Below are 43443 nucleotides of genomic sequence, written 5' to 3'. Positions count from 1 at the left end.
AATCCAGCCAATCAGCTGCATAGTATAAACTCTAACTTTTGGGGGTAACCACCTTATCGTTCGTTTTTTGGTCGAAATCATTCGTTTAGCACCTGAAATAAGCGAGATTCCGGCGGGAACAGCACGTGTCCGAAGATCCACTTGGTAACGTGTTTTTCTTTACCAAGTTAGCTGAGGTGTGCCCGCGGAAAGTGCGTATAGTTTCACGGTGCGGCGATATTACTCCTATTGATAACATGATTATTCGTATGTTGAGTAAAGAAGTTGTGTTTTGTCCCAGTCTCAGTCTTTGTGATGAAAGATGGAGAATGATTCCTGTTGGAAAAATGGGCGATCCGATTCTCATAAGCTGTTAGTACTTTCTGTATGAACGTAAAACTATGTGTTTTTTTGCATAGAAAAGCTCCTCTTAAGACAGATTATATTTTTTATACTGTCTAAAGGGGAGCGTATCATTTCTCCAAAGCTTCTTTTTTGATTTTCAGCACAGTTCATGTAAACGTAGCATTGTGTAATGCTAACGATCTTGTTGATGAACATAGGCTTCTTTTCCAAATGGCATGATATGATAAAGCGTAATGAGAATAGTACCTATTAATGCTAGACAGCCCATTCCGAAATATAATGTTCCACCGCCTGAAGAATCGATGATGGCACCCCCAAGTAGTGAACCGATAATTCCTGATAACCCAAAGAAAGTTGCAAAAAAGACAAGGTGACCTGTAGATTGTAATAATTTTGGTATGAGCCTAGAGATATAATTAAAGGATGCTAAGTAAAAGGTACCGAACGTTAATCCATGCAAAAATTGTAGGCTGATAATCTGGATCGGACTGTCAGCAGCACCGTAAATAAACCAACGAATGCTATATAAGATTCCTGCAATGATAACAAATACAAGTGGATGATACTTTCGGAACCAGAAGCCAGCAGTTGCGAAGACAATGGCTTCTGTCACTACTCCAACAAACCATGCTACACCAACTAATCCTTCACTACCGCCTAGCTGTTCTATATATAACCCAATGAAGCTATCATTGGCACGGTGTGTAATGCTCAAAAACATAATAAATAGAAGGAAGATAACAAAAGGCTTACTTTTGACTATTTCGCTAACATCCTTTAGTTGGATTGGATCAGATTCAACCTTTACATCAGTTAGTTTAAACGTAACGATTAATGCAACCATTCCAAAAAATAAATAAGGAATAATCATGTATTGAATTCCAACTCTAGTGAGAATTTCTCCAATAATAAGAGAAGAAGTAGCAAAACCAACTGAGCCCCACCAGCGGATCGTACCAAAGGACACTCCGAGTTCATCTGCTCTGCGCTGGGCTAAGCTATCGCCGAGCGCACCAATTGGTGTAACGAAAAAATAAAAGATTGCACCCATTAATAGAATGGCTAGTAACGTATCCATTTGAAAGAATAGAATACTGGTAACGAGCAGGCCAATAATGCAAATCTGGATAATTCGTTTAACGGTTTTGTGTTTATCACTCATATATCCCCAAAATGGCTGAGCAAAGATAGATGCTAGTGGTCCAACAGCTAATACATAACCAATTTCAGTACCGTTTAATCCCTTGTATTTTAGATATAAAGGTAAGTAACTCAAAATAATTGTATTTGTCGCATGAAAGGCAAACAATAACATTTTTAATGGTGTTAACGAATGTGAATTAGACAACGATCTCTCTCCTGACTTGAATAAAGCATAATGAATCATTTACAACGTGGACGAATTTGTTGGGGAATAAAACAATTACTTTCTCCAAACATGCTCTATAAATTCATCTCTTCCTGATTTTAAACGGTCTTCCTTATATGCAGTCTCATTTTTCCGGTAATAATCTTGATGGTAATCTTCCGCTGCGTAAAAGCTAGATGCAGGAAGTAATTTGGTTACAATCGGTTTATTAAATTTCCCACTTTTAGATAGCTTTTGTTTCGACGCCTCCGCAGCCTTCTTTTGTTCTTCATTATGATAAAAGATAGCTGTACGATAGGAATCTCCACGATCATGAAATTGTCCTCCATCATCAGTGGGGTCAATTTGCTGCCAGTATACATCTAAAATGGTTTGATAGCTAATAATAGATGGGTCAAACGTTATTTGTACTGCTTCATAATGACCGGAATCTCCTGCCTTTACATCTTCGTATGTAGGATTAGGAAGATGACCACCTGTATAACCGGAAATTACTTGGTCAACACCTTTCCATTGATCGAATGGCTTTACCATACACCAGAAGCATCCTCCTGCAAAAGTCGCCTGTTGTTTGTTTGACATCTATATCCCTCTTTCATCATTTCTATTCCCAAGTGGACGTATTTTAAGTAGAATAAAGTTACTATACCATATTTAACAAGTGGGTGATAGAATGGAAGAACCATATATTCATAAACTTTTTACTGGAAAAGTAAGGGAGCTTGGTACCGCTGATGCTAGTAATTGGGCGGAACGATCTTGGCAGAGCGGTATGTTGAAGGAACCCATCGATCAGAAGATTTGGTTAGGAAAGACGGGATTAGCAGGAGATGAAGTCGCTGATAAGAAAAATCATGGAGGACCTGAAAAAGCTGTTTTTGCTTATCCAATTAAACATTACCAATTTTGGCAAGAGGATTTACAAATAAATACAATCGAAGCAGGTGCGATGGGAGAGAATTTTTCGGTATTGGAAATGGATGAATTTTCCGTATTTATTGGCGATACATATAAAGTAGGAGATGTTATTCTGCAAGTATCACAGCCACGTCAACCTTGCTGGAAGCCGGCGCGTCGCTTTCAAGTTAAAGATTTTGCCTTGCGAATTCAACATAGTGGGCGAACAGGCTGGTACTTTCGAGTATTGCAAGAGGGCTTTATCCAGGCTGGTAGTGATATGGAATTAATAGAACGACCATATCCACAATGGTCTATTGCAGCTTGTAATGAAATTATGCATGTATATAAAGAAGATCTACGAGCTGCGGATGATCTTGCTCAATGTGATTTACTTGCGGAAAATTGGAAGAAAACATTATATAAGCGATTAAGGGGAATACCTTCTTCCGTTGATAAACGAGTATTTGGTCCGAATCAGTAATTTATGTTGAAATGCCACACTTTTATCGGTGACTTTAATGATAAAAGTGTGGCATTTTCATGCTAAATTAGTAGAGGTAATCTTTCATTATGTGATCTAATTATCTTCCAGCACATGGACATTTACTCTGTTTTTCCTACTTGTCTCGGAAATAAGCCGATGTAGTTGGATGAATACGAGACCGTTTTTATACGTTGCTTTTATTTTATCTGAACGAACTGGAAAAGGAAGAGAGATTCTTCTTTCGAAAACGCCCTGCAGTATTTCCTCTTTTATTTTAATACCAAAGGAATTATCAATATCAATTGTTCCTCGAAGCTCCAATGTGGAATAATCAACATAAACATCAAGCTTATCTAAGTCAACTAGCCCTGGGATGTTAGCAACACAAAATAATTCATGATCCGTTTGATAAAGGTTAATTTGTGGAATAGTAGGTTTTATAATACCTTCAAATTCATTCCAAAAGTTTTCGCCAAAAAAGTGATCCATGTTCTTTTTCCAATCCGTCATTTGTTGAAAAGGATCCATTACTTCACCTCGCTTCATGTTTAAAAAGTATGTGTAATGAAATGTCTAGCTACGTCCCAAATTACTATTCAGACGCAGCGCCCATGTTCTTACATTAGCCTATGCGGAATAATATAAATGAGTGAAACAAACATGAATGATATAGAATGTCATATGATAAGAAAATAAGGTATGCTTAGGATATAGGTTTAGGAGGGTTTTATTTGATTAGCAATGCACTCGTAATGGTTGGAATTATATTAGTTATCAATATTGTGTATGTATCGCTTTCCACAATACGAATGATTCTAACGTTAAAAGGCAGAAGGTATATTGCTGCATTTGTAAGCATGTTTGAAGTGGTTATTTATGTATTTGGCTTGGGTCTTGTTTTAGATAATTTAAACGAAATTCAAAATCTGTTAGCCTATGCCATTGGTTTTGGGATTGGTGTAGTCTGCGGGTCAAGAATTGAAGAAAAACTAGCACTTGGATATATTACAGTCAATGTGATATCCTCCGATCCAGATATTCAATTTACGAAGCAATTAAGAGATAAAGGCTATGGGGTAACAAGCTGGTATGCTTATGGTATGGATGGAGACAGATTATCAATGCAAATCTTAACACCAAGAAAATATGAATTAAGATTGTATGAAACCATTAAACAAATAGATCCGAAAGCTTTTATCATTGCATATGAACCAAAGCAAATCTATGGTGGATTCTGGGTGAAACAGGTGCGTAAAGGTAGACTTATGAATCCGAAGAAAAAAGCAGAGAGTAGCAATGGTACTACGAAGCAAGCTACGGAAACATCCAAACCAACAGAATCAATGAGGAAAGAGTAGATCTTAAGAATAACGTATGATGTATCGTGGCGCACACATAGCATTTTTCCTTTTGGGTTGGATCGTCTATTAATAAGTCGCATAGAATAGTTGATGACAGAAGTAAAACCTCAATAACTAAGCTCACATGTCCATGTTTGAGTATAAATGAATCGTATTGTTTTAGGGAATATACTAAAAACCGAACATTAATTTAAATTATTTAATAATCGTTCGTTATTTTGTTGACATTTCCGTTTTTCCTTGTTATTCTTAAACCGACAAATCAATATCGGTTCCTCATATATACCTGAGAATAAGGCTCAGAAGTTTCTACCCAGCACCGTAAATGACTGGACTATGAGGGAAGTTGAATCGTTGTGTAAGCAATGATCTGTTTGAATGGTTGAAATTACAGGTCTATTCTTCTTCTCTCATTGGCTTGAGATGAAGATGAATAGACTTTTTTCGTAGTCAAGGAAGTTATAAAAGTTGAGCCTGTGGGTAAATCTTGGTGTGTTGAGTCGCGTCCAGCTCCAACTTCCAGAAACGAGGCGACTTTACGAATCGTCCTACGGATAAGCTGTCATCGGCTCGCGAGCTCACCTGTTCCTTTATCACCGTTGACTCGCTTCAGTCGCTTTGTTTCTAATTGGGCGCTTGCGCTTTTGTTCTAAGTTAAGAAAGTATAAAATCAGTGTAATGACTGCGTTAAGCCAAGTAGTTATTTTGAAATGTTTGATGTATATTGGCAATGCTCCGACTAATTGCTTCGCTTTCCGCGGGCACGGCCTCAACTAACTTTGCAAAGAAGAACACGTTGCAAAGTTAGCTGAAGGACAAATCCCACGGAAAGGGAAGTGGGCAGCCGGAGTGGTGGTCAAGCAAGCAGTAGCTATTATTCCATAATAGCTACTAGAGGAAGCGTAAATCTGAGCATGTAGTGATAAGGACTGAGCGAATTTTGCTCAATTTTTCTTATTAATTAGCAAAGGGTAAACTTAAACTAGGAGATAATTTGATAAACGAGGGGGATTTCACAGTAATGGTTGGCGTAATCATGGGCAGTATATCGGATTGGGAAACAATGAAGCATGCTTGTGCTATTCTAGATGAACTACAAATTCCGTATAGCAAAGATATTATTTCTGCACATCGTACACCTGATGAAATGTTTGCATATGCAAAATCAGCCAGAGAACGTGGACTAAAAGTTATTATTGCCGGCGCAGGAGGAGCAGCCCATTTACCTGGAATGGTGGCAGCTCAGACGACACTTCCTGTAATTGGTGTTCCTGTTCAAAGTAAAGCGTTGAACGGATTGGATTCACTTCTTTCGATCGTACAAATGCCAGGCGGAGTGCCTACTGCAACTGTAGCGATTGGGAAGGCAGGAGCAAAAAATGCCGGGATTCTGGCAGCACAAATCTTAGGTACATTCGATGCATACGTTGCAGCGAAGTTAGAAACGTACCGTGACCAAATGAAGGATAACGTTGGAGAAATGAGGGAAGACCTTGCGAAAAAATAACAGCATTGTGTTACCCGGACAAACAATTGGGATTATTGGTGGAGGTCAGCTAGGACGTATGATGGCAATTGCAGCAAAGTATATGGGTTATCGTGTGAATGTATTAGATCCTACCGTAGACTGTCCGGCTGCACAGGTCGCAGACCATCAAATTATTGCACCATATGAGGATATGAATGCTATCCAACAATTGACAGCTCTTAGCGATGTGGTCACATATGAATTTGAAAATGTTGATTTACAAGCTGCAGCTTACATAGAGAAAGAAGGAAAGCTGCCACAGGGTGCGTTTGCTCTCGAAATTACTCAAAATCGGGAGAAAGAGAAAAAGCTAATAAAGGCAGCTGATTTACCTGTTCCCGAATTTGCTATTGTAAACAGTGGAGCTGAATGTGAAGAAATACTAAGAGATTTTCCATTACCCGCTGTAATCAAGACGTGTCGTGGTGGTTATGACGGAAAAGGCCAACTTAAAATAGATGCTCGTTCAGACATAGCTACAGCCGTTCAATTTGCCCAGGATCATTCCCATTGCATCGTAGAAGAATGGATTACCTTTGATAAAGAAGTATCGGTTATCTTTACACGTGCACAATCTGGCGAAATTACATTTTTCCCAGTTGCTGAGAATGAACATAAAGACCATGTATTATTCAAAACAATGGTTCCAGCGAGCATTAATGAACTACTGGAAAAAGAAGCTTTTCGGGCAGTAGAGAAGCTTGCTGAACATATGAAGATAGTAGGTACCTTTGCGGTGGAACTGTTTGTGAAAGGAGATCGTATCTATCTAAATGAAATGGCTCCTCGTCCTCATAATTCTGGGCATTATACGATTGAGGCTTGTAATGTTTCACAATTTACACAGCATATTCGTGCCATATGTGGCCTTCCTTTAATGGAAGTAAATTTACTAGAGCCAGCGGTCATGATCAATGTATTAGGTGAAGACTTGGAATCTGTTTTACAAGCGATGGCAAAAAATACCTCTGGTTTTGTTCATTTATATGGAAAAGCGGAAGCTAAAACGAAACGAAAAATGGGACATATTACATTTATTGGGGCTACAATGGATAAAGTAAACAAACATATTCAGACATTTGAGGAGGCCAAACAATGATTGAGCGTTATACAAGGGAAGAAATGGGATCGATTTGGACAGAGGAAAATAAATTTAAAGCATGGCTTGAAGTTGAAATCCTAGCATGTGAGGCATGGAGTGAGCTAGGTGTTATTCCTAAAGAAGATGTGAAAAAGCTACGGGACAATGCATCCTTTGATATCCATCGAATTTATGAAATTGAAAAGGATACAAGACACGATGTTGTCGCTTTTACACGTGCTGTATCGGAAACGCTGGGTGAGGAAAGAAAATGGGTGCATTATGGACTGACATCAACGGATGTTGTTGATACAGCACTTTCGTATATCGTAAAACAGGCCAATGAAATTATTCGGAAGGACTTGCATCGGTTTATTGAGATCTTGAAAAATAAGGCTATGGAACATAAGCATACGGTGATGATGGGAAGAACCCATGGCGTACATGCAGAACCAACAACATTTGGTTTGAAGCTTGCGCTTTGGTACGAAGAAATGAAACGTAATTTAGAACGTTTCGAAGCAGCCGCTCACAATATTGAATTTGGAAAGCTATCAGGAGCAGTAGGAACATATGCAAATATTGATCCATTTGTGGAGCGATATGTTTGTGAGAAGTTAGGAATTACGCCAGCACCCGTTTCTACTCAAACATTGCAACGTGACCGTCATGCAGCTTATTTATCTGCACTTGCGCTTATCGCGACATCGGTAGAGAAATTCGCAACCGAAATTCGTGGATTGCAAAAAACAGAAACACGAGAAGTAGAAGAATTCTTCGCGAAAGGGCAAAAGGGATCATCGGCTATGCCGCATAAACGTAATCCAATCGGGTCAGAGAATATGACAGGAATGGCAAGAGTCGTACGTGGCTACATGATGACAGCCTATGAAAATGTATCATTATGGCATGAGCGAGATATTTCTCATTCTTCAGCAGAACGTGTCATTCTACCAGATGCAACAATTGCGTTAAACTATATGCTTAATCGTTTTGCAAACATCGTTAAGAATCTAACGGTGTTCCCTGAAAATATGAAACGAAACATCGATAAAACCTATGGCGTTATTTTCTCTCAACGGGTTCTCCTAGCTCTAATTGACAAAGGAATGGCGCGCGAAACTGCTTATGATATAGTACAGCCGAAGGCGATGCAAGCTTGGGAAACAGCGACTCACTTTAAACAGTTAGTAGAGGCAGATGAACAAATTACGGACGCATTATCACAAGCAGAAATTGATGATTGCTTTGACTATACGTACCATTTAAAAAATGTCGATGTTATCTTTGACCGAATCGGCTTAGCGTGAGGTGGAATTTATATGAAGGAAGCATTGTTATATGAAGGTAAGGCGAAGAAGGTTTATCAAGCAAAAGATAGAACTGGCAAGTTAGTTTTAGCCTACAAGAATGATGCTACAGCGTTTAATGGTGAAAAAAAATCGAGTTTTTCTGGTAAGGGAAGACTAAATAATGAAATTTCCTCACGAATATTTTCTTTACTTCATGATAAGGGTGTGGAGACGCATTTTATTGAACGATTAACGGAGACAGAACAGTTGGTTCATCAAACAGAAATTATCCCATTAGAAGTAGTTGTTCGTAATGTTGCTGCAGGCAGCATTACGAAACGACTAGGGATAGAGGAAAAAACGACATTTGCTCGACCTCTTGTTGAATTGTTTTATAAGAACGACGAATTAAATGATCCATTAATCAATGATGAGCATGCCTTTATTTTATCAGATGTAACACGGACAGAGCTGCAAGAAATAAAAGAGAAGGTATTGAAAATTAATGAGGAACTAAGAAAGATATTTCGTGATATTCATATTACATTAGTGGATTTTAAAGTTGAGTTTGGAAGATTAGCGAGTGGCTGTATCGTCCTAGCTGATGAGATTTCTCCAGATACATGTCGCCTATGGGATATTACAACGCAGGAAAAGCTTGATAAGGATGTTTTTCGCCAAGGAACAGGCGATTTAATGGAGGTCTATGAAGAGATTTTACGACGACTGGAGGATAAACAATGAAAAACGTAAAGGTCCATATTACATTAAAGTCAGGGGTATTAGATCCTCAAGGAAAGGCTATACAGGAATCATTACATGCACTAGGATATCAAGAAATAGAAGAAGCTCGTGTTGGTAAAGTAATTGAATTACAGGTTCAAGATGAAGCAGATATCGAGGCACGCGTTACAGAAATGTGCGAAAAGTTGCTAGCTAATCCAGTTATTGAAGACTACCGATTTGAAGTGGAGGGGGCTGTTCAGTCGTGAATTTCGCTGTAATTATGTTTCCGGGTTCTAACTGTGATCATGATATGTATCATGCCGTTAAAGATGTACTTCAAGAAGAGGCAGATCTCGTTTGGTATGAAAATAGTGATCTAACAAACTATGATGCTATTCTACTTCCTGGTGGTTTTTCGTATGGCGATTATTTACGCTCAGGAGCTGTAGCTTCTACTTCCAATGTAATGAAGCAAATCAAAGAGCATGCTGCAAAAGGAAAACCTGTATTAGGAGTCTGTAATGGATTTCAAATATTAACAGAAGCTGGGTTATTACCAGGAGCATTACTTCGTAACAAAAAACTTTCCTTTATGTGCCATCAGGAGGAGCTACAGGTTGTTAACAATCGGACGCTATTCACTACAGAATATACGTCAGGGGAAGTAGTGCGCTTTCCGATTGCGCATGGAGAAGGAAATTACTTTTGTGATGACGCTACATTACAAGCAATGAAGGCGAATGGTCAAATTGTATTTACCTATCAAGATAATCCAAATGGTTCCGTCGCCGATATTGCTGGGATTAGTAACCAAGAAGGTAATGTATTAGGAATGATGCCACATCCGGAACGAGCTGTAGAAGCATTATTGGGTAGTGATGACGGCTTACGTTTATTCAAATCAATGGTGCTGAATTGGAGGGAATCCTATGTTGCAAACGCATGAAATTAGTCCAGAAGTGATTGAAAGCGACAAACTGTATAAAGAAATGGGATTAAGTGATGAAGAGTTCCAATTGGTTAAAACCATTTTAGGTCGACGCCCAAATTTTACAGAAACGGGCATATTTTCAGTAATGTGGTCAGAGCACTGTAGCTATAAAACATCGAAGCCATTACTAAAAAAGTTCCCGACAAAATCACCGCATGTATTACAAGGACCGGGTGAGGGGGCTGGAATCATCGATATTGGTGATAATCAGGCAGTCGTGTTTAAGATCGAAAGCCATAATCACCCTTCTGCAGTTGAACCATATCAAGGAGCTGCGACAGGTGTCGGTGGAATTATTCGTGATGTTTTTTCCATGGGAGCACGTCCAATTGCTTTATTAAATTCATTACGTTTTGGGAATCTGACTTCGGAACGCGTAAAGTATTTATTCTCCGAAGTAGTGAATGGCATCGCTGGGTATGGGAATTGTGTCGGTGTTCCAACGGTTGGTGGAGAAGTTCAATTTGATACAAGCTATGAGGACAATCCGCTCGTTAATGCAATGTGTGTAGGATTAATTAATCATGATGATATCCAAAAGGGAATAGCAAAAGGGATTGGTAATACAGTATTGTACGCCGGCGCTCCAACAGGTCGAGATGGTATTCACGGTGCCACTTTTGCTTCAGACGATTTAGGAGAAGATGCAGCAAAGGATCGTCCTGCGGTACAAGTTGGGGATCCATTTATGGAAAAATTATTAATAGAAGCTTGCTTAGAAGTCATTCATTCAGAAGCACTTATTGGAATGCAGGACATGGGCGCAGCTGGTTTAACTTCTTCTGCGAGTGAAATGGCAAGTAAGGCTGGAACAGGATTAGAAATGAACTTGGATTTAGTTCCGCAGCGAGAACAGCATATGTCAGCATATGAGTTAATGCTATCTGAATCACAGGAGCGTATGCTACTAGTGGTTAAACAGGGACGTGAACAGGAAATTATCGAAGTATTCCAAAAATACGGATTGCAGGCAGTGGCTGTTGGAAAGGTAATAGAGGAAAAAATATTTCGTATTAAGCAGCACGGAGAAGTGATGGCAGACATTCCAGTGGATGCGCTTGCAGAGGAAGCCCCGGTCTACCATTTACCAGCAAAAGAAGCTAGCTACTATCAAGCATTTCAACAAATGGAAAATGCGATACCATCGATAGAAAACCATGCAGAAGTGCTGAGAAAACTATTACAGCAGCCAACAATTGCATCAAAAGAATGGGTATATGACCAGTATGATTCCATGGTTCAAACAAATACGGTTGTCACTCCAGGATCAGATGCTGCTGTTATTCGGATCAAAGGAACAAAAAAAGCATTGGCGATGACGACAGACTGTAATTCCCGTTATATTTATTTAGACCCAGAAGTGGGTGGGAAGATTGCAGTAGCAGAAGCTGCTCGAAATATTGTTTGTTCTGGTGCCAAACCCTTAGGTCTTACAGATGGGTTGAATTTTGGCAACCCAACAAACCCGGAAGTATTCTGGCAAATGGAGAAGAGTGTGGAAGGTATGAGCGAGGCTTGTCGTATCTTGAATACCCCAGTAATTAGTGGAAATGTATCGCTATATAATCAGTCCAAAGGAAAGGCTGTTTTTCCAACGCCGGTTGTCGGTATGGTCGGCTTACACGAATCTTTAGAGGATATTACGCCAAGTCATTTCCAGTCACCTGGGAACACGATTTATATGATTGGCGAAACGGATATTGCCTTCGGAGGTAGTGAACTTCAACAGCTTGTTAAAGGAACATATGAAGGAAAAGCTCCAGCCATTGACTTACAGGTGGAGGCAAGAAGACAGGAGCAATTATTAACAGCAATTCAAGAAGGGGTCATTGTATCCGCACACGATTTGACAGAAGGTGGTTTAGCTGTCGGTTTAGCTGAAAGTCTATTTAATAATACCTTTTTAGGTGCTGATATTGAGTTGACAGGGGATGCCACCGTTGCATTATTTAGTGAAACACAGTCACGCTTTATCGTGACGGTCAAGGAAGAAAATAAAGCAAGATTTCTAGACTTGGTTGAGGATGCACGAGCCATCGGTACGGTAACAGATAAGCAAACATTATCTATTTCTGTGAATGAAAAGAACGTTATAGAAGAGGAAATTCATCAATTACGAGATTTATGGAAGGGAGCTATTCCATGCTTGCTGAAATCAAAGGCATAAATGAGGAATGTGGTGTATTCGGAATTTGGGGTCATGAAAAAGCAGCAGAGCTTACCTATTATGGTTTGCATTCGATGCAGCATCGTGGTCAGGAAGGTGCTGGCGTAGTAGTAAGTGATGGCAAGAACCTTAAGGCTCATAAAGAGATGGGGCTCGTAAACGATGTATTTAAACATGCTGATTTTTCCGCTTTATCTGGAAGCGTAGCAGTAGGACATGTTCGTTATTCCACGCAAGGTGGAAAAGTCCTTGAAAATGTGCAGCCCCTATTATTTCGTTCACAAACAGAAAGTATGGCGTTAGCACATAATGGGAATATCATGAATGCCTATAAGTTACGAGGAGAGCTGGAGGCAGAGGGAAGTATTTTGCAAACCTCTTCGGATTCCGAGGTTCTTGCTCATTTAATTAAACGAAGCGGCAATAAAATAACCGAGGAAACAATCTCGAAAGCACTTAATCAAGTAGTTGGTGCATATGCCTATATTATTTTAAAGGAAGACAAAATGTTTGTAGCTTTAGATCCGACAGGTATTCGCCCGTTATCTATCGGAAGATTAGGTGATGCCTATGTTGTTGCTTCTGAAACCTGTGCATTTGGGCAAATAGGGGCTACATTTGAGCGGGAAGTGTTACCTGGCGAATTAATAACAATTAGCAATGATGGGTTATCATCTATAAGATTTGCTATGCGTCAGCAACGTAAGATGTGTGCAATGGAGTATGTTTATCTTTCCAGACCAGATAGTGATGTTAATCATGTCAATGTCCATGCTTCTCGTAAAAACATGGGAATGGAACTGGCTAAAGAGTCGCCGGTAGAAGCAGATATTGTCGTAGGTGTGCCGGACTCTAGTATTTCTGCCGCAATTGGTTATGCAGAGGAGAGCGGGCTGCCCTATGAAATGGGGATTATTAAGAATCGCTATGTTGGTAGAACATTTATTCAACCATCACAGGAACTGAGAGAGCAAGGGGTAAAAATGAAGCTTTCTCCGGTTCGCAGCATTATTGAAGGAAAGCGGGTAATTATGATTGATGATTCGATAGTTAGGGGGACCACTAGTAAACGAATTGTGCAAATGTTGAAACAAGCTGGTGCTAAAGAGGTTCATGTACGAATCGCTTCCCCGTCGATTCAAAACCCTTGCTATTACGGTATTGATATGTCGACGAGAGCTGAGCTAATTGCAGCCAATCATTCTGTTCCTGAAATTAGCAATATAATCGGCGCAGATAGTGTTGCTTATTTATCAGAAGCGGGATTAGAAAAAGCAGTTCTTAAGGATAAAACGATCCATCAAGGAATTTGTACCGCATGTATGACAGGAAAATATCCAGTTAAAGAAGAAGGGGAAAAAGAAATTGCCTATACCAGTTGTTAACTTAAACCATAGAGGAAGTGGCGTTCATGTCAGAAGTATATAAAGATGCAGGGGTAGATGTAGAAAAGGGCTATGAAGCCGTAGAAAGAATGAAAAAACATATTCAACGTACGACTCGCCCCGAGGTACTTGGTGGTATTGGTTCGTTTGGGGGTTTGTTTGACCTTACTTCTTTTGCTTACGAGGAGCCAGTTTTAGTATCAGGTACAGATGGTGTTGGAACAAAGCTAAAGCTAGCATTTGAATTAAATAAGCATGATTCTGTAGGAATAGATCTTGTCGCTATGTGTGTAAATGATATTATTGCTCAGGGTGCAAAGCCGTTATTTTTTCTTGACTATATTGCTTGTGGCAAAAACGAACCAGTTCAGATGGAACAAATAGTATCGGGGATTGCCGAAGGCTGTGTTCAGGCGAATGCTTCCTTAATTGGCGGTGAGACTGCTGAAATGCCTGGGATGTATCAAGATGGTGAGTATGACTTGGCGGGATTTGCTGTTGGTATTGCTGAAAAGTCTAAGCTCGTAACTGGAGAAGCAATTCAAGCAGATGATGTCATCATAGGTCTTCCCTCTAGCGGCATTCATTCGAATGGCTACTCATTAGTCCGTAAGCTTGTAGCCGATCTTGATTTTCATAACACCTACGGGTTGAGTTGCTCCCTAGGAGAATCATTACTGACACCAACGAGGATTTATGCTACATCAATGAAAAACGTGCTAGATTCTGGAAAGATAAAGGGGATTTCTCATATAACGGGCGGTGGTTTCTATGAAAACCTCCCACGTATGCTACCGACTGGTTTAGGTGCAGAGATAGACCGTAACACTTGGGAGCCGCCAGAAATCTTCCCATTTTTACAAGCGCAAGGGAAGATCAACGAAGAAGACATGTACGGGATATTTAATATGGGAATAGGTATGGCTATTGTTGTTGCAGCAGAGAATGTCCGTGATGTGCTCCGTTTATTGGAAATACAAGGAGAACTACCAACAGTGATTGGAAAAGTTATTCCGGAAGAAGGAGTGCATTTTTGTTCATGAGCCGTATTAAAGTAGCTGTATTTGCATCAGGTACAGGTAGTAATTTTCAAGCATTAATGGAGACAAAAAGCTTAGCCTGTGACATTGTACTTCTCGTTTGCGATAAGCATGATGCTCCAGTCATACAGAAGGCAAAGACGAATGGAGTTGCGACATTCATTTTTGACCCAAAATCCTATTCTTCGAAGCAGGCATATGAGCAAGAAATTACGGATAGGCTAAAGGCGGCTTCTGTTAGTTGGGTATTTCTAGCTGGCTATATGCGAATTGTTGGTTCTGAGCTGCTCACTGCTTATCGTGGCAAAATCGTTAATATACATCCATCGTTATTGCCGGCATTTCCAGGTAAGGATGCTATCAAGCAAGCGTTTGAAGCTGGCGTAACAAAAACAGGGGTAACGGTTCATTTTGTTGATGAAGGCATTGATACAGGACCAATGATTCAACAGCAGGAAGTATATATCGATGCTGCAGCTACATTAGAGGAGTTAGAAGAACGTATTCATCAGGTGGAACATCAATTATATCCACAGGTCATTAATCAACTTTTACAGAATGAGGGGTAATTATGAAAAAACGTGCATTAATCAGTGTATCGAATAAAGAAGGCATTATTGAATTTGCTAAAGGACTTCATGAAGCTGGAGTAGAAACCGTTTCTACAGGTGGGACACTTCAAGCTTTACAAGAGGCAGGCGTGCCAACAATTGCTGTAGAGCAGATTACTGGCTTCCCTGAAATATTAAATGGACGTGTTAAAACATTGCATCCGTTTATCCATGGAGGATTACTGGCAAAACGAGATAATGAAGAGCATCAAAACCAGCTGGAAAAAAACGAGATTTCTCCAATAGATTACGTCATTGTTAATCTGTATCCATTTAAACAAACATTAGAAAAACAAGGCGTAACCAAGGAAGAGATCATTGAAAATATCGATATCGGTGGTCCTACCATGCTAAGATCCGCTGCTAAAAATTATAAGGATGTGGCGGTAGTTGTTGATCCAAGTGATTATAATCAAGTATTACAGGCCATTAAACAGGATACGTTGACGGTTGACCAAAGGCAACAATTGGCTGCAAAGGTTTTCCGACATACAGCAAATTATGATGCACTTATTGCGCGTTATTTTACAGAAGAAACAGGTGAGGATTTTCCAGAAACCTATACGATTACGTATGAAAAGGCTCAGACGCTTCGTTATGGGGAAAATCCACATCAATCCGCTGCATTTTATAAACGATCGATTCCTGTTAAGGGAAGTTTAGCAACCGCAGAACAGCTTCATGGCAAGGAATTATCTTATAATAATATTCAAGATGCGAATGCCGCATTAGAAATACTTGCAGAATATACGGAACCAGCGGCAGTAGCTGTAAAACATATGAACCCCTGTGGAATAGGAGTAGCTCATACGATTGATACTGCCTTTCAACGTGCATACGACGCAGATCCAATCTCCATTTTTGGAGGAATCGTGGCATGTAACCAAGTCATCGATCAACTTACAGCAGAAAAGCTAAGCAAAATTTTCTTAGAAATTGTAATTACTCCAGGATATACAGAGGAAGCACTTGCTTTATTAACCGTGAAAAAAAATATCCGATTGCTAAAACTCCATGTGGAGCCAGCGGAGGAAGTAGGTCATACATTTACATCTGTAAACGGTGGCATGCTTATCCAAACGAAGGATAACGGTCGTATTAATCCGGATGAACTAACGATTGCTACTACTCGTGAACCGACAGAGAAGGAGCTGGCAGACTTATTATTTGCTTGGAAGGCTGTTAAGCATGTGAAATCGAATGCGATTGTTTTAGCGAAGGAAAAACGAACAGTGGGAGTTGGAGCTGGTCAAATGAATCGAATTGGTGCAGCCAGCATTGCTATCGAACAGGCTGCTGAACATGCGCAAGGTGCAGTGATGGCTTCAGATGCATTCTTTCCAATGCCGGATACGGTGGAGGCTGCAGCAAAAGCTGGAATAACTGCAATTATTCAACCTGGTGGTTCTAAGCGTGATCAGGACTCCATTGATGTGTGTAATGAGTACGGTATTGCAATGGTATATACAGGGATGCGCCATTTTAAACATTAAATGGAAGGGGATATTTCATGAAGATTTTAGTAGTTGGTCGAGGTGGACGTGAACATAGCATCATTATGAAAGTGGCTGAAAGTGAACGTGTTTCCGCGATTTATGCAGCCCCTGGAAACGGTGGGATTGCTGAGCAAGCAACGTGTATACCAATTGATGAGTTAGATATAGATGGACTTCTAGCATTTGCAAAAGAGGAAGCGATTGATTTAACAATCATTGGACCAGAAAATCCATTGAATGCGGGAATTGCTAACAAATTTAATGAAGCTGGTTTAGCTATTTTTGCACCGACGAAAGAAGCGGCATTATTAGAGGGAAGTAAGCAATTTGCAAAACAATTTATGCAAGCATACGACATACCAACTGCTGCCTATCAGTCCTTTACATCTGTTGAACAAGCAAAAGCCTATATCGCAGAAAAGGGAGCGCCAATTGTTATAAAGGCAGACGGCTTGGCTGCAGGGAAAGGCGTTATTGTTGCCGAAACAAAGGAGCAAGCGTTTACTGCTGTAGAAGAGATGCTTGTAGAAAAAACCTTTGATGAGGCGGGATCTACCATTGTGATAGAGGAGTTTCTTCAAGGGGAAGAATTTTCCCTAATGGCGTTTGTCCATGAAAATCAGGTATATCCAATGGTACCTGCAAGAGATCATAAGCGGGCATATGATCAGGATCACGGCCCAAATACAGGGGGGATGGGGGCTTTTTCACCAGTACCAGACCTCACTCAAGCAGATATTGATTTTTCATATACGCATATTTTACAGAAAACAGTGGACGGTTTAATAGAAGAAGGTAGAGCCTTTACGGGAATTCTTTATGCGGGTTTAATGAATACAGAAGATGGACCTAAAGTAATTGAGTTTAATACCCGGTTTGGTGATCCGGAAACACAGGTTGTACTACCATTATTAAAAAATGATCTTGTTCAAGTAGTTCTCGATGTCCTAGCAGGTAGAAACCCAGAGCTTCAATGGGATAACAAAGCTTGCGTTGGAGTTGTTTTAGCCTCTGAAGGATATCCAGGTGCTTACCAAAAAGGGGTTGAATTACCTACGCTGCATACAGAACGTGCTTTTATCGCTCATGCAGGGACAAAACAAGCAGACGGCGTGTTTGTCTCGGATGGAGGGCGTGTGCTGTTGGCTGGATCAACTGCAGCCTCGATAGAAGAAGCAGCGAGAAATGCATATACCGCATTTGCTAGCGTAAAGAAGGATGGTGGATTCTTTTATCGAACCGATATTGCAAAAATTGAAATGAAGCAAGCATAAAAACGGTACTTCCCTATATTTTTGGAGAGTATTCAGCTAGTGGATAGAAATATTGTTTGTTAAACAGCTACTCAATTGTTAGATCAAACAATAGAGGAAACCAATATGGGTAAAGTGTGGGATTGTCTGCCAGTAAATGTCCGATAGGTTTAAAGGCCTTTAGGTCATATCCGTGGTACTAAATTGGGGGATAAACAACCCCCAAACGGATTGAAGTTTCATTTTATATGACAGATGATAATATTAGGAAAACCAGCTACTCTCCTTATAGGATGGTAGCTGTTTTTTTATAGTCCGGGAAATTAAGGAAATTATAAAATTTGCCCATCTGGATAAATCTGGACGTGTGGACCCACCGTCCAGCGCCCAGAAACAAGGCGACTTCACGAATCGCCCTAATCGAAGCCATTATGGCTCCGAACCACATCGAGATTCCTTTATCTCCGTTGACTCGATCCAGTCGCTACGCTTCTAATCGGGCGCTTGCACTTTTGCTCTTGAATCCCCTTTTATCTTGGAAGGGCATGCAAGGATGCTTTTATATATGACTTACCATGAAATATTTAGTGATTATAAAAAGGTGGAACAACGAGCAATCTGAAGCAAATTAATAGTAATTGTGTTTTATGATAGCACGTGTAAAATATAAAGAAAGATAAATTGGTTTAAGGGTAATGCTAGAAGGAAAGTGGTGAATCTGACATGAACGATGCCTCAATTGTCGTTGCAGACGACGAAAAAGAGATAGCTGATTTATTAGCTATTCATTTAGAGAAGGAAGGATATAAAGTCCATAAAGTTTATAACGGAAAAGAAGCTATGAAAGTGATTGATCAGCAATCTATCGATTTAGTGATTCTAGATATTATGATGCCAGAAATGGATGGGTATGAAGTAACAAGGCAGATAAGAGAGAAACATAATATGCCTATTATTTTTTTGAGTGCCAAGACCTCTGAATTCGATAAAGTGCAGGGGCTTGTTATTGGTGGTGACGACTATATGATTAAACCATTCTCCCCAATGGAGCTTATGGCACGCGTTCAAGCACAGTTAAGAAGATACAAAAAATTAAATGAAGCCAAATTAATGTCAACAGCCAATATGGAGTTTGGTGAACTAACTATTTCTAAGGAAGAGCATGTAGTTTATCTATTAAATGAAAAAGTTGAATTAACCCGTAAAGAATTTGAGATTCTATATTTATTAGCAAAGCATCCGAGAAAGGTTTATAGTGTTGACAAGATTATGCAAATCGTTTGGGGAGATACCTATTATGATGGTGCGAATACAGTGATGGTTCATATAAGAACATTACGAAAAAAGTTAAAAGAAGATAAAAGAAAGAATAAGTTTATAAAAACGGTATGGGGGGTTGGCTACACATTTGATGGTTAAATGGTTGAGAAGTTTTCGCGCAAAAATAATTGGTATGTTTGCTTTAAGTAGTTTATTATCAGGTCTTTTAACATATCTCATTATCATGCTTGCGAAGCAGTATTATTCTACAGTTGATTATGGTAGCACTGGGCATGCTATTCGTGAATTTATTCGAACGATTGGTGATGTATATGTCTTTCTTTTCATATTCATTGTGTTTTCCTTTTTGTTTTTCTATATGTTAATGAAGCCATATACAACGTATTTCAATAAAATCTCAAAAGGTATTCGGCAATTAGCTCAAGGTGATTTTGATTACCAAGTCAAGCTATCGTCTAAAGATGAATTTAATGATATAGCAAACGATATTAATCGGACTAGTGCTAGACTGAAAGAAGCAATTGAAAAGGGGGAGTTCTTAGAAAGTAGTAAGGATCATTTAATTGTGAATTTAGCACATGATCTACGAACACCGCTCACCTCTGTTTTAGGATATATAGAAATTATCTTAAAGGATAAAACACTTGGTGAAGAAGAAAAGATGCATTTCTTAAAAATTGCATTTAATAAATCGCAACGCTTAGAGAGACTGTTAGATGAATTATTTGAGATAACAAAAATGAATGACCATATGTATTCTATTGAAAAAACAAAAATTAATATATCTGCTTTACTTTATCAATTAGCAGAAGAAATGTATCCAATTTTTGAAAAAAGTTCTCTACATTTACGACAGGATATCCAATCTAATTTGATGACTTTAGGGGATGGTGATTTACTAGCTCGTGTATTTGAAAATTTACTAACAAATGCCAATCGGTATGGGTCCGATGGGGAATTTATTGATATTCGTGCTTTTCAAGAAAATCAGGAAGCTATTATCCAAGTTATTAATTATGGAAGTATCATAGCAGATGAAGATTTACCACATATATTTGATATGTTTTATACAGGAGATAAATCACGAACGATGCAAAAAAATAAAAGCGGACTGGGCTTATTTATAGCAAAGAATATAATAGAGCAACATAACGGCACAATCACTGCAAAGAGTAATTTGAAGCAAACCGTATTTGAAGTTCGTCTTACTAGCAGTGATGATGAGTAAGAAACAGAATTAGTTAAGAAATATTTAAGATTTTACCCACTTTTTTATTAAAGATATTTTCCTAAGATGTGTATAGAGAGAAGAAATCAAGGAGGGGAAGTTCTACATGAAGAAGTGGTTTTTCATATTGTTGTTTTTATCTATTGTAATAGGCATAGTATATATTACCCCTGTATCCGTATTAAATGAAGATAAACCAAATATGGTTCCAAAGGAAAATATCAATTTGGAACAATTTGATTTACAAGAAAAAGAAATAAATAAGGAAGAAATGTATCAGGGTGAATTATTATTAGTTAATGATGAATTTCCTGTAAAGGAACGATATATTAAAAAAGATATGATCCAATTAATTAACCATCGAGAATTAATCGCAAATTATGGATTGCTCCATCAAGATCTACGTTTATCCGAAAAAGTAGCTAGAAAATTCTCGGACATGGTTGAAGCTGCCCAAAAGGATAATGTGCATAACTTTTTATTAAGTAGTGCTTTTAGAGACCAAGAGGAACAAAAAGTGTTATACGAGGAAAAGGGAAAAGATTATGCTTTACCACCTGGTTATAGTGAGCATAATTTAGGATTGGCTCTAGATGTTGGATCTACAAAGGAAAGTATTAAATATGCAGCGGAGGGAGCTTGGATACAAAAAAACGCTTGGAAATTTGGTTTTGTACTTCGCTATCCTAAAGCTAAAGTGCATATTACAGGTATTGAATATGAGCCATGGCATTTACGTTATGTTGGTCTGCCTCATAGTGCAATTATGTATGAAAAGAATCTCGTATTGGAAGAGTATTTAACTTATTTAAAGAAAGAAAAGCAAATAGCAACCACATACCAAGGGGAGAAATTCCTTATTTGTTTCTTTCCTGTTTCAGAAGACCATCCAAAAATATTGGTACCAACCGATAGTGAATATACTATCTCAGGTAATAATATGGATGGAGTAATTGTGACAACAAGGCAGAATATGGATAGCGGTACTCAAGTATAGCAGAATGGATAGAGATAAATTTGATACAATGGCTAAATCTAGTGTTGGTTTAGTCTTTTTAATGTCCTGAAAGAATCAGTTAAACTCGAATTATATCCCACATATAACTATTAATGAAGAATCCCTACTGAAAATTTATCTATTACTGTTTACTGTGATCGTTACCTAGAGTTAGTAACACTTGAAAAGTGCCATTCCTGTCTTCACAAAAATTTCACTTTAGTTTACAAAAACATTACAGTGAGAAAGCAAAAAATATGGTAAAATAAAGGAAAATATCGGCTTAGATCTTTTTTATCCGCAGTAAGCCTCCCACTTTATTCAAGTAAGCTAGAGGTTTGTAAGTCATGAGTTCACTTATGCTTCCCTGCCGAACAGGGTTTAGCTAAGCAAATACGAAGGGATTTGGTTGTTACGGATAAAGTTAGCTGTTAACAGTATTTATATCTTTACAGAAGGTATACGGTTAGGAAATGAAAAAGAAATATTAAGATGGAGAGAGTTGTTTAACCATGCAAAATAACGGATATCACTGGAGAAATAGAGAAATTAGGCAACATGTTCGAGTGATTGATGAAGCGTCGTCACCGACATTAGTTTTAACAAATTGCACGTATTTAAATGCGTATACAAAACAATGGTTACAAGCGAACATTTGGATCGATGAGGATCGGATCGTATATGTTGGAGACAAAACTCCTAAAAATATGAACCGTACGGAAGTTTATGACTGTCAGGGAAAGTATGCAGTGCCAGGTTATATCGAGCCACACGCACATCCATTCCAACTGTATAATCCAGAACAATTGGCAAAACATGCTGGAAGGACTGGTACAACGACATTAGTAAATGATAACCTGTTATGGCTTTTTTTGTTGCAAAAAAAGAAAGCGTTTTCTATATTGGATGAATTTCGTAAGCTACCTGTGTCAATGTATTGGTGGGCAAGGTTTGACGCTCAAACTGAAATGCAGCAGCAAGATGATATCTTTCATACGGAAGACGTCTTAGAATGGATTAAGCATCCAGCCGTTTTACAGGGTGGCGAATTAACCGCATGGCCAGAACTATTAGCTGGGGATGATCGGCTACTTTACTGGATACAAGAGACGAAGCGACATGGAAAGCCGGTTGAAGGGCATTTTCCGGGTGCGTCTGAACGGACATTAACGAAAATGAAATTATTAGGAATTAATGCAGACCATGAATCGATGACAGGAGAAGAAGTAATCCGGCGTTTACAGCTAGGGTATCAAGTTGGTTTACGCTACTCCTCTATTCGACCAGACTTGCCAAGGATACTAGCAGAGCTGATTGCGCTTGACCTAAAGTCATTTGATCATTTAACGATGACAACGGATGGAGCTACACCTGGATTTTATGAAGATGGCTTAATGAATGTCTGTATTGATATTGCTATCAAAAAAGGTATTCCATTGGAGGAGGCATATCTGATGGGGAGCTTTAACGCTGCTAAGCATCTTCGCATGGAAGAACAATTGGGAAGTATTGCGCCTGGTCGGCTTGCTCATATTAATATTTTATATGCAAAGGATAATCCGCATCCAGAAAGTGTCCTTGCTAAAGGAAAATGGATTGTAAAAAATGGAGCGGAAGAAACCGTTCACCAAAAAATTGATTGGCAAGCATACGGACTTAAACCGTTGAATTTAGATTGGGAACTAGGAAAAAATGAACTGCAATTTTCCGTTCCAATTGGTTTAGAAATGGTGAATGATGTCATTATGAAGCCTTATCCAATTGAAATCGATATAACGGTCGATAGACTTCCTGAGCAAACAAATGAGGCCTTTTTATTAATGCTGGACAGAAAAGGAAAGTGGCGAGTTAATACAACATTACGCGGATTTACTAGTAAATTAGGTGCACTTGCCAGCTCGTATTCAACAACTGGAGACTTTGTGTTCATTGGTAAGGATAAACAAGATATTATACTTGCGGGGAAACGGATAAAAGAAATGGGTGGAGGTATTGTCCTCGTCCATCAAGGGAAGATCCTTTTAGAAATTCCGCTTTCTCTAAGTGGTATGATGTTTGATGGAGATATGAAAGAGCTTATTGAAAAGGAGAAAGAATTAAAGGATTATTTACAGGATTTTGGCTATCCATTTCAAGATCCGGTATATTCCATCTTCTTTCTTGCGTCAACACATCTACCTTATATACGAATTACACAACAAGGAATTATCGATGTGAAGAAAAAAGAAGTTCTATTCCCGGCAACGATGTGTTAGCGTATAATATAATACTATACTAACTTTTCAAAGGTGTTGTGGAATATGAAAAAATTATTATGTATCGTTTTTCTAGCTTTTATATTTCTTGCAGCGTGTAATGATGAAAAGGAAGCTCGTGATAATGAATCGAAGGATTCTGGCTTGGAACAGAAGTCCGATTCGTTCCAAGTCCCGGAAGAATATGAAAATATGTATCCACTAACAGGAATAGGTACAGATGAAGTCGTTAATAATAGAATGGTAGGTGTAATGGTTAATAATCACACAAAAGCTAGACCACAGACAGGATTATCGAAAGCAGATATCGTATTTGAAATGCTAGCAGAAGGTAAAATTACTCGGTTTTTAGCACTCTTCCAAAGTGAAATGCCAGATGTTGTAGGACCTGTACGAAGTGCGAGAGAATACTATTTCGAACTAGCAAATGATTATAATGCAATCTATGTTTATCATGGGGCTGCTGGATTTGTAAATGATAGGATAGAACAGCGGGGAATTGACCATTTGAATGGTTCGTTTTATGATAATGATGGTGTATTATTTAAACGTGAACCTTTTAGAAAGGCACCGCATAATTCGTATTTACAGCTTGGATCTGTCTATGAAAAAGCAGAAGCGAAAGGCTATGATACGAAAGCAACGTATGAGCCCTTGCCTTTCTTATCAGAAGGTGAGCAGGTAGCTGGTGAACCTGGTAACCATGTGAAAATTGTATATTCCGATACGCCTACGGAGATTGTTGAATTTGATTATAATAAACGTTCGCAAGCATATACAAGATACAGTGATCAGGAAAAGACAATAGAGTTAGAATCAGAGGAAGCTATTCAGGCTAGTAATGTATTTATAATAGAGACTCATCATGAAGTAATTGATGATGCTGGTCGTCGGGCTATCGATTTACAATCAGGTGGAGATGCTTATCTCTTGCAAAAAGGTGTAGTTCAAGAACTTCGCTGGGAAAATAGAAATGGAAGAATTGTTCCAATGAAAGACGGGAAAGAAGTTGCATTTGCTCCAGGAAAAACGTGGATTAATGTGATTCCGACCGAACCTGGTATAAAGAGAGCCGTAACGATATCAAATGAGTAATGGAAGCAGGAGGGCTTTGGTGTGCAAATAGATAAACTACGTGGGAAACAATTGGATCAATTATTTGATGCAATCCTTTCATTAAAAGACCGGGAAGAATGCTATCGTTTTTTTGATGATATTGCAACGATGTCAGAAATCCATTCTATTTCCCAACGATTACAAGTAGCAAAAATGCTAATGGATGGAAGTACGTATAATGCAATTGAACAGGAGACAAATGCATCAACTGCTACGATATCACGAGTAAGACGGTGCATTAATTTTGGAAGTGAAGGGTATCAATTAGTACTTGATCGCATCATAGGGGACAAAGACGATTAAACCAAAAACTAGAAATGTCATCATCGACATTTCTAGTTTTTGTTTTTGAACCTCTCGAGCTATGCCAAGGGTTCTGGGAAGCTTTAATGTGGGTCAAAAAACTTCTTGGTAAGATAACGCTGGTTTCCCGACCACTATATGTGCTCTAGGAAGCTGTCCTATGAAGATCAAGAATAGATTAGCACATACAGCAAGAAACGATGAAGTTAACTTTTTGCTTAACAGTTGATAATAAATCCACTTGTTTGCAGTGTACAGCGTTTTCGTTAAAATATATGGACTCACGCATGTTTTACGTAAAAAGATTATCCTTATCTCTAAATTCCTAGAATGTTTTTTGATATAATAAACTAATGGATTATAATGATGGAGGACTATTATTTTGGATAAAACAATGAATGCTTGGCAGCATATTTTTAAGCTTGATCCTGCCAAAGAAATCTCAGATGAACATTTAGAAATGGTTTGTGAGTCAGGGACAGATGCCATAATTGTAGGTGGGACAGATAACATAACATTAGATGGCGTGCTTGATCTACTCTCAAGAATACGTAGATATACAGTACCTTGTATTTTAGAGATTTCATCCATGGATGCAATAACTCCAGGCTTTGATTATTACTATATTCCTATGGTGCTTAATTCGAAGGAAAAAAAGTGGATGATGGATATTCAACATCAAGCTATTAAAGAATTTGTTGATATGCTTGAGTATAGTGAGATATTATTTGAAGGATATTGTATATTGAATAAGGACGCAAAAGCTTTCATACATACGAACAGCTATTTACCGGATGAAGATGATGTGATTGCGTATGCTTATATGGCAGATAAGGTTTTTCACTTGCCTGTCTTTTATATGGAGTATAGTGGAACCTACGGGGACCCAGTGCTGGTCGAAAAAGTAAAAGCTCAATTGGAACATTCACTATTGTTTTACGGTGGTGGTATTGAAACAGTCCAACAGGCACGGGAAATGAAAGAACACGCGGATGTAATTATCGTTGGCAATCGTATATATACAGATATCAAGCAAGCATTAAAAACGGTAAAAGCGGTAAAAGATAGTTAATAGTTAGGCGGTGTAAAAATGAGTCAAACAAAAGATGACTTATTAAAAGGATTAAATAAACAGCAAAAAGAAGCTGTTACACATACAGACGGCCCTTTACTTATTATGGCCGGTGCAGGAAGTGGAAAGACAAGAGTATTAACCCATCGGATTGCTTACTTATTAGGAGAAAAGGACGTTTCTCCTCGTAATATTTTAGCAATTACATTTACGAATAAAGCTGCACGTGAGATGAAAGAACGCGTGCGTAAATTAGTTGGACCTGAGAGTGATCAAATGTGGGTTTCGACCTTTCACTCCATGTGTGTACGAATTTTACGAAGAGATATTGACCGAATTGGTTATAACAGTAACTTTACTATCTTGGACAGCAGTGACCAGTTGTCTGCGATTAAACAAATTTTAAAAAACCTTAATATGGATCCAAAGAAATTTGAGCCACGAGCAATGCTAGGACAAATTAGTGCTGCGAAAAATGAATTAGTTACTGCTGAAGAATTTAATAAAAAGGTAGGTAACTTCTTTGATCGTCAAGTAGGTCAAGTATATGAGGCTTATCAAAAGATGCTACAAAAAAATCAATCTCTGGACTTCGATGATTTAATTATGCAGACGATACATCTTTTTCAACGAGTACCAGAGGTATTGGAATATTATCAAAGGAGATTTCAATACATTCATGTTGATGAGTATCAAGATACAAACCATGCACAATATGCACTTGTGAAACAACTTGCAAGCAGGTATCAAAACCTTTGTGTTGTTGGTGACTCGGATCAATCGATCTATCGTTGGCGGGGAGCTGATATTACCAATATCCTTACTTTTGAGAAGGATTATCCAACATCACGGACAATTTTGTTGGAGCAGAATTACCGATCAACGAAATCAATTTTACAAGCCGCTAATAAAGTTATCGAACGCAATAGTGGAAGAAAACCAAAGAAGCTGTGGACAGAAAATCCAGAAGGTAAAAATATTCATTACTTTCAAGGTGCTACAGAACAAGAAGAGGCATTGTTTGTAACTGAAAAGATTCAAGAATTAACGCGTAGTCAAGGATATTCACCAAGTGAAGTGGCAATACTGTACAGAACAAATGCACAGTCACGTGCGATTGAGGACACATTAGTGAAGTCAAATATTTCCTATCAAATGGTAGGTGGTACTAAGTTCTATGATCGTAAGGAAATTAAAGATATGGTAGCTTACCTTCGACTTATAGCTAATCCCGATGACGACCTTAGCTTTGAACGCGTTGTTAATGTTCCAAAAAGAGGAATCGGAAAAACATCCATTGATCGATTACGTGAATATGCAGCACTCCATGATATATCCTTTCATGAAGCAGTTAAAGAGGTTGATTTTACCGGTGTTTCGAAAAAGGCCGCAAATGCTCTAGCGGAATTTGGTAATCTTATTCGTACATTATCGCAGCAGCAAGAGTTTCTTACTGCAACCGATATGGTAGAAGCCGTTTTAGAACGGACAGGCTATGAAACAATGCTGAAAAATGAACGAACGATCGAGGCGCAAAGTCGCTTGGAAAACTTGGAAGAATTTATGACTGTAACAAAGGATTTTGAAGAAACCAGTGAGGACAAGACACTTGTTGCTTTTTTAACAGATCTGGCTTTAATTGCTGACATTGATCAAGTAGATGAAGAAGAGACAGAGGCAGAGGAAAAAATTACATTAATGACATTACACGCGGCCAAAGGACTAGAATTTCCGGTTGTCTTCTTAATCGGTTTAGAAGAAAATGTTTTCCCGCACAGTCGTTCGATGTTAGATGAAGAAGAAATGGAAGAAGAACGAAGACTAGCTTATGTAGGCATTACGAGAGCGGAGAAAGAGCTTTATATGACGCATGCTAAAATGCGTACACTTTTCGGCCGGACGAACATGAACCCCGTTAGTCGATTTATTAATGAAATTCCAGAAGAATTAATTGATGGAATGGAAGAAGCGAAAATGTCTATGTTTGGTGGAAGTATCGGACAGAAATCTAAGCCAGCTCCTGCACCTATGAAACGTAAAGCGGAGCGTATGCAAAAAACGACAGGTGCAGAAAATGAGACGTGGGGACCTGGTGAGAAGGCACACCATAAAAAATGGGGTGTTGGTACAGTTGTTAAAGTTCAAGGAGAAGGAGAGGCAATGGAGTTAGATATTGCTTTTCCAGCGCCAGTAGGTATAAAACGAGTCTTGGCTAAATTTGCGCCAATCACGAAGGAGTAAGGGAGGTGCTTGCATGGATCGACAACAGGCACAAGATAAGGTTAAGCAATTAACCGAAATTTTAAATCACTATAATTATGAATATCACGTGCTGGATAACCCTTCCGTTCCAGATGCGGTCTATGACCAGAAAATGCAGGAACTGCGAAAACTAGAAGAGGCTTTTCCAGACCTGGTAACTGCCGAATCTCCAACGCAAAGAGTGGGCGGAGAACCGTTAGACGCATTTCAAAAAGTTCAGCATAAGATTCCGATGTTAAGCTTGGGAAATGCGTTTAATGAACAGGATTTGCGAGATTTTGCACGACGCGCAAGTCAGGGAACAGATGAACCAGTTCAATTTGTCTGTGAATTAAAAATTGATGGTTTAGCTGTTTCGCTGACGTATGAAAATGGAAAATTGGTACGTGGAGCTACGCGTGGGGATGGTACGACAGGTGAGGATATTACTAGTAATCTGCGGACCATTCGTAGTATCCCACTATCCATTAAAGAAACGGAAACCATTGAAGTTCGTGGTGAAGCGTTTATGCCTCATCAATCGTTTTTAGCCTTAAATAAGGAAAAAGAAGCAAATGAGGAAGAGCCCTTTGCGAATCCTCGTAATGCGGCAGCAGGTTCTTTACGGCAGCTTGACCCAAAGATTGCTGCTAAGCGAAATTTGGACATCTTTCTCTATGGGGTTGGTGCGTGGAAAAATAGTAAACTAACCACACATAGTGAGCGTTTGGAACGACTGAAGGAGTTAGGGCTGAAAACAAACCCAGAGTGGAAAAAATGCGATACCATTGATGAAGTTTTAGAGTATGTTTCCTATTGGACGAAGGAACGTCCAAATTTAAATTATGAAATCGATGGGATTGTTATAAAAGTAAATAATCTCAAGCAACAAGAGGAGTTAGGTTTTACTGCGAAAAGTCCACGCTGGGCAATTGCTTATAAATTTCCAGCAGAAGAAGCAGTAACAAAATTAACGGATATTGAATTAAGTGTAGGGAGAACTGGCGTTGTCACACCAACGGCTATTCTCAACCCTGTAAAAGTAGCTGGAACTACCGTACAACGAGCTTCCTTGCACAATGAGGATCTTATCCGAGAACAGGATATCCGTATTGGCGATACCGTTGTGATTAAAAAAGCTGGTGATATTATCCCGAAAGTGGTACGAGCGATGGTCGAAGCGCGTACTGGCTCAGAGCAGGAATTCCATATGCCAGCTGAATGTCCAGCCTGTGGGAGTGAATTAGTTAGATTAGAAGAGGAAGTTGCCTTACGTTGTATTAATCCTAGTTGTCCTGCGCAATTAAAGGAAGGGCTTATTCACTTTGTTTCACGTAATGCTATGAATATTGATGGTTTAGGAGAGAAAGTAATTATTCAGCTTTTTCAGGAGAACCTTGTGCATACAATAGCTGATATTTACCGTCTGAAAAAAGAAGAATTGCTTGAGTTAGAACGTATGGGCGAAAAGTCAGTTGATAATTTATTACGTGCTATTGAAGTATCAAAGGAGAATTCACTGGAGCGCCTGCTGTTTGGATTAGGTATTCGATTTGTCGGATCAAAGGCTGCAAAGACATTAGCAATGGAATTTGAAACGATGGATAACCTGCAAAAAGTAACATATGAAGACCTATTAGAAATAAATGAAATTGGAGATAAAATGGCTGATTCAATCGCGCAATATTTTCAAGAGCAGCAAGTTATTGATCTCTTAAATGAGCTAAGAGATCTGGGAATTAACATGACGTATTTAGGGACGAAGCCTTCTACACAAACAGAGGAAAGCATATTTCATGGGAAGACGATTGTATTAACAGGGAAAATGGAGTATTTTACTCGGCCTCAAGCAAAGGAAATTATTGAGGGGTTAGGTGGGTCTGTTACTGGCAGTGTTAGTAAAAAGACGGATATCCTAATCGCGGGAGAAGATGCCGGATCGAAGCTGGTGAAAGCCCAGAAGCTTGAAGTTGACGTATGGAATGAAGAACAATTTCAGCAAGCTATTGAAAATGGAGGAGTGTAAGTCATGAAAAAATTAAGTATTTGGTTACTGGGCGTGCTTTTATTCGTGACAAGCTGTGCTCCCGATGTCAATGAAGAAGAAGTTGTTCAAAACGATGAGTCTGATTCGAAGCAGGAAACAGCAATCGTACCAAGCTATCAATTATCGGAGGAAAATTATAAAATGATTCTTCCCTTTGAACCTGGGAAAGCTAGGGGAGTCATCGTTGGACAAGTGGCCAATCGACTAGATATTGATGAGATGGAGGAAGGATTACGTCGTCAATCCAAGGAAGTGTATGATCCGAAGAAATATTTATTTCAGGAAGGTCAGTATATTGATGAAGATACTGTGCTTAAGTGGATTGATAAGTTAAACCCGCCTAAAAAGGAAAAGGCCAAGAAAAAATACTTTGAGGATAATCCACGTTATCTTTCTCATATTTTAGAGCAAAATTACTTGGTAAAAAAAGAGGATAAATCTGTAGAATTAGCCGGAATATCGCTTGGAATTGCAATGAAGTCCGTCTATCGCTTCCAAACGGAGCCCGGTGGTCCCTACTATTATGAATCGATTTCCAAGTCTGAAATGCTAAAGGAAGGAAATAAGATTGCCCAGAAGGTCATAAAAAGTATTCGAGAAATCGAGGGCTTAGAAAAAGTACCCGTGATGATGGCTTTATATAGGGAGGAAGATCAATCTTCCCCAGTTCCAGGAAATTTTATTGCAAAGACTAATGTTCCTAGTAATAGTGCATCCATTGGTGATTGGGATACGATTGATGAAGAATATGTTTTATTCCCTTCCGACGAGGGGAAGAAAAAATATTATGAGGATCAAGAGATCGTTACTAGCTTTGGTAAAGAAATTGCTTCATATTTTCCAAACTATGTAGGAGTCATTGGGGAAGGATTCTATATGAATGAAGAATTGCAAAAGATGACAATTGAAATCCCGATTGAATTCTACGGAAAAGGTGAAGTGGTTGGCTTCACACAGTATGCCTATGGATTAGTACAGGATATGTTTAAGGATTACTATGATTTAGAGATTAAAATTACTTCCAGTGATAAACTAGAAAGTATGATATACCGTGAGGCAGGAGCCGATAAGCCGACGGTGCATATTTTCCATTAATAAAGAAAGTAATAAGTAAAAGGATGGAGATCGTCTCCATCCTTTTACTTTATTTGGTTAGGAAAGTCAGGAAAACAAACGAGAACTAAACAATAATGTACAATTTTTCGTAAATTCTTATACGAAAGAGACAGACCAGATTACCTAAAAGTGACTTGTGTTTTTCGAAGACTTCCGAAAAGTTGTAAATTCATAATAAAATAGTCATATAAATAATTCAGGTTTCTTACCATGATTCATGTCGAACAAGGACTAATTTTCCTCTGTGAGGAAAATCGGAAAGTTTTTTTGCCTGTTTCGCCTATAAATAGTGTTCATTTCTCTATTATTTTCCCAATATGAATTATCTGAAATTATGTTATAATATGACTATACAAAATAAAGTAGCATAATAAAAAGTAGATGGTAGGTGGGAAGGTTGATAGAAATAGGTCCCTTTATCAAACTGCAGCGTACGAAGCAAGAGATGACACAAGGAGAGTTAGCAGAAGGCATCGTTTCACTATCCTATTTATCCAAGATCGAAAATAAAAAAACAGACGCGAGCCCTGAAATAATTCAATTACTATGTAATCGACTTGGTATCGAATTGATCGATGGAGTTGATACAGACTTACAAAAAAAGTGTAAGCAATGGTATGCAATGCTTTTTGATGTATATGACAAAAAAGAGATAATCGATACATATAAGGATTTACAAGCATTAATGGACAGAAGCATTAATGATAGCTTTTTTCTATTTGAGATTCACAAAATTAGATACTATATAATCTTAAGACAAATCGATAAAGCGTTATCTAAGATGAATGAATTAAGTGAAATGGTTAATTCATTTGATAATGACCATCTTTATTATTGGTACAAATTTAAGGGGAATTATTATTCATTTACTGGAGAATTTAATCAAGCAATGCGATTGTATAAGATGGCAGAGGATAAAATAAATCAGGTAGATCTTGATGAAGAGGAAGTTGCGGATTTACATTATACGATTTCAGTCACAAATAGTAAGTTACGAAATACGTTGGAAGTTATTGATTATGCCAATAAGGCGATGGATGTCTTTCAACGAAATTATAATTTTATCCGTTGTGCCCAATGCCATATACTGTTAGGGATTTCCTACCGCAGAATTGATATGTATGATAAAGCTATTAAAAATTATAATTTAGCAAAGCATTTAGGTGAACTAAATAAAAATAAACAGGTAATTCAGTTAGCGAATCTAAATTTAGGATATGCTCACTCTAAGATTGGCAATACTGAAGAAGCTATTAAATACTATGTTTTTGTTATTGAAGAAGAAGATGATGAAGCGATAAAAATAAAAGAAAGACTTGCATCAATAACATCATTAATAAAAGAATATTATAATATTGGAGATTATGAAAAAACAAAGGAAATGATTAAAAAAGCTTTAACAATATTAGACTTAGCTAGTGATGATCATTATTATCAACTGTATTACTATATTATTCATACGTACACATATGCATTAAACAATGAGCAAGAAAAGTTCAGGGCATTAGTAACAGATGAATTTATACCTTATCTGAAGCAGCATGACGACCATAGCAATTTAGTTGTCTATGCTAAAATGCTTGGCAGCCATTTTGAAAAGCTTGGTAAGTATAAAGAATCTGTTAAATATTATAAACTAGCAAATTCAGCTTATAATGAATTAATTAATCTTTAAAGGGGGGGATGTTAATGAAGAAGTTATTTGCTTCAATGGCATTAGGCTCACTTCTTATGATAGGATTTTTAAATACTCATGACAATAATTCAACAGAATTAGCTCATGAACTCGAGCCTGAGGTTGTGTCTATTGGGCAACCTGTATCACAATTTTAGTTATTTTTGATTTTTTCGCAAACTGGTTTTTAAATTTTTTTACCCTATTACTATATGATGGATTTTCCTGGGATGGCGTGGAACCCATTCCGGGACTTTTTTTGTAGTCTAGGAAAATATAAAATTTGAGGCTATGGAGAAATAGGGGCGTGTTGAGCCGCGTCCAGCTCTAGCGTCCAGATAGACTTCACGAATCGCCCTAGGATAAGTTATCATCGGCTCGCAAGGTCACCGTGATTCCTTTATCTTCGTTGATTCGCTCCAGTCGCTACGTTTCTAATCTGGCGCTTGCACTTATGTTCCGATAAAGTGAAACTTCATTCCGTAGAAGTTTTCTTCCATACCCTACTGAATGTTCGTACCACAAGAGTATGACCCAAAGGTTCTGAACAAATTGGGTATTTAGGTGTCGTTTTCTCCCACTTAGTCCCTTTTGTACCAACACAGGCTCTTAAAGTTGAAGTCTTCCAGCACTTTAGCGGAATAATCTACAGCATATGGCTCAGATTGAAAAATTTATTGAAAAAATTTTTTATATAGAAATTTTGAGTTATTAGGAGTTATTTAAAAGGATTTGGACTATATTTACATATACGGAACTCTTATCTCTTTCATGTATGAAAATGATTATTCTTCATAACATATCACTGTATATGATAGTTCTATTTAGTAGGAAGCTTGATAGGGCGCCATTTGTGAGCCCTATGTAACTTGAAAAATAATTAATTATATGAAATCATAGTCGATGTGCTTATTTGAGAAATGAATCTCAAAATAATAATGCTATATTTTTAGAGAGAGGGGCATTGTTTGTATGGAATATGCGATTCGAGGTGCTACCTGGTTTTGGTTATTTGTTCCAATGCCAATTGTACTTTTATTATCGATCATTACTTTATTTACTGAGAGGAGAAAATAGTACGTGGATCTTACAACATTAATAACCTTTATTGTATATTTACTTGGGATGCTGGCTATCGGCGTCGTCATGTATTATCGTACCAATAACTTATCCGATTATGTCCTCGGTGGGCGAGACCTAGGACCAGGCGTTGCAGCATTAAGTGCTGGGGCATCTGATATGAGTGGATGGCTGTTACTAGGTTTACCAGGCGCAATCTATGCATCTGGAATGTCAGAAGCTTGGATGGGAATTGGTCTTGCAACAGGTGCTTATTTAAATTGGCAGTTTGTTGCCAAACGTTTACGTATTTACACCGAAGTATCAAATAACTCGATTACAATCCCTGATTTCCTTGAAAATAGATTTAAGGATAGATCACATATTCTCCGTGTTATATCTGCTTTAGTAATTTTATTATTCTTCACCTTTTACACATCTTCAGGATTAGTTGCAGGTGCAAAATTATTTGAGGCATCTTTTGGTCTTGACTATATGACAGCACTTTGGATCGGTGCGATCGTTGTTGTATCATATACGTTACTTGGAGGATTTTTGGCAGTATCTTGGACTGATTTTATACAAGGTATTCTTATGTTTCTTGCACTCATTATTGTACCAATTGTCGCGTTAAACCAAATGGGTGGATGGAGTGACGCTGTACAAGCAGTCGGAGAAATCAATCCATCACATCTTAATATGGTTCAAGGTGTTGGAATAATGGCAATTATTTCTTCACTAGCATGGGGACTTGGTTATTTTGGTCAGCCGCATATTTTAGTCCGTTTTATGGCATTGCGTTCAGCGAAAGATGTACCAAAAGCGAAATTTATTGGTACGGCGTGGATGATTTTAGGACTTTACGGTGCCATATTTACTGGTTTTATTGGATTAGCATTTATAAGTACACAAGAAGTACCGATTCTAAGCCAATTTGGAATTGAAGTGGCTAATCAAGATGGACTTCAAGTGTTGGCTGATCCAGAAAAAATCTTTATTGCATTTTCACAGATTTTATTCCACCCTGTAGTAGCTGGTGTGCTGTTAGCTGCTATTTTATCAGCAATTATGAGTACAGTAGATTCACAATTGCTCGTATCTTCATCAGCAGTAGCGGAGGATTTCTATAAAGCGATTTTCCGTAAAAAAGCATCTGCGAAGGAATTAGTGTGGGTTGGAAGAATAGCAACGGTATTGATTGCGATTGTAGCATTAATTATTGCCATGAACCCGGAAAGCTCTGTTCTTGATCTCGTTGGTTATGCATGGGCTGGTTTCGGTGCAGCGTTTGGTCCAATCATTATCCTGTCACTATTCTGGAAAGGCATTACTCGAAATGGTGCACTAGCAGGTATTATCGTTGGTGCAGTTACTGTTATTATCTGGGGAGATCTACTTTCTGGTGGAATCTTTGATTTATATGAAATTGTTCCCGGCTTCATTATGAATATGATTGTAGCAATCGTTGTGAGTCTTCTTGGCAAAACAGATCCTGAGCTAAAATCAGACTTTGACGAGACCTTAGAAAAATTGAAAGAGTAAATCACAAGTAATAAGATGTGGCTTAAACGCTGCTTCTAATAACGAAAGAACAATAGAAAAAAGTATAAACGAATTCAAGGACTTTATCAAAGCCGCAACAAATTTTAGAACCAGCAAAGCCGAACAGATTCGAATGTTAAGGTAGGTATCGCTCCCAGAAGTTAGAGTGAAAAATCTATCTTCTGGGGCAACCATTAATTCGAATAATAGTTCGGCTTTTTCTTTATTAAAATAATTTGCCTTTTTTTATCCCGCATATAACTGGCAGTAACCCCCCCATTCAAGCAATAAGGTGAATCCAATAAGGAAAAGTGTGGGGACAACTGCCAGTAAATGTTCGATTGGCTCAGAGGCCTTTAGGTCATACCCTTGTGGTACTAACCATCCGTGGAGATAAACAGCCCCCATGAATGGAAGTTTTACTTTATAAATTGTGGATGCCCTATAGAAGCATAAACGGCAAATTGCCATGTTGAATAACACTGCTTCGTACGTAAGGCATGGATGCAGTTCCTGCACCGTAAATCAAACACCTTCGCTTTTCTTTCATAGTTGATTATTGTTGGGTCGTTCTGCTATTATCAATAGTGTTACCAAAGTTTATGGATAAGCAATAGATGTATATAATATAGAAGAAACAGATTTGGAGGGAAAGCTAGTGGCAGATATATCGAAGGATCAAGTAAAGCATGTTGCTCATTTGGCTCGTTTGGAAGTTAGCGAGGAAGAAGTAGAAATGTTTACAGAGCAATTAAGCTCGATCATTACATATGCGGAGCAGCTTAACGAATTAGATACATCAGATGTTGAGCCAACGACGCACGTGTTAGACATTAAGAATGTGCTTCGTAAGGATAAGCCAAAGAAGTGGATAACGCAGGAGGAAGCAATGAAAAATGCTCCTGATCAGCAAGATGGACAGTATCGTGTACCATCTATTTTGGAGTAGGAGGGAAAAGCATGTCATTATTTGATCATACGATTAAAGAATTAGAACAAAAACTACATAATCATGAAATTACCGTTCAAGATTTAGTAGCAGCTTCTTATCAACGGATTAAAGAAGTCGATGACAAGGTTCATGCATTTCTTACATTAAATGAAGAAAATGCTAATGCCTATGCGAAAGAATTGGACGAGGCAGCAGATAAACATACCGCATTATTTGGAATGCCTAGTGGTATTAAGGATAACATTGTCACAAAGGCGTTACGCACCACATGTGCAAGTCAATTCCTCGACAATTTTAATGACCCTTTGTATAACGCTACTGTAGTTAACAAATTAAATCACCAGCAAGCAGTTACGATTGGAAAGTTGAACATGGATGAGTTTGCAATGGGTTCTTCAAATGAAAATTCCAGTTACGAACCAACTCGTAACCCTTGGAATACCGATTATGTACCAGGTGGATCTAGTGGTGGATCAGCAGCAGCCGTAGCAGCAGGAGAAGTATTATTCTCTTTAGGTTCAGATACGGGCGGCTCAATTCGTCAACCAGCTGCATTCTGTGGAGTAGTAGGCTTAAAGCCGACATATGGACGCGTATCACGTTTTGGTTTGGTTGCCTTTGCTTCATCCTTAGATCAAATCGGCCCAATTACACGTAATGTAGAAGATAATGCACGTGTTCTGGAAGTAATCGCTGGACATGATCCAATGGATTCTACAAGCGCAGCTGTAGAAGTACCAGCTTATACGGAGGCACTAACCGGTGATGTGAAAGGATTGAAAATTGCCGTACCAAAGGAATACCTTGCTGAAGGTGTAGCACCAGAGGTCAAGGAATCGGTTCTGCAAGCACTTAAGGTATATGAATCATTAGGTGCAACGTGGGAGGAAGTGTCGTTACCACATTCCAAATATGCAGTGGCAACTTATTATTTACTTTCATCATCTGAAGCTTCTGCGAACCTAGCTCGGTTTGACGGTGTCCGTTATGGCGTGCGTTCGGAAAATGCTAATAATATGATTGATATGTTTAAAAAATCACGTAGTGAAGGCTTTGGAGAAGAGGTTAAGCGTCGTATTATGTTAGGAACCTTTGCGCTTAGTTCTGGCTACTATGATGCTTATTATAAAAAGGCTCAAAAAGTACGGACATTAATTAAAAATGATTTTGATAAAATCTTTGAAGACTATGATGTTGTTATTGGACCTACTACGCCTACGCCAGCATTTAAAGTTGGGGAAAAGGTGGATGATCCATTAACGATGTATGCAAATGATATCTTAACCATTCCAGTCAACCTTGCAGGCGTTCCAGGAATTTCTGTTCCTTGCGGTTTTTCTGATCAAGGCTTACCAATCGGACTGCAAATTATTGGGAAGCATTTTGATGAAAACACCGTATTCCGTGCAGCCCATGCATATGAACAAGCGACAGATCATCATAAACAACGCCCTCAATTAGGAGGTGCCAACGCATGAATTTCGAAACAATTATTGGCTTAGAGGTACATGTTGAATTAAAAACACAATCCAAAATATTCAGTCCAAGTACGAATGAATTTGGTACAGATCCAAATACCAACGTAAACCCAATTGATCTGGGATACCCTGGTGTATTACCAGTATTAAATGAGGAAGCTGTTAATTTCGCAATGAAGGCAGCGATGGCTCTTAATTGTGACATTGCTACAAATACAAAATTTGACCGTAAGAACTATTTTTATCCAGATAATCCAAAGGCATATCAGATTTCCCAATTTGATCAGCCAATTGGCGAAAATGGCTGGATTGAAATAGAAGTAAATGGCAAGAAAAAACGGATCGGAATTACACGTCTACATTTAGAGGAAGACGCTGGTAAGCTTACCCATGGTGATGATGGATATTCGCTTGTAGACTTCAATCGTCAAGGTACGCCATTGATAGAGATTGTTTCTGAGCCAGATATGCGTTCCCCAGAGGAAGCATATGCCTACTTAGAAAAATTAAAAAATATTATTCAATATACTGGTGTATCGGATGTGAAAATGGAGGAAGGTTCGCTACGCTGTGATGCAAATATCTCTCTACGTCCACTTGGCCAAGAGGAATTTGGCACCAAAGCAGAACTGAAAAACTTAAACTCCTTTAGCTTTGTACAAAAGGGCTTAGAGTTTGAAGAAACGCGTCAGGAAAAAGTATTGCTTTCCGGAGGAGAAATCCTCCAAGAAACGCGACGCTATGATGAAAAATCAAAAGAAACGATTCTAATGCGAGTGAAGGAAGGATCAGACGATTATCGATATTTCCCTGAACCTGATTTAGTACCTCTATATATTGATGAGGCGTGGAAAGAGCGAATTCGTCAAGAAATTCCTGAACTTCCGGATGCACGTAAAAAACGTTATATGGAAGAACTTGGTTTACCAGAATATGATGCTGCCGTATTGACCAATTCCAAGCAAATGGCTGATTTCTTTGAAGAAGCAATAGCTCATGATGCGGATATGAAGCAGGTGTCGAACTGGCTAATGGGAGAAATCTCTGCTTATATGAATAAGCATTACAAGGAATTGCATGAATTAGCAATTACACCAGAAGCATTAGCTAAGATGATCCAATTAATTGAAGATGGTACCATCTCTTCGAAAATTGCAAAGAAAGTCTTTGCTGAATTAGTGGAAAAGGGTGGAGACCCAGAAAAGATAGTAAAAGAAAAAGGGCTTGTGCAGATTTCCGATGAAGGGCAATTACGCGAAATTATAGCGGGTGTGCTAGATCAAAACGAACAATCGATTATCGATTATCAGAATGGTAAAAATAAAGCAGTCGGCTTCTTAGTCGGTCAAGTAATGAAGGCAACAAAAGGACAAGCAAATCCACCTATGGTAAATAAACTCCTATTAGAGGAAATAAATAAAAAATAGTGTGGAGGCAAGACTACCAATGAAAAGCATTGGTAGTCTCGTATTTGCAGTCAGTTACACATTGGAAAATAATGCATATTCACGAAACAATTCAACAATTCCCCTTTTCAAAATGATGGAAAAGGTCTATGATAGATGTTGGACTGAAAAATAAACCATGAGACCTAGTGACTTAAATAGTTGAAGGACCCTGCATATTTCATGCAATGCGGAGGGAATGAAATGAAGAAAGCACGTATTATTTATAATCCCACATCTGGCAGAGAAGCCTTTAAAAAAGAATTACCGGCAGTTCTAGAAAAGCTCGAAATCGCTGGATATGAAACATCAACCCACGCAACCACCTGTGAAGGAGATGCGATAACAGCTGCAAGGACAGCGGTTGACCGAGGATATGATCTCGTTATTGCTGCTGGAGGCGACGGCACCATTAATGAAGTGATTAATGGAATTGCCGAACAGGAACATCGGCCAAGGCTGGGGATTATACCAGTTGGTACAACCAATGATTTTGCTAGAGCATTACGTATTCCAAGAGATATAAAAAAAGCGGTTGATGTTATTGTAGATGGTCAATCGATGCTTTTAGATATCGGCAAAGTAAATGATCATTATTTTATAAATATTGCCGGTGGTGGAAAGTTAACGGAGCTAACCTACGAGGTTCCGAGTAAGCTAAAAACAATGCTTGGACAGTTAGCTTATTATATGAAGGGAATCGAGATGCTTCCGTCCTTAAAGCCAACTCGAGCAAAAATAGAGTATGATGGCAATGTTATTGATGAGGATATTATGTTATTTCTTATTTCCAATTCGAATTCTGTTGGTGGCTTTGAGAAGTTAGCACCTGAAGCAAATATGCAAGACGGATATTTTGACTTAATTATTTTGCGCAAAACGAACTTAGCAGAGTTTATTCGTATTGCCACGCTTGCATTGCGGGGAGCTCATTTAGAAGACAAGCATGTCATTTATGAAAAAGCGAAGCATGTGACAGTTACGACAGATGAGAAGATGCAATTAAATATTGATGGGGAATTTGGTGGATTGTTGCCCGGAGAATTTATAAATTTGCAGCAACATATCGACTTTTGTGTTCCAACTGAATTTATCGATAAAGAAGGGGAAGATTACTGAATGCAGTAGTCTTCTTTTTGTTCATACTATTGGTTAGAGTTATGTTAAGATAAGACCACAGACTAGCACGTAAAGGAAGATATACATGGCGAAACAAACAGCACCAGTAAAAAAGAATCAAACCATCACGCTCACTTTCGAAGATCTTACCCATGAAGGAAATGGTGTAGGCAAAATTGATGGGTATCCACTATTTGTACCTTATGGGCTACCAGGGGAGGAAGCCGAGGTAAAAGTTGTTAAAGTAAACAAAAACTTTGGATTCGGCAAACTAGTAGAGGTGAGACAAGCAAGCTCAGAGCGTGTCGAGCCCCCATGTGATGTGTATTATAAATGCGGCGGCTGTCAGCTGCAGCATATGAGCTATGCTATGCAGTTGGATATGAAACAGAATCAAGTAAAGAATGTTATGCGAAAAATAGCACATATGGAACAAGTTCCCGTACATCCTACCATTGGTATGAAGGACCCTTGGAGATATCGTAATAAAGTACAAATTCCGGTAGGGGATAAGCATGGTGAATTAATAACAGGTTTTTATCAAAAACGAAGTCACCAGATTATTGATGATATGGATACGTGCGTCATTCAGGATGATAGTAATGACCGACTTGTAGAAGCTGTTCGCAGAATTGCCGATCGATTAGGGATTAAAGCTTATGATGAAAAGCAAAACCGTGGAGTATTACGACATATTATGGTCCGAACTGGTAGAGAAACAAATGATGCGATGATCGTTATCGTTACACGAACGGAAAAGCTGCCGCATCAGGACAAGCTAATAAAGGAATTAACGGAGACGTACCCACATATAAAATCGATTGTTCACAATGTGAATAGCCAACGGACAAATGTCATCTTAGGAAAGAAAACAAAGGTAATTTGGGGCGAAACTTATATATACGATACGATAGGTGATATTCGCTTTGCTATTTCCGCTAAATCCTTTTATCAGGTGAATCCACCTCAAACAAAGGTGTTATACGATAAAGCGTTGGAATATGCAAAACTTGGAGCAAATGATATTGTTGTTGATGCCTATTGCGGAATAGGAACGATATCTTTATTTTTAGCTCAGCAGGCGAAAAAGGTGTACGGTATTGAAGTGGTTCCAGAAGCAATAAGTGATGCCAAAATGAATGCTAAATTAAATGGCATTACGAACACTGAATTTGTTGTTGGTGAAGCTGAGAAAATTATGCCGTGGTGGAAGGCTCAAGGACTTCGACCAGATGTCATAGTCGTCGATCCGCCTCGAAAAGGCTGTGAAATGGAATTCCTTCAAGCTATGATTGAAATGGAGCCAAAGCGAATTGTCTACGTCTCTTGCAATCCTTCTACCTTAGCTCGTGATTTAAAAATATTAGATGAAGGTGGCTATGAAACGAAGGAAGTGCAGCCAGTTGATATGTTTCCACAGACCAATCATGTGGAGTGTGTTACTTGGTTGGAAAGGAAAGTGTCTAATTAAAAAGTAAACTTCCGACACAAAATAAACATTTCCGATTAAGACCCCGATTTCGTGAAAATAAACATTTCCGATTTCCGGGTCTTTTTCATGCTCATCCCTTGTCTTGTCTCGGTTTTCTCTTCTTTCCTACGCAACTTTTTAAGAGAGCTTTATTTTAAAACAAAAAAGATGACCATTGGATTCATTAACAGAAAGTGTTTGGTCATCCTCTGAGACATCACTGATAGTAACATCGAAGTGATTTAATTCTCCATTGATTAAGAAGTCATATTTGCCAACTGGTTCCACCATTTCAATTGTTTTGTCCGTAATAGCTACAGTGGCTAGTTTTAAGTAGTCTACTCACCTTCCACAACCCCTTTTATTGTCCATTTCTCTTTCGAAATTAAAAACATGTAACAAGAAATTTTAGCGAAAACCTCCTATTCATCACCTTTGTAAACGTTTACTAGATTTATATTGTAATGTTTTGTTTATTCGCGAAAATTTTTTAAGTATTAATTTAGCTGATCTAGTTCTGATTTTTGGAATTAGTAGATAAAATTAGATTAATTACGAATTTAAAAAAATGAATATTTTGTTATTATTAATAATAGTAACAAAACATTCATTTTAATTGCAGTGGTAAAATTTTAGGTATGTATACTTCTTACCGGAGAAAGGAGAAAATTTGATGTCATCAAAAAAACTATCGAGGTGGTACCTTACTATAGCAAGTACAGGTGCCTTTGTTGTGGCAGCTGTTTTAACCTTAATATTTGATCTTAATGTATACACCACTCTAGGCTTTTTAACCGCTGCAATAATATTATTTATTACGGATGCTGTTCGTGTGATTTATAAAAAAAAGAAGTCAACAGAGGGAAATTAATAAAAACTATGGATATAAATAGCTTAATCCTGGATGGATAACAAGCAGAAAAATTAGAAAAAAGCGGGTTACATTAGAGGCCACTGAAAATCTTATGATTTTTCAGTGAAACTTGAAGTTTGTTATAAAAAAGACGACTCAAATTC

Annotated in this window: 36 protein-coding genes and 1 riboswitch; of the genes, 33 read left to right on the top strand and 3 right to left on the bottom strand. The window is 38.4% G+C overall.

All coding sequences use genetic code 11. From position 1 onward, the window contains the following. Nucleotides 1-517 precede the first annotated feature (517 nt). Together ABDZ84_RS16275 and msrA are read right to left on the bottom strand one after the other, a co-directional pair. Entirely contained in the window at nucleotides 518-1693 is a 1176-nt protein-coding gene (locus tag ABDZ84_RS16275; RefSeq protein ID WP_026682860.1) for an MFS transporter, read from the bottom strand. Between the two features lie 75 nt (nucleotides 1694-1768). Further along, the gene (msrA, locus tag ABDZ84_RS16270; RefSeq protein WP_026682859.1) at nucleotides 1769-2296 is read right to left on the bottom strand and encodes a peptide-methionine (S)-S-oxide reductase MsrA; all 528 of its coding nucleotides are present in this window, start codon (nucleotides 2294-2296) and stop codon (nucleotides 1769-1771) included. A 91-nt stretch (nucleotides 2297-2387) separates the two neighbouring features. Here msrA and ABDZ84_RS16265 point away from each other — a divergent pair, with 91 nt between their 5' ends. Then, nucleotides 2388-3095, top strand: coding sequence for an MOSC domain-containing protein (locus ABDZ84_RS16265; RefSeq protein WP_343782252.1), 708 nt, complete (start codon nucleotides 2388-2390; stop codon nucleotides 3093-3095). A 96-nt stretch (nucleotides 3096-3191) separates the two neighbouring features. Here ABDZ84_RS16265 and ABDZ84_RS16260 read toward each other — a convergent pair whose 3' ends face one another. Then, complete coding sequence (locus ABDZ84_RS16260; RefSeq protein ID WP_026682857.1) at nucleotides 3192-3626, bottom strand: Hsp20/alpha crystallin family protein; 435 nt, start codon at nucleotides 3624-3626, stop codon at nucleotides 3192-3194. Nucleotides 3627-3829: 203 nt separating this feature from the next. Between ABDZ84_RS16260 and ABDZ84_RS16255 the strand changes: the two genes are divergently transcribed. The 32 genes from ABDZ84_RS16255 (at nucleotide 3830) to ABDZ84_RS16100 (ending at nucleotide 43297) form a co-directional block, all read left to right on the top strand. Next, nucleotides 3830-4456 (top strand): DUF2179 domain-containing protein, encoded by a 627-nt coding sequence (locus ABDZ84_RS16255; RefSeq protein WP_026682856.1) that lies wholly within the window; start codon nucleotides 3830-3832, stop codon nucleotides 4454-4456. A gap of 259 nt (nucleotides 4457-4715) precedes the next feature. Beyond that, nucleotides 4716-4816: riboswitch (purine riboswitch) on the top strand. Between the two features lie 664 nt (nucleotides 4817-5480). Continuing rightward, nucleotides 5481-5966: a 5-(carboxyamino)imidazole ribonucleotide mutase gene (purE, locus tag ABDZ84_RS16250; protein WP_034679712.1), complete on the top strand. Its 486-nt coding sequence runs from the start codon at nucleotides 5481-5483 to the stop codon at nucleotides 5964-5966. Continuing rightward, entirely contained in the window at nucleotides 5953-7086 is a 1134-nt protein-coding gene (gene purK, locus ABDZ84_RS16245; RefSeq protein WP_166530073.1) for a 5-(carboxyamino)imidazole ribonucleotide synthase, read from the top strand. Before purE ends, purK begins: the two co-directional genes overlap by 14 nt. Then, on the top strand, nucleotides 7083-8378 hold the full coding sequence (gene purB / locus ABDZ84_RS16240; protein WP_121604624.1) for an adenylosuccinate lyase: 1296 nt from the start codon (nucleotides 7083-7085) through the stop codon (nucleotides 8376-8378). Before purK ends, purB begins: the two co-directional genes overlap by 4 nt. A gap of 12 nt (nucleotides 8379-8390) precedes the next feature. After that, the gene (gene purC / locus ABDZ84_RS16235) at nucleotides 8391-9104 is read left to right on the top strand and encodes a phosphoribosylaminoimidazolesuccinocarboxamide synthase (RefSeq protein ID WP_343782248.1); all 714 of its coding nucleotides are present in this window, start codon (nucleotides 8391-8393) and stop codon (nucleotides 9102-9104) included. Beyond that, on the top strand, nucleotides 9101-9352 hold the full coding sequence (gene purS, locus ABDZ84_RS16230) for a phosphoribosylformylglycinamidine synthase subunit PurS (RefSeq protein ID WP_026682851.1): 252 nt from the start codon (nucleotides 9101-9103) through the stop codon (nucleotides 9350-9352). Before purC ends, purS begins: the two co-directional genes overlap by 4 nt. After that, a complete protein-coding gene (gene purQ, locus ABDZ84_RS16225; protein WP_343782245.1) occupies nucleotides 9349-10032 on the top strand; it encodes a phosphoribosylformylglycinamidine synthase subunit PurQ in 684 nt (227 codons plus the stop codon). The genes purS and purQ overlap by 4 nt, the downstream gene beginning before the upstream one ends. Further along, on the top strand, nucleotides 10016-12244 hold the full coding sequence (gene purL, locus ABDZ84_RS16220; RefSeq protein WP_343782243.1) for a phosphoribosylformylglycinamidine synthase subunit PurL: 2229 nt from the start codon (nucleotides 10016-10018) through the stop codon (nucleotides 12242-12244). Before purQ ends, purL begins: the two co-directional genes overlap by 17 nt. Further along, complete coding sequence (purF, locus tag ABDZ84_RS16215) at nucleotides 12220-13629, top strand: amidophosphoribosyltransferase (protein ID WP_121604626.1); 1410 nt, start codon at nucleotides 12220-12222, stop codon at nucleotides 13627-13629. Before purL ends, purF begins: the two co-directional genes overlap by 25 nt. A gap of 26 nt (nucleotides 13630-13655) precedes the next feature. After that, nucleotides 13656-14672, top strand: a complete 1017-nt coding sequence (purM, locus tag ABDZ84_RS16210) for a phosphoribosylformylglycinamidine cyclo-ligase (protein ID WP_166530071.1) — start codon at nucleotides 13656-13658, stop codon at nucleotides 14670-14672. Further along, nucleotides 14669-15238 carry a phosphoribosylglycinamide formyltransferase gene (purN, locus tag ABDZ84_RS16205; RefSeq protein ID WP_343782240.1) on the top strand — a complete coding sequence of 190 codons (570 nt, stop codon included), beginning with the start codon at nucleotides 14669-14671 and terminating at the stop codon, nucleotides 15236-15238. The genes purM and purN overlap by 4 nt, the downstream gene beginning before the upstream one ends. A 2-nt stretch (nucleotides 15239-15240) precedes the next feature. Then, nucleotides 15241-16773 carry a bifunctional phosphoribosylaminoimidazolecarboxamide formyltransferase/IMP cyclohydrolase gene (purH, locus tag ABDZ84_RS16200; protein WP_343782238.1) on the top strand — a complete coding sequence of 511 codons (1533 nt, stop codon included), beginning with the start codon at nucleotides 15241-15243 and terminating at the stop codon, nucleotides 16771-16773. A gap of 17 nt (nucleotides 16774-16790) precedes the next feature. Beyond that, nucleotides 16791-18050: a phosphoribosylamine--glycine ligase gene (purD, locus tag ABDZ84_RS16195; protein ID WP_205389612.1), complete on the top strand. Its 1260-nt coding sequence runs from the start codon at nucleotides 16791-16793 to the stop codon at nucleotides 18048-18050. 702 nt (nucleotides 18051-18752) lie between these two features. Continuing rightward, nucleotides 18753-19448, top strand: a complete 696-nt coding sequence (locus ABDZ84_RS16190; RefSeq protein ID WP_343782236.1) for a response regulator transcription factor — start codon at nucleotides 18753-18755, stop codon at nucleotides 19446-19448. Beyond that, nucleotides 19441-20538: a sensor histidine kinase gene (locus tag ABDZ84_RS16185; protein ID WP_121604631.1), complete on the top strand. Its 1098-nt coding sequence runs from the start codon at nucleotides 19441-19443 to the stop codon at nucleotides 20536-20538. Before ABDZ84_RS16190 ends, ABDZ84_RS16185 begins: the two co-directional genes overlap by 8 nt. Nucleotides 20539-20644: 106 nt before the next feature. Continuing rightward, nucleotides 20645-21535, top strand: a complete 891-nt coding sequence (locus ABDZ84_RS16180; RefSeq protein WP_205389614.1) for a M15 family metallopeptidase — start codon at nucleotides 20645-20647, stop codon at nucleotides 21533-21535. Between the two features lie 512 nt (nucleotides 21536-22047). Continuing rightward, entirely contained in the window at nucleotides 22048-23790 is a 1743-nt protein-coding gene (locus tag ABDZ84_RS16175) for an adenine deaminase C-terminal domain-containing protein (RefSeq protein ID WP_343782233.1), read from the top strand. Nucleotides 23791-23835: 45 nt separating this feature from the next. Continuing rightward, complete coding sequence (locus ABDZ84_RS16170; RefSeq protein WP_121604634.1) at nucleotides 23836-24885, top strand: DUF3048 domain-containing protein; 1050 nt, start codon at nucleotides 23836-23838, stop codon at nucleotides 24883-24885. A 21-nt stretch (nucleotides 24886-24906) separates the two neighbouring features. Continuing rightward, a complete protein-coding gene (locus ABDZ84_RS16165) occupies nucleotides 24907-25209 on the top strand; it encodes a YerC/YecD family TrpR-related protein (RefSeq protein WP_026682838.1) in 303 nt (100 codons plus the stop codon). 394 nt (nucleotides 25210-25603) lie between these two features. Next, nucleotides 25604-26281: a heptaprenylglyceryl phosphate synthase gene (gene pcrB, locus ABDZ84_RS16160; RefSeq protein WP_121605863.1), complete on the top strand. Its 678-nt coding sequence runs from the start codon at nucleotides 25604-25606 to the stop codon at nucleotides 26279-26281. A gap of 18 nt (nucleotides 26282-26299) precedes the next feature. Further along, entirely contained in the window at nucleotides 26300-28522 is a 2223-nt protein-coding gene (gene pcrA / locus ABDZ84_RS16155; RefSeq protein ID WP_166530068.1) for a DNA helicase PcrA, read from the top strand. A gap of 13 nt (nucleotides 28523-28535) precedes the next feature. Next, nucleotides 28536-30548 carry an NAD-dependent DNA ligase LigA gene (ligA, locus tag ABDZ84_RS16150; RefSeq protein ID WP_026682835.1) on the top strand — a complete coding sequence of 671 codons (2013 nt, stop codon included), beginning with the start codon at nucleotides 28536-28538 and terminating at the stop codon, nucleotides 30546-30548. A 3-nt stretch (nucleotides 30549-30551) separates the two neighbouring features. Continuing rightward, complete coding sequence (locus ABDZ84_RS16145; protein WP_166530067.1) at nucleotides 30552-31664, top strand: CamS family sex pheromone protein; 1113 nt, start codon at nucleotides 30552-30554, stop codon at nucleotides 31662-31664. 418 nt (nucleotides 31665-32082) lie between these two features. After that, nucleotides 32083-33360: a helix-turn-helix domain-containing protein gene (locus tag ABDZ84_RS16140; protein WP_026682833.1), complete on the top strand. Its 1278-nt coding sequence runs from the start codon at nucleotides 32083-32085 to the stop codon at nucleotides 33358-33360. A 14-nt stretch (nucleotides 33361-33374) separates the two neighbouring features. Then, on the top strand, nucleotides 33375-33518 hold the full coding sequence (locus tag ABDZ84_RS16135) for a hypothetical protein (RefSeq protein WP_161629293.1): 144 nt from the start codon (nucleotides 33375-33377) through the stop codon (nucleotides 33516-33518). 922 nt (nucleotides 33519-34440) lie between these two features. Beyond that, nucleotides 34441-35961, top strand: a complete 1521-nt coding sequence (gene putP, locus ABDZ84_RS16130; protein ID WP_026682832.1) for a sodium/proline symporter PutP — start codon at nucleotides 34441-34443, stop codon at nucleotides 35959-35961. Nucleotides 35962-36619: 658 nt separating this feature from the next. Then, nucleotides 36620-36910 carry an Asp-tRNA(Asn)/Glu-tRNA(Gln) amidotransferase subunit GatC gene (gatC, locus tag ABDZ84_RS16125; RefSeq protein ID WP_026682830.1) on the top strand — a complete coding sequence of 97 codons (291 nt, stop codon included), beginning with the start codon at nucleotides 36620-36622 and terminating at the stop codon, nucleotides 36908-36910. Nucleotides 36911-36921: 11 nt separating this feature from the next. Further along, a complete protein-coding gene (gatA, locus tag ABDZ84_RS16120) occupies nucleotides 36922-38391 on the top strand; it encodes an Asp-tRNA(Asn)/Glu-tRNA(Gln) amidotransferase subunit GatA (protein WP_026682829.1) in 1470 nt (489 codons plus the stop codon). Next, nucleotides 38388-39818, top strand: a complete 1431-nt coding sequence (gatB, locus tag ABDZ84_RS16115; RefSeq protein ID WP_026682828.1) for an Asp-tRNA(Asn)/Glu-tRNA(Gln) amidotransferase subunit GatB — start codon at nucleotides 38388-38390, stop codon at nucleotides 39816-39818. Before gatA ends, gatB begins: the two co-directional genes overlap by 4 nt. Before the next feature lie 222 nt (nucleotides 39819-40040). After that, entirely contained in the window at nucleotides 40041-40955 is a 915-nt protein-coding gene (locus tag ABDZ84_RS16110; RefSeq protein WP_026682827.1) for a diacylglycerol kinase, read from the top strand. Nucleotides 40956-41040: 85 nt separating this feature from the next. Next, on the top strand, nucleotides 41041-42426 hold the full coding sequence (gene rlmD / locus ABDZ84_RS16105) for a 23S rRNA (uracil(1939)-C(5))-methyltransferase RlmD (protein WP_026682826.1): 1386 nt from the start codon (nucleotides 41041-41043) through the stop codon (nucleotides 42424-42426). Nucleotides 42427-43099: 673 nt separating this feature from the next. Then, a complete protein-coding gene (locus ABDZ84_RS16100; protein WP_026682825.1) occupies nucleotides 43100-43297 on the top strand; it encodes a hypothetical protein in 198 nt (65 codons plus the stop codon). Nucleotides 43298-43443 lie beyond the last annotated feature (146 nt).

It is taken from the genome of Virgibacillus salarius, assembly GCF_039521925.1.
GTDB classification, from domain to species: domain Bacteria; phylum Bacillota; class Bacilli; order Bacillales; family Amphibacillaceae; genus Virgibacillus; species Virgibacillus salarius.
The sequence above is the reverse complement of the archived record's forward strand: the minus strand, read 5'-3'. Positions and strand labels throughout refer to the sequence as shown.

What these genes read in the sequence shown, in the direction of transcription:
- msrA (WP_026682859.1), bottom strand. Translation starts at nt 2,296, where the DNA reads ATGTCAAACAAACAACAGGCGACTTTTGCAGGAGGATGCTTCTGGTGT.
- ABDZ84_RS16265 (WP_343782252.1), top strand. Translation starts at nt 2,388, where the DNA reads ATGGAAGAACCATATATTCATAAACTTTTTACTGGAAAAGTAAGGGAG.
- ABDZ84_RS16260 (WP_026682857.1), bottom strand. Translation starts at nt 3,626, where the DNA reads ATGGATCCTTTTCAACAAATGACGGATTGGAAAAAGAACATGGATCAC.
- purE (WP_034679712.1), top strand. Translation starts at nt 5,481, where the DNA reads ATGGTTGGCGTAATCATGGGCAGTATATCGGATTGGGAAACAATGAAG.
- purB (WP_121604624.1), top strand. Translation starts at nt 7,083, where the DNA reads ATGATTGAGCGTTATACAAGGGAAGAAATGGGATCGATTTGGACAGAG.
- purC (WP_343782248.1), top strand. Translation starts at nt 8,391, where the DNA reads ATGAAGGAAGCATTGTTATATGAAGGTAAGGCGAAGAAGGTTTATCAA.
- purS (WP_026682851.1), top strand. Translation starts at nt 9,101, where the DNA reads ATGAAAAACGTAAAGGTCCATATTACATTAAAGTCAGGGGTATTAGAT.
- purL (WP_343782243.1), top strand. Translation starts at nt 10,016, where the DNA reads ATGTTGCAAACGCATGAAATTAGTCCAGAAGTGATTGAAAGCGACAAA.
- purF (WP_121604626.1), top strand. Translation starts at nt 12,220, where the DNA reads ATGCTTGCTGAAATCAAAGGCATAAATGAGGAATGTGGTGTATTCGGA.
- purM (WP_166530071.1), top strand. Translation starts at nt 13,656, where the DNA reads ATGTCAGAAGTATATAAAGATGCAGGGGTAGATGTAGAAAAGGGCTAT.
- purN (WP_343782240.1), top strand. Translation starts at nt 14,669, where the DNA reads ATGAGCCGTATTAAAGTAGCTGTATTTGCATCAGGTACAGGTAGTAAT.
- purH (WP_343782238.1), top strand. Translation starts at nt 15,241, where the DNA reads ATGAAAAAACGTGCATTAATCAGTGTATCGAATAAAGAAGGCATTATT.
- purD (WP_205389612.1), top strand. Translation starts at nt 16,791, where the DNA reads ATGAAGATTTTAGTAGTTGGTCGAGGTGGACGTGAACATAGCATCATT.
- ABDZ84_RS16190 (WP_343782236.1), top strand. Translation starts at nt 18,753, where the DNA reads ATGAACGATGCCTCAATTGTCGTTGCAGACGACGAAAAAGAGATAGCT.
- ABDZ84_RS16185 (WP_121604631.1), top strand. Translation starts at nt 19,441, where the DNA reads ATGGTTAAATGGTTGAGAAGTTTTCGCGCAAAAATAATTGGTATGTTT.
- ABDZ84_RS16180 (WP_205389614.1), top strand. Translation starts at nt 20,645, where the DNA reads ATGAAGAAGTGGTTTTTCATATTGTTGTTTTTATCTATTGTAATAGGC.
- ABDZ84_RS16175 (WP_343782233.1), top strand. Translation starts at nt 22,048, where the DNA reads ATGCAAAATAACGGATATCACTGGAGAAATAGAGAAATTAGGCAACAT.
- ABDZ84_RS16170 (WP_121604634.1), top strand. Translation starts at nt 23,836, where the DNA reads ATGAAAAAATTATTATGTATCGTTTTTCTAGCTTTTATATTTCTTGCA.
- pcrB (WP_121605863.1), top strand. Translation starts at nt 25,604, where the DNA reads ATGAATGCTTGGCAGCATATTTTTAAGCTTGATCCTGCCAAAGAAATC.
- pcrA (WP_166530068.1), top strand. Translation starts at nt 26,300, where the DNA reads ATGAGTCAAACAAAAGATGACTTATTAAAAGGATTAAATAAACAGCAA.
- ligA (WP_026682835.1), top strand. Translation starts at nt 28,536, where the DNA reads ATGGATCGACAACAGGCACAAGATAAGGTTAAGCAATTAACCGAAATT.
- ABDZ84_RS16145 (WP_166530067.1), top strand. Translation starts at nt 30,552, where the DNA reads ATGAAAAAATTAAGTATTTGGTTACTGGGCGTGCTTTTATTCGTGACA.
- ABDZ84_RS16135 (WP_161629293.1), top strand. Translation starts at nt 33,375, where the DNA reads ATGAAGAAGTTATTTGCTTCAATGGCATTAGGCTCACTTCTTATGATA.
- gatA (WP_026682829.1), top strand. Translation starts at nt 36,922, where the DNA reads ATGTCATTATTTGATCATACGATTAAAGAATTAGAACAAAAACTACAT.
- gatB (WP_026682828.1), top strand. Translation starts at nt 38,388, where the DNA reads ATGAATTTCGAAACAATTATTGGCTTAGAGGTACATGTTGAATTAAAA.
- ABDZ84_RS16110 (WP_026682827.1), top strand. Translation starts at nt 40,041, where the DNA reads ATGAAGAAAGCACGTATTATTTATAATCCCACATCTGGCAGAGAAGCC.
- rlmD (WP_026682826.1), top strand. Translation starts at nt 41,041, where the DNA reads ATGGCGAAACAAACAGCACCAGTAAAAAAGAATCAAACCATCACGCTC.
- ABDZ84_RS16100 (WP_026682825.1), top strand. Translation starts at nt 43,100, where the DNA reads ATGTCATCAAAAAAACTATCGAGGTGGTACCTTACTATAGCAAGTACA.